Below are 43,421 nucleotides of genomic sequence, written 5' to 3' on the forward strand. Positions count from 1 at the left end.
AATGATTATACGCAGTTGCTTGTGTCTTAATCACAACCTGTTCTTTTAATCGTGGTAAACGCTCAATAGTCAGTAAATGTTGTGTAACAACCCAGCCTAAATCTTGGGCATGAATTTTCTGTGATGTTATCCCCAAGGCATCGCTTTGATCTTGAGAAGCCAGCATCAAAATATTAACCAGCATCCCCGGCGTTACTTGGCGTGTTCGATCTGTTTCATAAAATAAAATTTGATGTTTCTCTGAAAAAATATCTGCAGTCACATGCTCACTCCCTAATCTTTCTTCAAATGATGAAAAGCATTATAAACAACTTGTTTTTTTAGTTGATGTTGTTTAGCAACTTGTTTAATTGCCTCATTAGCACGACAATTGCCACTAGTAATCAATTCTTTAACCTGCGTCTCTAATTCATCAGCACTAGCTGCTTGCTGCTTAACTGCCACAGCCGGTTTACCAGCAATAATTAAGCAAAACTCACCGCGCACTGTCTGTTCTTGACTCCAGGCTAAAGCTTGCGCTAATGTTCCTCTTAAAAATTCTTCAAACTTTTTGGTCAACTCGCGGCCTAACACAATTTGTCGATCTTCACCTAAAAGGTTATTTAACTCCTGCAACGTTTTTTTTAAATGATGTGGTGACTCATAGAGAATAAAAGTAACCTGCTGTTGAGCTAAAAAAGCCGTCTGCTGCTGGCGTAATTTTTTCTGTCGAGTTAAGAAACCGAAAAATAAAAATGGCTGCGGAACTAAACCAGATGCGATTAGGGCCGTTAACCCAGCATTAGGACCAGGCAAAGGAATTACTGGAATTCTTTTAGCAATTGCGGCAACTACCAACTCATGTCCTGGATCACTAATTGAAGGCATACCGGCATCACTGACTTGAGCAATTTTCTTTCCTGCTTGTAATTTTGCCAACAACTGCGGAATTCGTTCCTGAGTATTATGTTCATGAAAACTCAGCTGCGATGTTTTAATATCAAAATAATTTAATAGTTTCTGTGTATTTCGCGTATCTTCTGCTGCAATTAAATCAACTTTTTTCAAGACTTCAACCGCTCGAAAAGTCATATCACCCAAATTACCAATTGGTGTGGGTACTAAATAAAGCGCTCCGGTTTCAGCTGGCTGCTGATAACTGCTGATTGCCGCTAATCCCATTATTTCCGCTCCCCATAAATAATATTCTGGCAAAAAACACAAGGCTCATCATTTAATCGCCGGGTACCATACATATTGTCAACGTTGCACACATGAAAACCTTGTTCATAAAGTTTTTCCAAGTTTTTTCTTGATTTTGATAAGCCACCATTTTCACTGCTTTTATGCTGCTCTAATTCTTGAAGATGATCACGTAAATGCTGATTTTCAATTTCCAATTCAGCATTGCGCTCAATCACCTCCATTAAGGATTTTTGAATTTCACTAAGTTCTGCTACAGATTTGTGGGCATGCAGTTCAAGTTCTGCAAACTTATCATACAGAGTCCGATCATCCAAGTGTTCCACCTCGATTGCTTATTACCTATCATAACATTTAAGCAACTGTAAAGTTAATGCTTCCAATGCATTTTGAAAATTAATATTGGCCTGTCTTAGCCGTGTCTGATTCAATAATAGTTCAATTGCTGCCAGTTGCTGTTTAAACGCCGTTTGAGTTAACTTAGGCGCTAATTGTTCTTCATATTTCGCAAAATAATGCAATTTACCATTAACCATAGAATTTATAATGTCTTTTGCCAGTAATTCTAACAACTCCAACAATAATTGGTGATCTTTTTTTTCGGTCAGTAAAGGCATAATTTGTGCTTGAATATCAACCATGCTTAACCAATCATTATTCAAAATTTTCAAATACCACTCTGCCAATTTATCGCTTAATTGATAAACTAATCCATTTTGATCCAATTGTTGTGCTATTTGCAAATCAACAGTCAATCCGGCTAGTAAATCAGCTTTGCCGCTCGGAATTTGAGCTTGACTAAATACTTGACTGCGCTGCTGCTCACTGGGAATCACCATCTTTAGCAATTGACAGCGCGAAATAATAGTCGGCAATAATTGACTAATATTTTGAGCCAGTAGAAAGAATGTCATTTGACCACTGGGTTCCTCGATAAATTTTAACAAACTATTAGCCGCACTGATCGTTAATTTTTCAGCTGCTTCCAAGATAATAACTTTGCGCCGACCTTCAACTCCGCTTTTAGAAAACTCAGATTTTAAAAATCTAGTTTGCTCCACTTTAACACTGTTTCCGTCGGGCACAACGTCAATTACATCTGGATGATTCCCAGTTAAAATCCGCTGGCATTCTTCGCACTTTCCACAAGGAGCTCCCGAAGCAGCTGGCTGCAAACAAAATAATCCCGCAGCTACCCATAAAGCTAGACTGCGTTTGCCACTGCCAGCTGGTCCTGCCAATAAATAAGCATGTACCAGCTGTTGTTGCTGCAATAAATCAGCAAAATAATTTGTTAGAAAAGGCTGCTGCTTAGTTATTTCAAATATTTTTTCTGCCATGATCTATTTAACTAAAACTGATGAAAAGCGTCAATTGGCAATACAAAAACAGTTGCTCCGCCAACTTGAACTTCGATCGGATAAGCTGCCGAAGAATCCATTGATGCATCAAGATTTACTGGCGGTGTCATAAACTGCTTTCGCGTTCGCGAAGAATCCTTGATTAGTTCCAGAATTTCTTCTACTCGCTGATCCTCTACCCCAATCATAAAAGTCGTATTGCCTGATTTTAAAAAGCCACCGGTAGTCGAAAGTTTAGTCGCTCTGACATCAGCTTGAATAAAAAGATTACTTAAACGATTGCTATCTTTATCCTGAACTATTGCAATGATTAATTTCATTTTTTTCCCTCCAATTAGGCTGCTTAAGCTTTAAACAAAAGCGGCAGCCGGCTTTGTAATAACTCAAGTGTTTGTCTGCTTACTTCGGTTAATTCTGCTGTAGCATCAATTGTTACAAAACGCTTCGGAAAATCAGTAGCCAATCTTAAATAAGATTTGCGTACTCGTTGATAGAAATCCTTTGATTCTTGATCCAAACGATTAATCTGATTTGAGCGGTGAAGATTGATTCGTTTCAACCCAACAGTCGGCGGGACATCAAAATAAACTGTCAAATCCGGCTGCAAACCATCAGTTGCAAACTCGTTCAAGCGTGCAATTTCAGTTTCACCTAATTGTCGACCGGCCCCTTGATAAGCAATGGAGCTGTCAACATAACGATCACATAAAACAAACTTTCCAACTGTCAAAGCTGGCAATACCGTTTCAACCAAATGCTGCCGCCGAGCTGCTGCATATAGTAATGCTTCTGTTCGAGCATCCATTTTCAAAGAACCCGCCCCCAGCAACAACCGCCGGATCTGCTCGGCAATTTGATTTCCACCCGGTTCACGAGTTAATAAATAATTTGCTGATGTTTTTTGCTGCAAATAATTTTCCAGCCTGTTTAAGACACTTGTTTTACCAGAACCATCTAATCCTTCAAATGTGACGAACTTTCCCTTCAAGCCTTCAACCTCTTTTTCAATCTAGATACTTTTATTTTACTTTACTCTGCTTAGCCTGTCTATTTACAAGGCAGCTCATTAAAAATTCAAGAACACCGCTATTATATACTTTACCAACATTAATTGCTCTATCATCTTAGACACTTGGGAAATAATTTTCCCATAATATTAATGCTGTGTATAAAAAATAGCCCTAGCAGGCTATAAGAAAGTCATGAAATTTTTACACTCAATTACTACTAAAACTGATGGTCGCAAAAATCTACTTGATATCACTAAATAATTTAAGCGAACTTGGTAAAACTAGAACTAGTCATGCTCAATCATTGAAGGCCGGAAGTGTGCCTTTACATGTCGGCGACGAGCTTCCAAATACAAAAAAGTATATTTTGCCCCTGCTAAATCCACCTCGGCACTTAGTTCATCGTCTTCTTCGCGCATTGCTTGGCGTGTCTGTTTTGCTTTTTCCCAGTTGTCAGCCGCTTCTTCGATCGCTGCTAACAAATATTCATCATATTCATGTCGTAAATTATGCTTTGCATGTCCAAACATTTATTTCGCCTTCCTGTTTCAGATTTCTTGACGACCTTCAATTGCTTTGAACAGTGTCATCTCATCTGCATATTCAATATCACTGCCAACCGCTAGTCCATGGGCTAAGCGGGTAACCTTGATTCCAGCCGGTTTAAGCAGTCGTGCCAAATACATTGCTGTTGCTTCACCTTCTGGAGTTGCATTAGTCGCCACAATAATTTCTTTAATTTGATCATGACTTTGCAGCCGCTTAACCAATGAAGTAATATTTAAATCATCGGGACCCTTACCTTCCATGGGTGAAAGCACTCCATGCAAAACATGATAAAGTCCATGATACTCTCGCATCTTTTCAAGCGACATCACGTCTTTAGCCTGCTCCACCACAATAATCTTAGTTTGATCACGGCTGCGATCCCTACAAATCTGACAAGGATCGGTTTCTGTAATGTTTCCGCAAATGCTGCAATAATGCAGCTGCCGCTTGGCATCCCGTAAAGCTGCCGCGAATTGATCAACATCTTCTTGCTGCATATCAATTGTAAAGAAAGCTAAACGGGTGGCAGTTTTTTCACCGATTCCCGGTAGCCGCAAATAACTGTCGATCAATTTAGCGATCGGTTCTGGATACTGCATCTGAGTTTTCCTTTCTAAAATTAAAATTTAGGCAGATTATTAGTATACTTTCCCATGGTCTGCTGAGTAGCAGTATCAATTGTTTTCATAGCATCATTAACAGCCATAATAATTAAATCCTGCAACATTTCAATATCATCCGGATCAACTGCTGCCGGTTTAATTTTGATATCCTGAAGTTCTTTTTTCCCGTTAAACTTAACCGTCACCAGTTCTTCACTGGCTTTACCGATAAATTCACGTTCCTCCAGAGCAGTCTGATCTTTTTTCATCTGCTTTTGCATTTTCTGCATTTGTTTCATCATGCCTTGCATGTTTCCCATCCCACGCATCATTTAAATCATCCTTTCAAACTTCAATCATCTTTTATTTCAATTAAATCTTTGGCTGCGGTTCCCCAGATTTTCTGAGCTGTTGCCAGATTATTATCCGATGGTGCCGAAGTTTTAGCCGCTGCTGCCTTGGAGTTATTTTCTGTTTTATGTGCCAGCAGATATTTCTTTCTAATTTGCGGCCATTGTGCTTGCGGTAAAAATACCAGCTTCAAATCTTTCCCCAGTAACTTAGCTAGATCATTCAGCAAAGCTGTTTGCAACTGCTGATCTTGGGCTGCTTTTTCAAATAAAAAATCATATTGAAAACTGACTACAGCCGCTGTTGAGCTAGCAGCAACCGGCTGACTGACATTCATAACTGCCCGTTGTGTTACTGCCAGCATATTCAAAAGATCCTGCCAAACATCTTTAATCTCCTCTAGGTTAGCACGTGATGCCTCGGCTAAAACGCTATAAATCTGATTTAAATCCGGTTTGATCTTAAGTTTTGGTCTCGTGGAAGGCTTACTTCCAGCTGCCGGTGACTTTGTTGCCGCCAGTCCTTTATCAGCAACTTGACCTTGCTGTAGCTGGTTTAATTGCTGTTGCAACTTGGCTACTTGCGCCTGCAGCTCCGTCAACTGTTTATCTGGAACAACTGCTGCAGTTGCTTTGTTTGTCGAAGACTTAATTTGACATAACTTAATTGTTGCCACATCCAAGTATACATCTTGATGAGTAGCAAAGCGCATTGCTTGCTGCTGCTGGCTTAAGATATCCAATGCTTGATAAAGTGTTTCTGCCGATACCTTAGCAGCTAATTCAATTAATTGCTGTGATGCAGTTGATTTTTCAACTTGCGCCAGCAATAACTCACGACAATAATCAATCAGCCCTTCAAATAACTGATTAGGATCCTTCCCAGCAGCTAACAACTGCTGCAATTGTTGAAAAGCCAGAGCTGTTTCTTGTGAAAAAACAGCCGTTAAATAAGCTGCCAATTGTTCTTGCGAAACGCTGCCGGTCACTAAAAGTGCATTTTTAAGGGTTACTTCATTATGCCCAAAGGATAAAACCTGATCTAGCATACTTAAAGCATCTCGCATCCCACCGGCAGCAGCTTTGGCAATCGTCTTCAAAGCTGCTGGATCAAAAGTTAATTTTTCCTGTTTTAAAATATACTCCATTCGCTCGATCAAGTCATGGTCACTGATCCGGCGAAAATCAAATCGCTGTGTGCGGGAAATGATCGTTGCTGGAATTTTATGCGGTTCAGTTGTCGCTAAAATAAAAACAACATTTGCCGGTGGCTCTTCCAATGTTTTCAACAAGGCATTAAATGCTCCCGCCGATAACATGTGCACTTCATCAATAATATAAACTTTAAAATCAGCTTGTGTTGGTGCATATTTGACTTTTTCACGAATATCGCGAACTTCATCAACACTATTATTGGATGCCGCATCAATTTCGATTACGTCATTTAAACGTCCTTGAGTAATCGCTTGGCAGATCTCACATTGATTGCATGGCTCACCGGCTTGTTGATGGCGACAGTTAATCGCTTTGGCAAAAATTTTGGCCGCTGATGTTTTACCCGTGCCTCGTGGTCCGGTAAACAAATAGGCATGACTGGTCTGCTTGGCAGCAATCGCATTTTTTAATGTCTGCGTAATTAATTGCTGTCCAACCAAATCTGCAAATTTTTGCGGTCGCCAAACGCGGTAAAGTGCTCGATACCCCATCTTCAAAAGCACTCCTTTTCACTTAAAAAAAACTCTCGATCGCAATTTAGATCGAGAGGCAACTTTCCAATTAACTTGGAACACATGCTGTAATCCGCTTAGTGCTGCTTCCTTCCGGATCTGACACGCTTCACAGACACCTCATTGTCCCAAGGCCTTAACGGCAGTTTCTATTGTACATGATAATCAGAAAAATTTCCAGCCTGATATTATTTTTTTCTTTGCTGCTGACGAATTTTTCGAAAAAAACTTTTAAGCCGAAAAGCACAATCAGTTTGTAAGATTCCAGCTGTAACTTGTGCTTGGTGATTAAAGCGAGAATCCTCCAGCAAATTCAGCAAAGTACCAGCTGTGCCAGCTTTGGGATCAGGAGCACCATAATAAACCTCAGCAATCCGAGAATTAATAATTGCACCGCTGCACATTGGACAAGGTTCCAATGTAACAAATAATTGAGCACCCTCTAAGCGCCAACTCTTTAAATAGGCGTTAGCTTCTTGAATTGCTAAAATTTCAGCGTGTAAAGTGGCGTCTTGACTATGTTCCCGTAAATTATGCCCACGACCAATAATTTTATTCTGCCAAACGATGACACACCCGATCGGAACTTCACCGATTGCGGCTGCTTGATCGGCTTCAAACAAAGCTTCACGCATGTAATATTCTTGATCCTGTTTAATCATGCAGATTCATCATTCCTTTGTTTGCAGCTTTGTAAAATAAAATAGCCTTTATCACGAGCGATCACTTGGCAGTTGCCAAAAACTTCTTGTAATTTTTTTTGAGCTGAAGGTGCTCCCTGTTTTTTTTGAATCACTGCCAACAGCTGACCTCCGACTTGCAAATGTTCCTTAGCTTGCGCCAAAATGCGATGAACAACTTTTTTACCAGCGCGAATTGGAGGATTGGTAATTATTAACTGATAATCGGTTGCCGTAACTTGAGTATAAGCATCAGAATTCCAAATTTTTACATTGCTTAGTTGATTCAAGTCAGCATTTTTTTGTGCTAATTCTAATGCCAGTTGATTAATATCTACCATATCGACACTGACGGTAGAAAATTTTTTTGCCAAGGTTAAACCAATTGCCCCATACCCACAACCAACATCTAAAATTTTTGCTTGAGTTGAAAAAGAAATTTTTGCAGTAGCTGTCAATAAAGCTCTTGAACCGTAATCAATGCGGTTTTTAGAAAAAACACCATTGTCAGTAATAAAATTTAATTGTTCACCCAATAATTCAACTGTTCTTTGCTTTTCGTGATGAACAACTTCTGGATTTTGCGAAAAATAATAATTTGTCATGGAATACCTCATTTAATTATTTAGCAGGCAGTTTTTGCCTATAGTTTCCCTTAATACTATATATCGTCAAAGCTATTTACATTACACAATATATAGTATTGCGTACTTGATATTTTTGGTGAATGCTGTATACTAAGCATACAATATCTTAACAAGAGGTGCCAATTATGAGTTTAGCAATTTATACCAAAAATAACTGTATCCAATGCAAAATGACCAAGAAGTTCTTAACAGAACATCAAATTTCATTTGAGGAACATAACGTTAATCAAGAACCAAAGTACATTGATTATCTAAAGGAAAAAGGTTTCCGCAGTGTTCCAGTGATTGAAAAAAATAGCAATCCAATTATTAACGGTTTTCGGCCAGACCTGTTAAAAAATTTATTGGCACAATAATAGTTTATTTTAGCACAAGTTTCTTCTCAAGGAGTTTCGTTGATTTTAAATCAGCGAAACTTTTGCTAGTTTTAATCCCGAAAATACAAGAAAGTGGTGCAGAAAATGGGTCTTAAACAAATTGATGTTGATCAAGTCAGCTACTATGATCTGAACAATGAAATCAATATCCCGGTTGCCGGCCAAATTCCTTTAAACAAGGATCGTGAAGCCTTAGCAGCCTTTTTAAGGGAAAACGTAACACCAAACTTATTAACCTTTCCATCGTTGAAAGAAAAATTCAATTATTTGATTGAAAATGATTATTTGGAGTCTGAATTTATTGAAAAATATGATTTTTCATTCATTGAAAAACTCTATGATTTTTTGAAAAAGGCTGATTTTCATTTCAAAACGTTTATGGCAGCTTATAAGTTCTATGCTCAATATGCTTTGAAAACTAATGATGGCAATCATTACTTAGAAACTTTTATCGACCGCGCAGCAGCTAATGCACTTTATTTTGCTGATGGTAATGAACAATTAGCACTTCAATTAGCCGATGAGATTATTCACCAACGATATCAGCCGGCTACCCCCAGCTTTTTGAACGCCGGTCGCAAACGGCGTGGCGAATTAGTTTCGTGCTTTTTAATCCAAATAACCGATGATATGAATTCGATCGGTCGCGGGATTAATTCCGCCCTACAGTTGTCACGAATCGGCGGCGGTGTCGGAATAACACTGAGCAATCTTCGAGCAGCCGGTGCCCCGATTAAAAACATTCAAAATGCTGCTTCCGGTGTAGTCCCGGTAATGAAACTTTTAGAAGACAGTTTTTCTTACTCCAATCAGCTGGGACAGCGTCAAGGAGCTGGAGTTGTTTACCTGAATGTTTTTCATCCTGACATTATCAATTTTTTAGCAGCTAAACGTGAAAACGCCGATGAAAAAGTTCGCATCAAAACGCTTTCGCTTGGTGTAATTGTTCCTGATAAATTTTATGAACTAGCTCGCAAAGATGCAGACATGTATTTATTCGATCCTTGGGGTGTTGAACGTGAATATGGGGTTCCTTTTTCCTATGTTGATATTACCAAAGAATATGATAAGTTAGTGGCTAATCCTAATATTCCCAAGAAAAAAATCAAAGCTCGCGATTTGGAAACCGAAATCAGTAAACTTCAGCAAGAATCTGGTTATCCTTATGTAATCAACATTGATACGGCTAATCGAGCAAATCCGGTTGCGGGTAAAATAATTATGAGCAACCTTTGTTCAGAAATTCTGCAAGTTCAACAGCCTTCTAAAATTAACGATCAACAAAACTATGATGTTTTAGGAACTGATATCAGCTGTAATCTTGGTTCAACTAACATTGTTAATTTGATGGCAGCTCCTGATTTTGGACAATCAGTTGAAACAATGGTCCGAGCTTTGACTTTTGTTACTGATCATTCAAATATCGATGTTGTTCCGTCAATTCAAAAGGGCAACCACCTAGCACATACTATCGGCTTAGGCGCAATGGGGCTGCATGCTTTTCTAGCTAAGAACAAGATTCACTATGGTTCTCCGGCAGCAATTGATTTTACCAGCGTTTATTTTATGTTACTAAACTATTGGACTTTAAAAGCTTCCAATCAAATTGCTCGTGAACGCCAGGAAACTTTTGCTAATTTTGATCAAAGCAGTTACGCTGACGGCAGTTATTTTGATAAATATCTGCAACATGATTTTGGACCGCAAACTAAACGAACCAAAGAGTTGTTTGCCGGAATCTTTATTCCGACTGCAGCCGATTGGGCTGAACTAAAAGCAGCTGTGATGCGAGATGGCTTGTACCATCAAAATCGGCTTGCTGTTGCTCCGAATGGTTCAATTTCATATATCAATGATACAACTGCCAGCCTGCATCCAATTATCAACCGGATCGAAGAACGGCAAGAAAGAAAAATTGGCAAAATTTATTATCCAGCACCGTATCTTTCTAATGATACTTTGCCATACTATCAGTCCGCTTACGATACTGATATGCGCAAGGTAATTGACACTTATGCTGCTGCACAGCAACATGTCGATCAGGGAATGAGTTTGACTTTATTCATGCGCTCTACTATTCCAACTGGGCTTTATGAATGGAAAAAAGGTCGAACAGACAAAATGACGACACGTGATCTAAGTATTTTGCGGAATTATGCGCATGCTAAGGGAATCAAATCTGTTTATTATATACGAACATTTACTGACGACCAAACTGAAGTTGGTGCTAATGAATGCGAAAGCTGTGTCATTTAAGTAAGGAGCAAAAACATGACGGAAGATTTTTATCGCGCAATTAATTGGAATGAACTAGAAGATCAAATAGATAAAGCTACTTGGGAAAAATTGACAGAACAATTCTGGCTGGACACCCGAATTCCTTTATCAAATGATCTAGCCGATTGGCGAAAAATGTCAGCTGAAGACAAACTTGTTATTGAACATGTTTTTGGCGGATTAACATTATTAGATACTTTGCAATCACAAGATGGAATGGCTTCATTAATGCATGATATTCGAACTCAGCATGAACGGGCTGTTTTAAATAATATTCAATTTATGGAATCAGTCCATGCTAAGAGTTACTCATCAATTTTTTCGACTTTAAATACCCCTAAAGAAATCGAAGAAATATTTGCCTGGACACACAGTAATAAATATCTACAGTACAAGGCTAAAAAAATCGACGAGATTTATTTAGATGGTTCGGTCTTGCAAAAAAAAGTAGCTTCAGTTCTATTGGAAACTTTCTTATTTTATTCAGGTTTTTATACTCCACTTTATTGGTTGGGACACAATAAACTAGCCAATGTCGGTGAAATTATTAAATTAATCTTACGGGATGAATCAGTCCATGGCACTTATATCGGTTATAAGTTTCAACTAGGCTTTAACGAGTTGAGTGCAGAAAAACAAGAAGAATTAAAATCATGGATTTACGATACGCTTTATGACCTGTATGGCAATGAAGAACATTATACCCATGAATTATACGATCAGGTTGGTTGGAGTGAAAAGGTATTGGTATTTTTACGTTACAATGCTAATAAGGCTTTGATGAATTTGGGATTAGATCCCCTCTTCCCAGATACAGCTGATGACGTTGATCCAGTTGTTATGAACGGTATCTCAACTTCAACTGCCAACCATGACTTCTTCTCACAAGTCGGTAATGGTTATCTACTAGGTGATGTTGAACCGATGACTGACAACGATTATTTAATCGGCAATCAATCCGAAGCAAAGAAACAATAACCAGTCCGTTTTAAGCAAAAAGGCAATTTTCAGAAACTATCTGAAAGTTGCCTTTTTTAATTGCAATAATTACCAATTTTTCACCATTTAATGCTGCTTATCAGCCGGATTGACATTTAACCAACGACTTAAAGCTGCCGGAAGTGGCACTGTCGGTCGTTTAACAATCTGTTGATGACGATTAATCACACTCGTTAATTGCAGCATAGTAACCAAGATTGAACTGCGTCGACGATATGCTGTATACTTTGATCGCCAATCAGTTACGTACTTATTTTTATACGAGCGTAATCCCTGAAAGCCATAGAAATGCGAACCATACTCATATAACAAATGAGCTGCTTTTTCTTCCAAAAAACTATACTTAGAATAACCAACATTAGCCAATGGGGCCATCCCTAAGTTAAAGTAATGATATCCTTTAGCTTGGCCATATTCAAATAATTTGATAAAAATCATATCCATTGCACCATCTGCAATTTCTTTGCCATAACGCATCAAATCAACAGACAGGATTTCCTGATTAACCGGCATTAAATTAGCAAAGGCTACTATGGTTTCTTTACTATCCTGGACAACTGCAATTGGAGCTCGCTGCAAATAATCTTCATCGAAAAATCCCATTGAAAATCCTTTTTCCAATTGTCCAGCTAACCACTCATCTGAAATATTATGCAATTGTTTTAATTGTGCTGCTGAAAAAGGTGGCTGCAAAATTTCAAAGGTATAACCATTACGCGCCAATTTGTTCATTAAAGCCCGCTGTCCCCGTTGCTTTTTACCGCTCAAAGTGAAATTGGTAATATCAACTAAACCTTCCTCACCCATTTTAATAAAATCAAAACCCAATTCATGTAACAACAATGTTAATTCTGAATTAATCTCATAAAATACTAATTGACAATTTTCCAAATCAGCTAAGCGCAATAATTGACTAACCGCTTCATTTAAATATTTTCGATTTCCGACCGGTTCACCCATAACAATTAACTTGTTTGCCTTGTGACGATACATCAAAAAGAGTTGATCTTCACCTTCAGCTTGATAAAAAAACAGACACTTATCTTTAAGATAAGCTAAATGACTAGTTTCATTACCACCAAATTTTTCAATAACTTTCTTTGCTCGATCCAAGTTGGGGAGTTCATCAATTGAACTCATTCCAAAGTTTGACAAATAATTAAACGTCAACCACAAAATTCCGGCAGCTAACAATAACCCGATAAAGCCAGAAAACCAGGTCCGCTCTGAAGGAAAGATTAAAATTGCCGGGATATGATGATGCAAAATATAATGCGGTGAATTAATTGCTCCGATAATTGCATATAAAATTGCAATTATTGCAAAAAAACTACCATCCAAAAATAATTTTTCACTTGAATAAACAAATCTTTGCCGATAAAGCTCTTTACGCGAAAAAATAACCAGAATCAAAACCAAACTTAGGAATGTCAACACACCCCAAGAAAAGCCATAACGAACTGTATCAATCATCCCTAATATCAAAAAGATAATCGTTGGCCAATAAGCCCGCTTAATCCTTGCTTCGATTCCCCGTGCTAAGCCAAACAGCATAAAGCCACATAAAACACTGGTTAATTGACTAACAAAGAAAAGTGTATAAGGATAAAATCTGATTAAAATATTATTGTTGAAAGCAAAATTAGGTACCATTGCATCCAGTAAAATTAAGATACCAGAACTATAAAGCAACAACGTCAAGATTCCATGAGCTGCTTTGTGCATAATTGAGCTTGGTAATCCGTCTAAATACTCGTTGATTTTGCTTCCCAAAGAATGAATAAAAAAGATTACCCCTAAGGTAAATGGCAAAATATAGTAAAAAATACGATAAAATAACAACCAAACTGCGGTCGTGGCGCTAGGCACTCCCAATGTTTCAAGTCCAATCAGCATAAAAACATCAAATGAACCTAGTCCGCCAGGAACTAAAGAGATGATGCCTAAAATCGAAGAAGCAATGTATAACATAAAGACTTCAGGCAGCTTTTGGTTCACTCCCAATAACCAACCAATTAACACAAAAAACAAACTAACTGACAACCACTCCATAGCTGAACCAGCGATCAACAAAGTTTCTTGTTTGGTATTTAAATCACGAAATACGCCATGATTTTTTTTCAAAGTAAATATCAGTACCAGTGGAAAATACAATCCGCCACCAACCAACCAGATCAGGTATTGCGAAAATCCGGTCTTGATCAAACCGCAACCGATTGCAAATAAAGCCAGCCAACAGCACAAAGATAAACCTGATAACAAGAAAATTGCAATTTTAGAAAGTGCCGCAATAATCTGGCTCTTAGTTGCTTTTTTGCTGTAAAAATTAGCTCGCAAAGTTGCTCCAATTAAGCCACCAAATCCCAACAAATTAGTAAAAGTATTTGTGATCCAACCGCTTTTTAAAAGATACTTCCATGAAAACTTACCTGGAACAAAGCTGACCATCACTACATCATAGATTAACATTGGTGTAACCGCTAAAAAACCGACAACTAACATAATACCAATTGACACTGGATTAGTTGTCATTAAATCATGAGAAATTTCAGTCCATGACATTTGTTTGGCAATTCGACCAAATTCAAAAAAAACAAAAATCAAAACCGATAAGACGAAAATTAATTTAAAAATCAACATTCGTTTTTCTACCCAATTAACTATTTTTTTAATTTCATTCACTGTTTAAAACCGCCTTGTTTATTCCTTGTCTTTTATTATCCACAATCTTAAACAAATCAGCAATCTTTTCACATAAATTTAATAAAAGTCTTGAAAAAAAAAGAACCAACAATAAAATGTCGGTTCCGTAAAGTTACACTTTTAAAAACAAATTGACTATTTAAGAGTTACAACTCCGCCAACTGCTTCAAGTTTAGCTTTAATATCTTCAGCTTCATCCTTAGAAGCACCTTCTTTAACGATTGAAGGTACATTATCAACTAAGCCCTTTGAATCCTTCAAGCCAAGTCCAGTAATCTCACGAATTACTTTAATTGCCTTGATCTTCTGATCGCCTGATTCAGTTAATTCAACATCAAATGAATCTTTTTCAGCTTCAGCAGCGCCAGCACCGGCACCAGCTGCTGCAACAGGAGCTGCTGCAGATACACCGAATTCATCTTCAATAGCTTTTACTAAGTCGTTTAATTCAAGAATGCTGGCTTCTTTCAAATCAGCAATGATTTTATCTTTATCTAATGCCATTTTTGTTTCCTCCATTTTGGTTAATCTATGTTGTTAAAAATAATTAAAATTAAGCAGCGTCTTCGTCGTTTTTACTATCAGCAACAGCTTTAACTGCATAAGCAAAGTTGCGAACTGGTGCCTGCAATACTGAAAGCAACATTGACAACATACCTTCGCGGTTTGGCAGTTTGGAAATAGCTTCGACTTGTTCCAACGAAGCAACTTTGCCTTCGATAATACCACCTTTAATTTCAAGGGCGTCAATATCTTTAGCAAATTTTGCTAAAATTCTAGCTGGTGCAACAACGTCGTCATTTGAAAATGCCACTGCGGTCGGGCCAGAAAAAGTATCATCAAGACCTTCGTAACCAGCCTTATCAGCTGCGCGTTTCAAATAAGTATTCTTAATAACACGCAATTCCACGCCAGCATCACGTAATTCCTTACGTAATTCAGTTACTTCTTCAACTGTAACTCCACGATAATTAACTACGACACAAGAAGTAGCATTATTAAATTTTTCAGTAACTTCATCAACAATCGCTGCTTTCTTAGCAATAATTTCTTTACTCATGAATTTCACCTCCTATTATTAAAAATAATCGGTCTGACTTTCCCATATAAAAATCCCTATGCCTACCTAGACACAGAGACTATTTTCCCAAGTAAATAATTAATTATTACTCCTCGGCAGGTACTGGATTAAGGCTTGCGCCACCTGAGTCTTAGGTAGAGTCATAAAAAAATTGACCTTAACAAGGATATCATATAACCAAGCCAAAGTCAATCATCATTCAAATTAATAATTTTTAAAGTGCATTACTATCAAGTGTAACACTTGGTCCAAAGGTTGAAGCAAGTGAAACATGCTTGATATATTGTCCCTTAACTGAAGCTGGACGTGATTTAGCAATAATGCTTTGAATAGCATTAAAGTTAGCAGTTAAGTCGTCAACACTGAAAGATACCTTACCCAGTGGAACATGTACATTACCAGCTTTATCCGTCCGATAAGTAACCTTACCAGCTTTGGATTCACTAACAGCTTTAGTAACGTCCATTGTAACTGTGCCAGTCTTCGGGTTAGGCATCAAGCCTTTCGGTCCTAATACACGACCCAAACGGCCTACTTTAGCCATCATATCAGGTGTTGCAATTGCAACATCAAAATCAAGCCAGCCATCTTGAATGCGTTGAACTAAATCGTCATCACCAACTACATCAGCACCAGCTTCGGTTGCTTCCTTAGCTTTAGCACCTCTAGCGAAGACAACAACTTTTTGTTCTTTGCCGGTACCGCTTGGCATAACAACCGCGCCACGTAACTGCTGATCTGCTTGTTTTGTATCCAAGTTCAGATTATACGCAACTTCTACAGTAGCATCAAAATTAGCAAAATCAATTTTCTTTACTAATTCCAGAGCTTCTGCAACATTATATAATTTACCTTCCTCGACCTGTTTAACAGCTTCGAGATATTTCTTACCTTTTTTAGCCATTGGTTTATTTCCTCCTTGCAATTGTGGTGTAACGGATATACCTCCCACTTGACGCAGCTGCTTTCACAGCGCGTCCGACTGAGAAGCAGGACCGTAGAAAACTAATCTTCTACAACAAAGCCCATGCTTCGTGCAGTACCTTCAACCATGCGCATTGCAGCTTCAACATCTGCAGCGTTTAGATCTTGCATTTTTGTTTCTGCGATTTCCTTAACCTGATCTTTGGTTACTTTTGCAACCTTCTTGGTATTCGGTTCGCCAGAACCATGTTCAACACCAGCAGCTTTTTTCAATAAAACTGCAGCTGGTGGAGTTTTGGTTACAAAATCAAATGACCGATCTTCATAAACACTAATTACAACTGGAATAATCATCCCTGCTTGATCAGCAGTCCGTGCATTAAATTCCTTAGTGAATCCCATAATATTGATTCCAGCTTGTCCTAAAGCTGGTCCAACTGGGGGAGCTGGTGTCGCTTTACCAGCAGGAATCTGTAACTTAACAACGTTAACAACTTTTTTAGCCACGGTACATACCTCCTTAAAGTCCGTGCGTGGTACGGATGGCTATTTATATTTAGCCTCCCACATGCATGTAAAACATACTTAAATAGTATATCATCTAATTAAAATAAATACAACACTAAGCTAATTTATCAACCTGATCATAATTCAATTCAGTCGCTGTTTCTCGACCAAACATATCAATATTAACTCGTAATTTCATTTTTTCTTGATCGATTTCAATTACTTTGCCAACTAATCCAGCAAAAGCACCTTCAACAATTGTCACTGATTCTCCAACTGAAATATCAAAATCAACATGGCGTGAGCTCATACCCAATCGACGTAAAATCAACTCAACTTCTTCGTCAAGTAATGGTGCCGGCTTACTCCCAGCTCCATGTGAACCAACAAAACCAGTTACTCCTGGAGTATTCCGGGCAACATACCACGATTGATCACTCATTACCATTTCGACTAAAACATAACCAGGAAAAGTTTTTTTACTTTCAACTTTATCTTTCCCAGTCTTAGTTGTTTCATGTTCTTCTTCTTCCGGAACAACTACACGAAAAATATAATCTTTCATACCCATCGATTGAGCTCGAGATTCTAAGTTTGCTTTTACTTTATTTTCATAACCAGAATAAGTATGCAGTACATACCATCTTTTTTCCAATGTTTCTGCCATTTTCAGACCTCCTTAAGAGTAAAATAAAAAAACCTCGCATAAACGAAGTTTCTCTGCTATTGATAGTATAGCATAAACTTAACCAGATTTTTAACTTTAAATCTACTAAATCAAAAAATTAATTGCCCATTGAACTGCAAAATCAACGATTGCAAAAAAAACTGCAAACAAAATCGAAGTCATAATGACAGTTGAAGTATCACTTAATGCTTCTTTTCTAGTTGGCCAAGTCGTTTCCTTCATTGCCTTAATTACACTTCTGCAAAATTTCAACTTTAGTTCCTCCTCGGATTAGTAAACTGCCGTTGTCACAACTTATTAGTAAACATATCTTTTATACTGAAATAACAACTTTTAATCAATAATATAGTTAGCATGATTTCAACTAACGGGTTTCTTGATGAAGTGTATGCCGGTTACAGTGTTTACAGAACTTTTTTACCTGCAAACGTTCAACCCGATTGGGATTAGCAGTAATCGTGTAATTACGCGACCCGCATTCCGAACACGCTAACGCCATTTTCTTTTGTGCCATAATAATTCTCCTTAATATTAACCAGTGCAACTTTAGCATGTCAACAAAACAATTGTCAATTTTTAAAATCTTTTTTTTCTAATTGCTGTCGTAGGGCATCCAATTTTTGCAACTGTTGTTTATTCCATGGTACCCGCCGAACACTGGCCTCATCCTGATACTTTCGTGATTGACTTCTAACTTCTTGATCAGCCCGTTTAATGTCACGTTCAAGCTCCCAAGCCGGAATTCGCATAGCTCCTTGTGAGAAAATCGTCCATTGTTCCGCTTGATCACTAGTCGCAACCGTTACTAATGTCAGTGGCGATTGCAATTGCTTAGTCAATGCTTCAATATAAGAATCTGCCGTTTGTTCTTCAGCCGTCCAAACTACTTCTAAACCCGTCTGCTGATAATTTTGAGCAAGTCCCGGAACATACATTGCATCAAAGACAACGATAATATGATAATTTCGCTGTCGCCGATAGTTCGCCAAAATATGCAACAACTGATCGCGCGCATCCTCCAACCGGTCAGCTTGCTTTAATTTATTCAATTTAGGCCAATTACCGATCATATTATATGCATCGACAATCAAAATGTTACGTTTCATTTTAATTTCCTCTCGAAGTAAATCCCTGATAAATTAATAAGCCGGCAGCTACACTTGCATTGAGACTTTGGACATGACCAATCATTGGAATTGTCAATAGCTGATCACACTGTGCTTTTAACAAAGGCGAAATTCCCTTACCTTCATTACCAATGATCAAAGCTACTGCTCCTTGGGCATTCCACTTGCGATAATCCTGACCAGTCATATCAGTTCCAAATACCCAAAAATTTTCTTTTTTCAGTTGTTTAACAGTCTGAACTAAATTATTAACACGTGCAACCGGAACATGTTCAATTGCACCAGTTGAAGTTTTAGCAACTGTTGCTGTCAATTGAACTGCATGTCGTTGCGGAATAATAATTCCCGTAACTCCTGCCGCATCAGCCGTCCGCATAATCGACCCCAGATTATGTGGATCTTCAATATTATCTAAAATCAGCAAAAAAGGAGCCGTTTCTTGCTGTGCAGATCGTTTTAGTATTTCTGACAAAGTTGCATATTGATAAGCCGCTATAGTCAACAAAACTCCTTGATGATTCTGGTGTTTTGTCAATTCATCCAAACGATTTTTAGGAACGCGTGAAATAATTATTTTCTTTTGTTTGGCCAGCTTTTCGATTTTAGCTGCAAAGCTTGGCTGAATACCTTTTTGTAAAAAGATTTTATTAATCGGCCGTTCTCCTTCAAGAGCTTCTAAAACCGGGTGTCGACCGCTAATAAACTCTGTCTTGTTGTCCTGTTCATCATTTGGTTTTTGTTTCATGTTGTTTCCTTTCGACTTGTTCAATACACCATTCAGCCAGTTCTTGTAGACGCTCATTTTGTCCACTCAAATATAAATACCCAAAGACAGCCTCAAACCCAGTTGAAATACGATAAGTCATCACATCAGTATTTTTGGCTGTAGTATGACTTTTAGCATTCCGACCGCGCTTGAAAAACTGCAACTCTTCTTCAGTTAGCTGGTCAGCTGCCTGCATTTCTTCAATCAACCATGCTTGAGCCTTAGCCGACACAAAATGAGTTGCTCGATGATGAAGTTTATTTGGCTTAGTTAAACCGCTGTTTAATAAATGGGCTCGGACAAAAACTTCATAAGCCGCATCCCCCATATAAGCTAAAGCAATGCCATTTAAATCAGCAATCTTCTCATTCATTTGTAAATTTCCACCTTGTCCCCTGCGGAGTATCCTCTAACAAAACTCCCTGTGCTTTTAACTGATCACGAATTGCATCACTTTTGGCAAAATCATGTGCTTTTCGAGCTTGATTTCTTTGTGTAATCAATTGTTCGATTTGCTCCGTTAAATCAGTTTTAGTCTGTGCAGCTGTCAAATTAATTCCTAAAACTGCACATAGTTCAACTAATGCTTGCTGTAATTGCAATAGATCCTGTTGTCCAACCTCGGCTGCAGTAACATAAATATTAAGCTGCTTGGTCAATTCATAAATCGCCATTACTGCATTTTGCACATTAAAATCATCATCCATTGCTGCAATAAATTTTTCCTTTTGTTGCGTTATTAATTGCCGGCAAGCAGCTGACACTGGTTGATCAGTTGCGGTTTTCAGACGATAAGTCGCATTTCGAAATGCCGTTTTCAATTTCAGCAAATTAGCAGCAGCTTCCTTTAAATTTGCCTGACTATAGCGAATTGGTCGCCGATATTGTGTTGTCGCCATAAAGAAACGCAGAACTTGCGGATCATTTTCTTTCAATAAGTCATGTACTGTAACAAAATTTCCCAGCGACTTGCTCATTTTAGCATCGTCTTCGCCAATTGTCACAAAACCATTATGCAACCAATAATTAGCAAATTTTTTGCCGGTTTTAGCTTCGCTTTGTGCTATTTCATTTTCATGATGAGGAAACTCCAGATCTTGTCCGCCGGCGTGAATATCAATTGTTTCGCCTAAAAATTTGGTTGCCATTACTGAACATTCAATATGCCAACCTGGTCGACCCTTTCCCCAAGGTGCCGTCCAAAAAATCTCATCTGGTTTAGCTGCTTTCCATAAAGCAAAATCCAATGGATCCTCTTTCTTGGCTTCATCAGCAGCATCCAATCGTTCACTTGCACCTAATTCCAATTCATCAACCGATTGCCCTGAAAGCTGCCCATAATTTTTAAAACGGCGGGCCCGATAATAAACATCACCTGCTGCTTGATAAGCATATCCCTTATCAAGTAATACTTGGATGAAATCAATAATGTCGGGCATTGTTTCTGTTACCCGTGGATTTAAAGTAGCTCGTTTTATATTTAAAGCATCAGTGTCTTGATAAAAAGCTGCAATATATTTATCTGCCAATTGTTGCGGTGTCAGATGTTGCTCCTTGCTGGCACGAATAATTTTATCATCTACATCGGTAAAATTTGAAACATAATCAACTTGAAATCCGCGAAACTCAAAATAACGTCGAATTGTGTCAAACGCGACCGCACTTCGAGCATTGCCAATATGAATATAATTATAAACAGTTGGTCCACAGACATACATCTTAATAACTCCTGGAACCTGCGGCTTAAACTTTTCTTTTCGTTTAGTTAATGTATTATACAATTGAAGCAATTAAATCGCCTCCTTTTTAAATTTTACCATATAATTAAAGGGCCGGGACAAATGCTTTGCTCCGAACCCTTTTTAATCGTTACTGAATTTCTGCTACTTGAAATTCTTCATTTCAGCTAAAGTCTGCTCCAAATGAGCTAATGCTTTTTTGCGGCCTAATAATTCAACTGAAGCTGCTAATTCAGGTCCATGCGATTTACGTGTCGTGCCAATTCTAATTGGCATATACAACTTACGTCCTCGAACTCCGATTTCAGCTTGAATGTCATAAATAACATTTTGAATTTCTCCAGCATCAAACAACGGCATCGTTTTAACTTTTTCAATGAATTTTTGCAATACTAACGCAGCATTTTCATCCTGCAATTCAGCTTTAGCAGCTTCATCTAAAACAGGCGGATCAAGGAAAAAGATACTTGATAAATCAACGATTTCTCCCATATAAGACATCTGCTGCTTAAACAAGTCCGTCAAAGCCCGAGCCCACGCAACCGTCTTAGAATCCGGATCAGCCGGCAATCTTTTAGCCTTGATCAATTGTTTAATTGATTCATTGGCAATTCGATCCATCCGCGCATTTTTAACGTATTGGTTATTGACCCACTCTAGTTTCTTACCATCAAATGATGCTGGTGAGCGACTTAAACGTTTAGGATCAAACATTTTAATCAACTGTTTGCGAGTGAAAATTTCTTTTTCACCAACCGGCGACCAGCCCAGCAATGTAATGAAGTTAAACATGGCATCTGGCAAATAGCCCAATTCCCGATATTGCTCAATGAACTGCAAAACGCTCTCATCGCGTTTAGACAATTTTTTGCCTGTCTTCGTGTTAATAATCAACGTCATATGACCAAAAACAGGTGGCTCCCAACCAAAAGCCTCGTACACAACTAACTGCTTTGGTGTATTAGCGATATGATCATCCCCACGTAAAACATGTGTGATCTGCATCATATGATCATCAACCACAACAGCAAAATTATAAGTCGGCATCCCATCACGCTTTTGAATAACAAAGTCACCACCGATTGTATCTGATTCAAAACTGATCGGTCCCTTGACAATATCATCAAATTCATATGTTCGGTTCTCAGGAACTCGAATACGAACAACCGGCTTTAAACCAGCAGCACGGCTCGCTGCTTGTTTTTCTTTAATTTCTTCGGCTGACATGCCTTGATATTCATAAACATAATGCGGAGCGACTCCTTGCGCACGTTGTTCCTCACGCTGCTTAGTCAGTTCTTCCTCAGTCACAAATGATTCATATGCTTTACCACTATCCAATAATTGCTTAATTAATGGCTTGTAAATCGAAAGTCTCTCTGACTGACGATATGGCCCGAATTCACCGGGTTTATCTGGACCTTCATCCCAATCCATTCCTAACCATTTTAAATTGTCCAGCTGACTTTTTTCACCGTCAGCAATATTCCTTTTTAAGTCAGTATCCTCAATTCGGATTACAAACGTACCGCCATTGTGACGGGCAAATAAATAATTGAACAATGCAGTCCGGGCATTGCCAATATGCAAATGACCGGTCGGACTCGGAGCATAACGTACACGAATCTTTTTATCTGCCAATGTTTAGCGCCTCTTCCTTTTTTAATTAACTATTCAATAAAAACAGTCTACACAACGTATATTTTACACTGAAAAGCTGAAAAAAAAAACCTGATATTGAACTGATTTTAATTTTTTTCTTTTATCCCGCGGCTTGAATGGGACGGTTTAGCAAAAATCATCCGTCCAGCATCAGTCTGTAAAGCGCTAGTAACTTCTACCTCGACTGGTTTATTCAAATAATAGCGTCCATCTTCAACAACGATCATGGTGCCATCGTCCAAATAAGCTACTCCCTGCTGTCTTTCAGTCCCGTTTTTAATTACCGTAACTGTCATTTTTTCACCTGGGACTACTCGCGGTCGTAAAGCCTTGGCCAACGCGTTAACATTCAAAACTTCTACATTCTGAAATTCACTGACTTTATTCAAATTGTAATCATTGGTAATAATTACTGCATCCAGCAACTTAGCCAATTTTATTAATTTACTGTCAACTTCAGAAATGTCTTCGAAATCGCCTTCGTACATTTCAACTGGTACCTTTTTTTCTTTGCGTAACTTATTTAAAATATCTAATCCACGCCGGCCACGAACCCGTTTAACACTATCTGCTGAATCAGCTATATATTGCAATTCATACAACACAAAATTTGGTACGATCAGTTTTCCTTCAATAAAACCGGTTTGTATCAAGTCATAGATTCGACCATCAATCAAAATGTTTGTATCCAATAATTTTAATCGATGAAAATTATCATCAACTTTCCGTTCTAAAACGGCATTCTTTTCTTCTCCTTTATTTTTCTGTTCACTTTTTTTCCTGATTATCAGTATTTTTTTCAGATCATCTAAATGATTCTTGCCGACGATAAAACCTAGATAACCCAAAATCAACATCAAAATAACCGGCAAAATCGTATTCAGAAAAAATAATTGCGAATGCGAAAATAAAGTGGATATCAAAACAGCAATCAACAAGCCGATCACCGTAGAAACACTTGTTGAAATAATAATTAATGGACTTTGCCGTGCTAAACTGACCTCAATTTTTTTTATTACATTTTCTAATGGTGTTGTTGCAAAAAACGAAACCAGCAACATTATTGCTAAACCGACCACCATGTTAACAACTGCGTTATTCAAATACGCATTGTGCCACATTCCCGTTACCAGCCAAAAGTAAGGCATAAATGAATATCCTGCACCGATTCCTAATGCAATAAATATAATTTTAATAATTCTTCTGCGCATCCTATTGCTCCTTTCAATTTATTTTCCAAAAACTACTTTTAACGCTTGCGATAAAGTAGCGACCGGTAAAACCTCAATTGCTGCTGCCGGCTGCCAACCAGTTAAATTATTTTTAGGGATAACCGCTCGTTTAAAGCCCAACTTAGCAGCCTCATTAACACGGGTTTCAATTCGATTAACACGCCGAATCTCGCCAGTCAATCCTAATTCTCCAATAAAACAATCGGTCGATTTAGTTCCTAAATCTCGATAGCTGGAAGCAATACTGACAGCCAAGGCTAAATCAATTGCCGGTTCATCCAACTTGACCCCACCGGCAGCTTTCAAATAAGCATCTTGGTTCTGCAAAAGCAAGCCAGCTCGTTTTTCTAATACAGCCATAATCAATGATACGCGATTATGATCCAAACCGGTTGTTGTTCGTTTAGCATTTCCAAAAGCTGTCGGGGTCACTAAGGCTTGGACCTCTGCCAAAATTGGTCGAGTCCCTTCTAAAGACGCAACAACAGCTGAACCGGTTGCCCCTTGCAGCCGTTCTTCCAAAAAAATTTCTGAAGGATTGGCAACTTCTGTCAAACCGCTTTCCCGCATTTCAAAAATGCCGATTTCGTTGGTTGAACCAAAACGATTTTTCACGGCCCGTAAAATTCGATAAGCATGATGAAGGTCGCCTTCAAAATACAAAACTGTATCAACCATATGCTCTAAGATTTTCGGCCCAGCAATCGCTCCACCCTTCGTAACATGACCAACGATAAAAATTGTTATATCGTTAGACTTGGCAATTTTTAATAATTCTGCTGTTACTTCACGAATCTGTGCCACACTTCCAATTGCTGAACTCAGCTCTGGCTCCTGCATGGTCTGCACTGAATCGATTACCATAAAATCCGGCTTCAATTGACTGGCAGCTTGACGAATCACCTGCATATCAGTTTCCGGGTAAAGATAAAAATTGTCACCACCAACACCCAGCCGTTGCGAGCGCAACTTGATTTGCAAGGAACTTTCTTCACCGGAAACATACAAAACCTTTTTTTGAGCAGCAGCCAGTTGACCAGAAACCTGCATCAGCAAAGTTGATTTACCAATTCCAGGATCGCCACCGATCAAAACTAATGATCCCGGAACAATCCCGCCGCCTAAAACCCGATTCAGTTCCGGCATTTTGGTAACATACCGCGGACTTTCATGGACATCAACCTGACTCAATAATTGTGGTTTACTTGCCCGCTGAGATCTCGCCGTCGCCCAGTTATTATTTTTTTTGCTAACCGGTTCTTGAATTTCTTCAACTAAGCTGTTCCAATTGCCGCAATTAGGGCAGCGGCCCAAATATCGCGGTGAGCTGTATCCACAATTTTGACATACATACTGTGTCTTTACTTTAGCCATAAACCCCCCTCATTCCGTATATCGTAACATAATCATTTATAAACAAAATGATTACTTTATAAAATTTAAAGATTCTTATTTTCCAGAAGAACCAAAACCACCTTGTCGTTTTTGTTGCGGATGAACTTCATCATCAGCTAATAAAAATGGTAGGAAGATTCCTTGACCAATTTTTTCCCCTTTTTTAATTAATTGACTTTTTAAGCCAAAATTTAATAATTGGAAAAAAATTTCTCCTTCGTTCTTGGGATTATTATAATAATCTGCATCAACAATGCCAACCCCGTTTGGTAAAATCAAGCGCCGTTTCAACGGATTACTTGAACGATTGGCCAACATTAAGAATTCATCTGCTTGCATATAGGCTTTTACTCCCGTCGGAACCAGCAACGGTTGCAAATCTTTTTCAGCGGCTGCTTTTTCGGTTGCTGAGATATCAGTTTTTGCTTTAGTAAACAGCTGCCACAATACTTTAATAAACTTAGGCTGCCAAATGCTTGGCAAAACAAAATCCTCGGCAGCAAAGAAATCATATCCAGCGGCCTGCTGGGTTGCTCGTACAGGCAATTTTATCTGTTTAGCAGTATAACTGCTGACAACTTTAAAACCTCGTTTCAAATTAATCAACTCTCTCTTTAAAATGTGTTCGCATTGTTCATTTTACCATAAAATACCTTGACAACAGTTGGAATAATTTCCAATCTCATATGCTATAATTCAAATTAGAGGTGATCATATGCAGCAACGTTTAACAACCGATTCTTTTAACTTGCTAACTACCAAAGATGCACTGACACCAATTGCACATTTAGGAATCAAAAAAATTCCCGCTAAAAAAATTTATTTGCTGGAATATACTTGGGTCAGTTTTCCCAAGCGTCATCAAGGTTTAGCTGAACAATTAATAACCGCGTTTATGCAGGAAATGAAATTACAAGGATGCCAAGTTTTGCCTCTTTGTCCGTATGCCAAAAAATATTTTGCACAACATCCTGAATTTAACCACCAATTGATTATCAAATAAATAGCCAAAGGAGCTTGAATATACCATGGATCAAAATCAATTAAAACAGCAGGTTGGTCAAAAAGCTGCTGAATTAGTCAAGAATAAAATGATCGTCGGTTTGGGAACTGGAACCACTGTTCATTATTTAGTGGAAGCTTTAGGAAAACGTGTTGCACAAGAAAACCTTGATATTACAGGCGTGGTTACTTCAAATGCAACTGCTGCATTAGCCAAAAAATGCGGTATTCAATTAAAATCAGTTGATGAGGTCGCTCAGATCGATCTTACAATTGACGGTGCTGACGAAATCAGTGATGATTTTCAAGGAATCAAGGGCGGTGGTGCAGCATTACTCTTTGAAAAAATTGTTGCTACTAATTCAAAAAAGAATGTTTGGATTGTCGATCAAAGTAAAATGAAAAAACAGCTTGGAGCTTTCCCGTTGCCAGTTGAAGTCATTCCTTATGGCAGTCAGAAAATCTTTGCCCGATTCCAGCAGGCCGGTTATCACCCAACTTTTCGTTTAACATCTGCTAAGCAAAAGAAAAAAACTGATTCCGGTAATTTCATTATTGACCTTCATCTACACCAAATTGACCAGCCGCAAACCTTGGCAACTCAGCTGATCCAACAAGTTGGGGTAGTAGAGCATGGGCTGTTTTTAAATATCGTTAATACGATTATTGTTGGAACTCCTGATGGCCCAGAAATCATTTCAGCACGTTAAATTTAAGTTAAATTGACCAATATTTACCTACTCAAGTTTTTAGCATATAATGAACTTATTCTTAATAAGGGGAGTTGACTTGTCTTGACAAAAGCAATTGATTCAAATACGTTAGCTGAATTCAAAAAAGATTTAGCTGACCATCCAAAACACAAAGTTCTTGAAAGAGCTGTTACTAAAAATGGAATTTTGGCAACTGCCGCTGACTACCATTCAGCTGCTGCTATGACCCCAGTTTTTTCAATTGATCTTGATACAGGCGATGTTGCTAATCAAAAGCAATCTGGTCGCTGTTGGATGTTTGCCGCACTAAATACCATGCGGCATGATATTAAAAATAAATTTGGTGTTCCCAAGGATTTTGAACTTTCTCAAAATTATACTTTTTTCTGGGACAAGTTGGAAAAAGCAAATTATTTCTATGAAAATGTTTTAAAAACTGCACAATTACCAACATCAGATCGGAAAGTTGCCTGGCTGATGACCACTCCACAACAAGATGGTGGTCAGTGGGATATGATTGTCGCTATTATTCAAAAATATGGAATCGTTCCACAATCAGCCATGCCGGAAACTTATAATTCTTCCAAATCAGCTGAAGTTAACAGTGCACTTAATTTAAAATTACGCAAAGATGCTGTTAAATTAAGAAAATTAGTTGCTGACAAAGCAACTGAAGCTGAAATTGCAACTGCTAGAAAAACGATGTTGACCGAAGTTTATCGCTTATTAGCATACAGTTTTGGTGAACCACCGACCAAATTTGATTTTGAATATCGGGATGCTGATAAAAAATATCATCTGGATCAGAATCTAACACCACAAAGCTTTTTCAAAAAATATGTCGGCTGGGATCTTGATCAATACGTTTCGATCATTAACGGACCAACGGCTGATAAACCATATAACAAGATGTATACTATTGAAATGCTTGGAAATGTTATTGGCGGTCGGCAAGTTCGCCACCTGAATGTAACAATGGATACTTTCCGCCAAGTTGCTTTAAAACAATTAGAAGCCGGTGAAAGTGTTTGGTTCGGCTGTGATGTCGGCAAATCTTCCGATCGTCAAAAAGGCATTATGGACACTAATCTATACAAACAAAATGAATTATTCGATATTGATTTTGCAATGTCCAAAGCTGAACGACTTGACTACGGTCAAAGCTTAATGACTCACGCAATGGTCTTGACCGGTGTCGATTTGGTTGATGGTCAGCCAACCAAGTGGAAAGTCGAAAACTCATGGGGCAAGAAAGTCGGTACCAACGGTTTCTTTGTTATGAGTAACAATTGGATGAACGAATATTGCTACCAAGTGGTCGTTAATAAGAAGTTTTTACCACAAGAGTTGCAAACAGTTTTAAAAGAAGAACCAAAAGTTTTAGCTCCATGGGATCCAATGGGAGCTTTAGCTTAATTTAAGCAACTACTGCTGATAATGAATCTATGCTATAAATTGCAGTAGCAAGCTTTTACTAATTAGCTAATTAAACAACAAAAACCTAGTCGAGGCTAGGTTTTTTGTTTACGAATAAATTGACATTTAGCTTATGGCAACTGTTGAAACCAGTACTATTTGAATTAAAGATTTTTGCTTACTTTTTAAAATTCTATCACTTTTATTTTAATGATGTCTTTTGCTTAATTCGAAGTTTGTTATCCAATTCATAGACAATCGGAACTGCATTTTCAACTTCAACACCATCAATTGAGCGATCATCAATATTTTCCAAGTATTTGATTAAAGCTCTTAACGTACTGCCATGGGCAACCATCAATTGATTCTTATCATGCAACAAAGCAGGTGCAATTTCATCTAACCAATAAGGAATGATTCTTTCCGAGGCCATTTTCAAACTTTCCGCCCGTGGCAAAATTGTTTCCGGCCAAGTTTGGTAACGACGTTCCTGATCAACTTGAGGTAATAGCGGCGGAACAGTCGCAAAACTACGCCGCCATAACGCTACTTGCCGTTTACCATAAATTTCTCGTGTTTTATCTTTGTTTAATCCCCTTAACGCCCCATAGTGTCTCTCATTTAAGCGCCAAGTTTTTTTGATTGGTACCCAATTTTGATTAATCTGCTCGAGTACAATGTATGAAGTTTCAATCGCTCGTGAAAGCAATGAAGTATGCAATGCTTTAAATTGAATGCCAGTAGTAGCCAATAATTGTCCCGCGTGTCGTGCTTCTTGTCTGCCCTGTTCAGTTAATGGAGAATCTGTCCAACCAGTATATTCATTTTTCTGATTAGCCAAACTTTGACCATGACGTAATAATACTAATTTTACCATCTATAACTCTCCCTCATACCAAGTAAGCTTTCCCCACTATCATAGCAAATAAAATCCTTAATGAGAAGAAAGCCCAAAGTTCTTAAACAGATTCCCTGCAGTCCAATCCTTGTAATGAACACTTTTACTACCTAAAGTACTATCAGTTAGCTTGTATCTAAAAAGCTGCTTGTCCTTGATGAACAAGCAGCCTAACAAATTCACTAATCTATTGTTAATACCATTAGCAATACATCAGAAAATATTAAATTTTATCATAGTCTTGGGTTTAATAGTTTCGTAAAATACTTTTAATTATTTAATGCGTCCAGCAAAGCTTGGTGGAAAACCAGAAATACTACCAATTTTAACGTTTTGTCCTTCAGTTGGTGCATGAACAAACTGACCACCGCCGATATAAATTGCAACGTGATAAGATGCTCCCTTAGAACCCCAGAACAACAAATCTCCCGGCTGTGCCTGTGAAACTGATTCATAATTTACATAGCCTTCTTGTGCCACTGTATTATGTGGTAAGTTGACGCCGAACATTCTATAAACATACATTGTCAAGCCGGAGCAGTCCATCCCTGATAAAGATGCACCACCAAAGACATATGGAATGTTCATTTTAGTTAGCGAAACTGCCGCCGCCACTACTGAACTAGTATTTACGCTACTGGTACTTGGTGCCGCACTACTATTAGCAGTTTTGTTTGCTGAGTTATTATTCGCTGAACTGTTATTTACCGGTTTGTTAAATGCCACATTCGTTGGCTGATTTGAAGTTTGTTTAGTATTATTATCAGTCTTATTCACATTGGTAACCGTTGCCGCTGCCTTATTTGCAGTAGCAACTGCTTTAACTGCCGTTACTTGATTTTTAGTGGTCTTAACGGTTTGTGCTGCCTTCTTAGCAGTAGCTAAAGCCGCTTCCGCTTGTTTTCGAGCAGCATCTTCTTTAGACTTTTGTACTTTTAATTCTACTTTTTGAACTGCTAAATCAGCTAACTGCTGGTTCAAATTATTATTCAACGATTTTTCTTTGGCTGCGGCTGCAACAACTCTTGCTTTATCCGCAACTACCTTTTGCTTATCATTTCTTTGTTCACTCAATGTTTGATTATTAGCATGAATCATCGTCGCAACTGCTGCAGCTCGATCAATTACATCGCTCAAACTTTTAGCATCAGTTAAAAAAGTAATCAATGAACCAGTATCATTTGTTTGAGCTGAACGTGCTTGTTGTGCTAAATGTCCTTTACGGGCATTAATATTCTTACTTAAAGCATGAATCTCAACCTGATCTTTTGTTTGCTGTGATTGTAATTTAGAGATCGTTTTTTGAGCTTGATCAACTGATGCTTGTGTTTGCTCGATCTTAGAATTAACTGTCGAGATTTGTTCATCCGTTTTAGAAGCTGATGCAACACTTACAGAACCAGCACTTATCAGAAAAGCTGCTCCCGCCAATAGCAGCCATAATTTTTTTCGTTTTACCACACTATACGCCCCCGCGACTATTTAACCTACTATGTATTTTTAAGTATTATTAACTTACCCTACCTATCTTAGCATTTGAATTCAAAAATGGGGGTTACATTATATTTACAAAAACCGGCAATATCGCTCGTAGAATGCGTTTTCGTTACAATTAAGTTTCAATTGTTACATTTCTCGGCTTTTTCTCCCCAAAATGCCGGTTTAAAGGTAAATTGTTAGCCATTCGCATATATCGTTGAGACTTTCTCAAATAAATAATTCAATCTACCTGGATAAACAAAAAAGCGCAGTCGATAAACTCGATCTCCGCTTTAACTTATATTTTATTTGATAACTACTTGTTAACTGATGTTTTGGGTAATAACCATTAAAATTGGTACGATAATTAATGATAACAAGGTCGTTTCCGTTACCATAATTGCAGCATAGTCAGCATCTGCATCATATAAACTAGCAACAACCGGCGCATTGGTCATAACCGGCATCGCTGACTGCAAAATGAAAACCTGTTTCATCAGCAATGGCATATTTGATGGGATAACCAACAGAGTCATCAAAAGTGGGGCTAACAAAAATCGTCCCAACAAGATTAAAATATTATCTTTTCCTAATGCTAATTTTCCTAAACCAGCATGTGAAATTGAAAAGCCAATAAAAATCATTGACAGTGGAATTGTTAATCCGCCAATATAGTCCAGATCACTATCGACAAAGTCCGGCAATTGGATGTGCAGTAAAACTAAAATTACGCCAATAATAAACCCTAATAACGGTGGAGAAAACACTTTCCCCAAAGTTTTTTTCAAATCGAATTTAACTGTTTTTGTCCCGTCTCTTTGAATTAAATAAGTTCCGATCGTCCAAAAAATCGTTGTGTTAGCCATATAATAAATCAGCACATAAGGAATACTTGCTTTGCCAAATAAAGCCTCATTAATCGGTAGACCGACAAAAACTGTATTTGAATTAAAAAACATTGAGGAAAATAAACCGGCATGGTTGTCACGAATATGCAGTAACTGGACGATTGCAAATGCAACCAGCATCAAGATTACCATCGACATTACCGGATAACGCAAATCTGGAATCATTACCATCAGTTCATGGGCAGAAAATCGATGCGTGATCGTAGTGACCATATAGCACGGTAATGCTACTTGTGTAACCAATTTGGCAATTAAACGTCCCGAATGTTCGTCAAACCACTTACGTTCTGTCAAGATATAGCCTAAAACAATCATCACAAGAATGACTAATACTCCGCCAATGCTATGTTCAAAAACTTGCATGGACACTCCCTACTTTCTACAAAAATGATCATCTATAACCTGAATTTATAAACATTTTCCAGTATAGCACAACTAATTACAGTAGCTGCTTTATTTGTAAGTATTTTCCCAAAAAAGCGGTTTCTTAAATTATTGACTTGTTGTTAGTTCAGTTGCTAAAAATATTGATTTTTACAATCAATTAAACATTCAAAAATAAGCTAATTGTTATTTTGACATAATTAACTGCCTTAGATATTTACGTACAACGTTTCAATTGCACTGACGATCACATTTTTATGAATTTAATCAGTTTTAAATAAGCGAACATTTTATAAAATAATGACTATTATGCAGGCTTTTGGGTAAAAAAAGTGATAAACTTAATTTTGTTTACGGAAATTTTTGCTTTTGGGATTTTATTACTCAAATTTTAATCAAATACACCTATCTATTTTCATTTACGCGGAACTGCTTTAGATTTTAAATCAACGAAAACTTAATTTAGTCTTAAAAATTTTTTTGGATAAACCTTCATTTCAATTAAGTAGTATAATTTCTTCATAATACCTGTTTAAGGAGCTAACAATGAATAAACGTGATCAAAAAGATTCTGAGTTTTTAGAGACACCTTTACGCCGAAATCAAAATCATCCTTCTCACCAAAAAATAGGCAATCACAGATATTTTCGAAAAACTTGTGGCATTCTTTTGTTACTTTTATTGATTGCTTTTTATGGAGCCGGCTTCTACGCTTACCATGTGCTGGGAGCAGCCAAAACGACAATCAATGAAACGTACCAAAAAACTAATGTAAAGAAATTGCGAAATGTATCTGATGTTCTACAAAAGAAGAAGCCATTTTCAATCTTGCTGCTTGGAACCGATACTGGTGCTTTAGGAAGAACGGATAAAGGACGCACTGATACAATTATAATTGCTACTGTTAATCCGCAAACAAAACGGACAACTTTAACCAGTATTCCACGTGATACTCAAGTAAAAATTCCGGGTTCAAGAAACTCTTATGACAAAATTAATTCAGCTTATACAATCGGTGGTGTTTCAACAACCATCAAAACGGTTCAAAACAGTTTACATGTTCCAATTGATTTTTACCTTTTGATCAATATGGGTGGTTTGCGCAAAATGGTCGACGCGATCGGTGGAATTACAATAAAGCCGCTATTAACTTTCAATTATAGCTACGCACATGTAACAAAAGGAAAAACCGTTGTTCTTAATGGTAAACAAGCTTTAGCTTATTCCCGAATGCGCTATTCAGATCCGGAAGGTGACTACGGTCGACAAAAACGACAAAAACAAGTAATCAAAGCGATTGTCAGTAAAGCAATGTCATCGGCTTCGATTAGTAACTACAAGCAAATTTTAAATACTATCCAAGGCAATATGCAGACCGATCTAAGCTATAATGATATGTTAACCATTGAAACTAATTACAAAGCAGCGGCTGGTTCAATCAACTCGGCTGTATTGCAAGGAGAAGATACTATGATCAATGGTTTATCTTATCAAGTAGCAACTGCAAAAGAAAAGCAAAAAATTTCTGATGATATTCGCAGTGAATTAGGCTTGAGCCCTTCAACTGCAACATTCGTCGGTCGAGTTGATCAATTGTTTTCTGATTAAACACCTAAATTGTGGTTTTAATTATTTACTTTCAATTAGTAAAATATGTGTCATTCCTTATATAAAAAAAGTGGAACTAGACAAGAAAATTAACTTGTCTAGCTCCACTTTTTTAATTACTGACTTATATAATTTTCATTCTCATAACCAACTCATTTTACCTGTGAAAGATTCAATAGCATCCCGCCAAATGTCAGACCAGCCCCAAACCCAGTTAGCAACGCATATTCAGGGTGCTTGCCAGCTTTAAGCGCCTGATCAAGTCCGATTGCAACTCCTGCTGATGATGTATTGCCATATTCAGCGACATTAATTGCAAATCGACTTAATGGGATATCCAATTGTTGAGATAATTGTTCAATCAACCGCAAGTTCGCTTGGTGGGGTACCACTAAACCGATTTGTTGATTTTTTACGTGTTGTTCCAGCAAAAATTTTTTTAAATAGCGCGGAACATTCGTTGTAACAAAATTATAAACCGCACGTCCATCTTGATAAAACGCATCTAAGGTGGGATATTGGTCGGCGGCAATTTTTTGAATTACTGGAATACGGCCGCTGTGAATCATTTCCGGTGCCGGTTTTGTTAATAATTTTTCTCCCCGAAAAAGTTCTAGTGTTGGATCAGCCGTAGTTGATAATAAAACGCCACCAGCACCATCGCCAAAAAAGACAGCAGAAGTCCGATCTTGAAAATCAAGCATTTTTGAATTAACTTCACTGGCAATTACAATTGCATGCTGGTACTGTCCACTACGCAAAAATTTTTCTGCCGTACTAAGTGCAAAAATAAAACCCGAACAGGCCGCACTAACATCAAAGGCCAGCGCATTAACTGCACCAATTTTTTGTTGTACTAAAACAGCTGTAGCCGGAGTCAATGCATCAGGCGTAATCGTTGCAACAACGATTAAATCAACCTCAGCTGCTGTTAATCCACTAGCATGCAATAACTGCTGTGCTACTTTTGCTCCCAAATCTGAAGTATTCTGTTTAGTAGCATAATGTCTGGTTTGAATCCCCGTATGTTGTTGAATCCATTGATCATTTGTATCCATAATTTGGCTTAATTTCTGATTTTTCACTATTTTTGCTGGAACATAGTGTGCGCTTGCTGTTAATTTAATTGTTTTATTCACGAAATCCCGACCCTTTCATTAATTCAAAAAGGAAACTAATTTAAAAAACTAAGGACCGACGCAAAACAAAATGTTTTACACCGGTCCCTATTAATATGCGGGTAAATGGATTCGAACCATCACGAGTTTTAACACTCACCAGATCCTTAGTCTGACGCGTCTGCCAATTCCGCCATACCCGCAACAACAGATATAATTATACCAGAACCAATCACCAAAAACAAGCTCAAGGTTCGAGATGCGCTTGCAATCGTAACTTACCACGACAACGACCGCAAACTAATTTTTCAGTATTAATTTTCCGTTGCCGGAAATATCGCTGACCACAGTGTCGACATACATATATATAACGTTTTTTAGTCGAAACCAGCTGTGGAACATAGCGAACTCCCTGTGTTGCTAGCAGTAACCGTTTAAACTCAAGTGAGCGATGAGTGTGGTCCAATCCCATCAAATGCAGATGATAGTGGCAAAGCTCATGCTTAATTACACCAACCAACAATTGCTGGCTTTTACTTACAACCAATGGATTAATTTCAATATTATGCGTTACCAGCAGATAACGACCGCCAGTAGTCCGCAATCTTGAATTAAAAGTAATTTTATGTTTAAACGGTCGCTGAAAAAATTGAAGTGATATTTCTTCCGTTAATTGCTGTAATTCTTGATTATCGCAACTTAATAATCTATTTCCAGAAATCATCATATACGTTAATTGGTAAATGCCGTTTATGTTGCGTTTTTAAATACCAATTTTCAATTTTTTCAGCTGCTGTTGTTGGTACATCCCGTCCCTCAAGATAATCATCAATATTTTGATAAGTTACTCCCAGTGCTGCTTCATCAGCTAAAGCTGGCCGTTTTTCTTCTAAATCGGCTGTCGGTGTCTTCAAATAAAGATGTTCCGGTGCTTTTAAGATCTTCAATAGCTGTTTCCCTTGTCGTTTATCTAAGCGCCAAATTGGAGTGATATCAGCCCCACCATCACCATATTTAGTATAAAAACCAGTAATTGCTTCAGCGGCATGATCAGTTCCCACAACTGCCCCTTGACTTGCCCCGGCGACACCGTATTGTGCAATCATTCGTTGGCGGGCTTTAATATTGCCCTTATTAAAATCACTGATCGTCAAATCATTTTCAATCAAACTAGCAACCATCTCATCAGTGGCTGGCTTAATATTAACCCGAACAGTTTTATCAGCCTGAATATATTCAATCGCATCCAAAGCATCTTGTTCATCAGCTTGGTTTCCATAAGGTAACCGAACAGCTATAAATTGATATGAATTATCCCCGGTTTCTTGACGTAATTCTGAAATTGCCATTTGTGCCAACTTGCCAGTTAAAGTTGAGTCCTGACCACCAGAAATACCTAAAACTAAGCTTTTTAAAAAAGTATGCTTTTTTAAATAAGCTTTCATAAAATCAACACTGCGTCGTATCTCAGTTTGCGGGTCAATTTCCGGTTTAACACACAATTCTTTGATTATTTGCTGCTGTAATTCTCTCATATATTTCCCTCCAGTAATTTAACTGTTAGTATGTTATATCTTCTCTCATCATTTTACCCTTTTTATCAGTTAAATTCATTAATTATTATGGATAAATCCAAATTCAATAAAATTTATTTTCCAACAATTTACATAGTTTCTGTTATACTATAAAACAGTTCAAGAAGAAAGCAGGCTGATTATTTTGAAGCAATACCATAAAATTAACATCTTGGGAATTCAATTTTCTCAGTTGACCAATCAACAATTAATTAAACAATTAACGCTTGATTTGGAACAACAACAATGCCGCTTTATTGTTACTGCTAATCCTGAGATCGTTCTATATGCGCGCAAACACTTTGAATACGCAACTATTTTAAAACAAGCTGATTTGATCACCGCTGATGGAATTGGAATTGTTATTGGCGCAAAACTATTAGGTCAACCACTCCCCGAACGAGTTACCGGTTTTGATACACTGCAGCAATTATTAAAAGTTGCTGAAAAGAAGCAAAAATCAGTTTATTTTCTTGGGGCAAGGGCAACTGTGTTAAACACTGCTTTAAAAAATATTCAGCGGCAGTATCCCAAGCTGATAATCGCCGGTTACCACGATGGTTATTATCAATCAGCGGCTGAGATTGGTCAAACAATCAAACAATTACAACCGGACATTGTTTTGGTGGCTCTCGGCTTTCCAAAACAAGAAACTTTCATCAGTCAATATGCAGCTGGTACTCATGCTATTTGGATGGGAGTAGGCGGCAGCTTTGATGTTATTGCTGGGAAAGTAAAGCGGGCACCGCTTTTTTGGCAAAAACACCATATAGAATGGTGTTATCGATTGCTTCAAGAACCAAGCCGGTTACCGCGAATGTTGGCTCTTCCCAAGTATCTTTTACTGGTGCTGGGGCAAAAGTTTCACTTAGTCCATTAATTTTCGGGCATGCTATTAAAAATAATACTAGTATTTATACTATATTGAGCTGAATAAAAATTTCCAGTACTAATTTTATTAATTAGCACTGGAAATAAGCGGTCATATTTAACTATTTCTCCAAATAGAACTCGAAACGATTGCCAACATATTGCGTTCTAACATATTCAAACGGCTGACCGTTAGTAAGCTGAGTTACTTGATGTAATCTTAAAATTGCAGCTCCACGTTTAATTTGCAAATATTCTGCAATTCTTTCTGAAGCCTGCATTGCAGAAACTTTTTGCTGTGCATGACCAATCGCTAAGCCATTTTCCTCGAGCACTCGATACAAAGAACTGGTAACTTCTTCTTTGCTGAACTTTTTGACCAGCTCGTATGGAACTGTCGCTACTTCAAAACAAATTGGCGTTTGATCTGCAAAGCGGATTCGTTCCATGCGTAAAACCAATTGATTTTCAGTTAAATTCAATTTTTCCATTTCACTTAAAGACGGTGCGGCAACATGATAGGAAACCGTTTTACTTGAGGGAACTTTTCCTTGAGCTTTGGTTAACTCTGAGAAACTGGTAATACCTGACATTTTTTCTTGAACTTTCTGACTGGCGACAAAAGTTCCCGATCCAATCCGCCGCTCAAGAATTCCTTCATCAACAAGAGTTTGAACTGCCTGCCGAAGTGTCATTCGACTGACTCCATAATCAGTTGCCAGTTTCCTTTCGGCTGGTATCCGCTGACCAATTTTCCATTTTCCAGATTCAATTTCGCGTTTAATATGATTATGAATTTGGATATAAATTGGTGATGATGTCATGTCGGTAACCTCCTAAATTAGTCAAGATAACGTCGTCCTAAACTATAAGTCTCTTTTAAGTTTAAACCTTGATCAAAAATATTCAAGTCGGCATCTTTGCCAACCTCTAATGTTCCCTTGTTTACTAAGCCGAATTCTTTGGCTTGATTCACCGCTGACATTTGAACTGCATCATGTAAAGAACAGCCAGTAAAGCGGATAATATTTCGAAAAGCATCTTGAAATTGCAAAACTGAACCAGCTAAATTACCGGATTCCAAACGAGCTTGCTTATCCTTAACAATTACTTTCTGTCCACCTAATTCAGAAATTCCTTCAGGCATCCCCTTAGCCCGCATTGAATCAGTGACCAATTCCATTTTATGTGGTCCTTTTAATTCGAAAGCTAACCGAATCATATCGGGACAAACATGAAATCCATCAGCAATCATTTCACAGTAAATATTATCCTCCAGCAGTGCATGTCCTGTTACTCCCGGCTGACGATGTTTAAACTCGCGCTGTGCATTATAAAGGTGAGTTACATGAGAAGCTTTTGAATGCAGCAGATCCTCGCGTTTAGCATTACTGTGCCCAATTGAAGGTACAATTCCATGCTGCAAGCAATAATTTTCAAATTCAGCCGTATTCTCGTTTTCTGGAGCAAATGTTACTAATTTGACTAAATGCCCAGCTAACTCATTCCAATGATTAAAGAGTTCAATATCGGGTGCCTGAATGTACTTTTCCGGCTGTGCTCCCTTAAAAACTGTTGAAATAAATGGTCCTTCAAGATGAATCCCTTGAATTACCGGATTTTTTGCGGCGGCTTGTTTAATTCCAACCATTGCCTTAGCAATATTTTCGTGAGATTGCGTCATCGTTGTTGCAAAATAGCTGGTAATTCCTTCATGGATCATCTGTTCAACCATTTGATCAATTTGATTTGGATCACCATCCATCGCATCAAAACCGTAACCGCCATGGCTATGTACGTCAATAAAACCTGGCACAACTGTTGCTCCTGCTAAATCAAAATCTTGTTGATCCTCTGAAACTGGATGATATTCCTTCATTGGTCCAACTGCTAAAATCTTATCTGAAAAACGTAGATAACCGTCTTTAATTTCTTCATTACCAGTAAAAATATCAGCATGTTTTAAAACTGTTTGCATTAAAATCACTTATTCCTTCCCTTGATCCTTGGCAATTGTTGCATCAATTCCCTTAATTACCGACGTCATAAATCCGGCTTCTTCCATTGCCAGCAAACCGGCAATCGTTGTTCCACCCGGTGATGAAACATCATCAATCAAATCCCAAGGGCTTTTTGAACTTGATAATACCTTTTGGGCACTGCCTAAAACAGCTTGAGCCGCTATTTTTGTCGCTTGAGCTTTCGAAAAGCCATATTTAACTCCAGCGCGTGACATGGCATCAATAAACAGATAAATAAAAGCTGGCGAACTGCCGGCCAGAGCAACAAATAAACTAAAATCATGTTCTGGCAATTCAATTGTTTTCCCAAGTGAAGCCAACAAATTTTGACAAACCGCAAAATGTGCAGCCGTTAACTGTTTATTAGGAGCTAAAGCTGTCATGCCAGCCGCAATTTCTACATTAACATTGGGCATAATCCGCAAAACTTCTAAATCCTCTACCTGTAAACTCTGCAGTATCTGATCAATCGAAAATCCCGTTACCATTGAAACAACAATTGGATGCTTCGATTGAACACTTTCTTTGATCTCACTTAAAACGCTACTTATCACTTGCGGTTTAACCGCTAAAAACAGAATTTCAGTTTCTTGCACAACCGCTTGATTACTATCTGCTGCTTTTAAATGATACTTGGCAGCATAATTTTGATAACTCTGCGGATGCTTACTATGGATAACAATTTCTGCTGGATCGACCGTCTGTGTTTTCAACCAGCCCTGAATAATTGCTTGAGCCATGTTGCCGGCACCAATAAAACCAATTTTCATTTTATGATCGTTCCTTTCACCTATTTCAAATTACAATAAACTAACAATATTCAAATTAAAAAATCTATATACTACAAAGTTTAGTGATTTTTTTAATACTGTTACTAATTCTTTTCTTAAGCTTCACCTCTAATTAAAATTGATATATACCAATAAATTGAATTTACTACTTTATTAGTCTAAATGTCAATAAAAAAACCGCCCCACTTGGACGGTTATACTTTAATATTTATGGAAGGGAGTGGATTCGAACCACCGAACCCGAAGGAGCGGATTTACAGTCCGCCGCGTTTAGCCAGACTTCGCTACCCTTCCGCTAAGGTATCTCTAAATACCTGACTTAACTATGATACACTGGATTAATTTAAAACGCAAGCAAAAATTAATTGACACCTTCCATTAACTTTTCAATTCTCGGTGAAATCAACAATAAAATCACACCAAAAATAATAGTAATAAGACCAATTATCCCATAGTAATGAATCTCAGTTCCTTTAGCATAGAATCTTACTAACTGAGAATTAAATGCCTGAGCGGCTGCATCACTTAAAAACCACATACTCATCATTTGTGATTGAAAGGCCTTAGGAGCCAACTTGGTTGTTGCTGATAGTCCAATTGGTGAAATCAGCATTTCACCAACAATTACCAGTACCCAGCTCATAATCAACCAAAATGGTGATACTTTGGCACTAGTCCCATACAACATTCCTGGCAACATCATCCATAAGAAGGAAATACCAGCAAAAAACAGCCCATATGAAAATTTCTTAGAAGAAGACGGTTGCCTTGAGCCAAGTTTAGTCCATAAGCGTGCAAAAATCGGTACGTAAATCATAATAAATAATGGATTCATACTTTGAAATATACTGGATGGAAAATGAATAGCCCCACCAAAAAGCGACAATCTGGTCTGGTCATTAGCAAAGAGGGCTAAAACAACCGAACCCTGTTCTTCAATCGACCAGAATAAAATTGCTGCAATAAATAAAGGGATATAAGCAAAGACGCGCGAACGTTCAATTTTAGTAATTTTCGAACTAGTCAACATCATAATAAAGTAAAAGATTGGAATAACTACAGCTACAATGGTGATCACTAAAATTAAATTGGTTAAATTCAGCAAATTAAACAATTGCATAATCGTTAAAACTAAAATCAAAGCAACTACACCTAAAACTGTCCGACGAATAACACGTTTAAAATCAGCCGGTTCTAATGGATCAGTTGGATAAAGACTTTCCTTTGAAAGATATTTTTTCCCGCCAAAATAATATTGCAGTAAGCCAAAAAACATCCCAATAGCAGCTAATGAAAAACCTAAGTGAAAGTTGACATATTGTCCTAAATAGCCAACAGCGATTGGTGCAATAAAAGCTCCTACGTTGATTCCAAAAACAAAAATCGTAAAACCTGAGTCACGCCGCGGATCATTTTCAGTGTATAATGACCCAACCATTTCAGACACATTTGGCTTCAACAAACCAGTACCGATTACGATTAAAGCGATTGAAATAAAAAGAGCTATTCTTCCAAATGGTGTTGCCAAGGCAATATGCCCAAACATAATTAAGACTCCACCAATAAAGACTGTTTTTCGACTACCCAGAATTCGATCACTAATGAAGCCACCGATCACACTCGATAAATAAACTAGAGCTCCATAAATTGACATAATTGAAGCTGCCAGCGGTTTATCAAATCCCAAACCACCTTGTGAAACTGCATAGTACATATAGTAAAGTAAGATTGCGCGCATCCCATAGTAACTGAAGCGCTCCCACATCTCGGTAAAGAACAGCGTTGAAAGTCCACGTGGATGGCCTAAAAATTCACGACCACTATCTTGATTATTCAATTAAAATCCTCCAGACATATTAGATTACTCATCCAAAAATAAAAAAACCGATCGACTTAAATTATCGAAATCGAGTGGTAAACTAGTTAAAGCTTGAGCTAATTAATGCCTGCTACCAGCATGACCATAAACCTCAATAATATAACGTACTATCGATTGCAAAGTAAGTGTATCAAAAACCACAACTATTAAATTATAGCACATATACAAAAATAGTATAGTATACTGCATTAAGGCACTAAATATGTAATTATATCTCATCCCCTTAACCACTAGCACTGTTGTATTAATATGCAGAATTAATGATTTTAAAACAAATCCAAAGCCATTTTTGATACAATACATAATTGTATATATAAAAAATATTTTTCATGTTGTAGTACAATATATTGGCTTAAGCAACTGCATTGTGCTATTTTAAACTTAGGTAATGTAATAGCCATCATTTTTTGTTACCTTTTTAATGGATTAAGCTAATCCATATCACCCACGGACTCCTAGATTTTTCTTAGGAGTCCTTTTGCTACTTATACACAAATCAGTATCCATTTATTAAAAATGTGCTGTATATAAAATAAAAAAGAAGCAGCTTTCATACTGCCTCTCTTTTTGTGTGCCCACATCAACATAAAAGGGTGGTTAAGAAACGATATATAACCACATAATTGTAGTTATATATAAGGCCTTTACGAATTATATTGTATCATAAAATACTCTTTTTTCAACAAAATGATTTAATTTTATTAAAAAACAGTTTTTACCTGTGTGAATTTGGTTCATTTTAGATTTCATTTTCAAATCAGCATGCTACATATAATATAAGCTTCCTAAACATAAAAAAAGCCCTTAAATCAACGATTTAAAAGCTAAGTATAAACTAAGTTATAATAGGAAATGCCAGCTGCAGGATTTGAACCTGTGACCCTCGGTTTACGATACCGATGCTCTACCAACTGAGCTAAGCTGGCTTAATGACCCGTACGGGATTTGAACCCATGTTACCGCCGTGAAAGGGCGGTGTCTTAACCACTTGACCAACGGGTCAAAAGCAGGCAAAGAATTTGCCGCTTATTATATTTCTAACAAAAAACCCGGAAGATTATCGACAATAATCAGTATTTAACCAGTTATTCTCTTTGTCTCCGAGCAATATTAATCTTCGAGCACGGCAGCTTCCTACCCTCACAGGGGGCGATCCCCCAACTACTATCGGCGTT

At 37.7% G+C, this 43,421-nt stretch carries 46 protein-coding genes, 4 tRNA genes, 1 other RNA gene and 1 other annotated feature (1 of these 52 cut by a window edge); of the genes, 8 read left to right on the top strand and 43 right to left on the bottom strand.

Annotated features, from left to right (window positions below):
- The 13 genes from FC89_RS05275 to FC89_RS05330 all read right to left on the bottom strand — a co-directional run.
- Positions 1 to 262, bottom strand: the 5' end (the start) of a protein-coding gene (locus FC89_RS05275; RefSeq protein WP_057871497.1) for an acyl-[acyl-carrier-protein] thioesterase. The gene continues 500 nt to the left of window position 1, outside the view; the window shows 262 of its 762 coding nt (coding positions 1-262); the start codon lies at positions 260 to 262; the stop codon falls past the left edge of the window.
- Between the two features lie 11 nt (positions 263 to 273).
- Positions 274 to 1,161: a 16S rRNA (cytidine(1402)-2'-O)-methyltransferase gene (gene rsmI / locus FC89_RS05280; RefSeq protein WP_057871498.1), complete on the bottom strand. Its 888-nt coding sequence runs from the start codon at positions 1,159 to 1,161 to the stop codon at positions 274 to 276.
- Positions 1,161 to 1,499 (bottom strand): DNA replication initiation control protein YabA, encoded by a 339-nt coding sequence (locus tag FC89_RS05285; RefSeq protein WP_057871499.1) that lies wholly within the window; start codon positions 1,497 to 1,499, stop codon positions 1,161 to 1,163. The genes rsmI and FC89_RS05285 overlap by 1 nt, the downstream gene beginning before the upstream one ends.
- A 21-nt stretch (positions 1,500 to 1,520) precedes the next feature.
- Positions 1,521 to 2,522 carry a DNA polymerase III subunit delta' gene (holB, locus tag FC89_RS05290; RefSeq protein ID WP_057871500.1) on the bottom strand — a complete coding sequence of 334 codons (1,002 nt, stop codon included), beginning with the start codon at positions 2,520 to 2,522 and terminating at the stop codon, positions 1,521 to 1,523.
- 11 nt (positions 2,523 to 2,533) lie between these two features.
- Entirely contained in the window at positions 2,534 to 2,863 is a 330-nt protein-coding gene (locus tag FC89_RS05295) for a cyclic-di-AMP receptor (protein WP_057871501.1), read from the bottom strand.
- A 23-nt stretch (positions 2,864 to 2,886) separates the two neighbouring features.
- Positions 2,887 to 3,531: a dTMP kinase gene (tmk, locus tag FC89_RS05300; protein ID WP_057871502.1), complete on the bottom strand. Its 645-nt coding sequence runs from the start codon at positions 3,529 to 3,531 to the stop codon at positions 2,887 to 2,889.
- A gap of 309 nt (positions 3,532 to 3,840) precedes the next feature.
- Positions 3,841 to 4,083, bottom strand: a complete 243-nt coding sequence (locus FC89_RS05305) for a YaaL family protein (RefSeq protein WP_057871503.1) — start codon at positions 4,081 to 4,083, stop codon at positions 3,841 to 3,843.
- Positions 4,084 to 4,101: 18 nt separating this feature from the next.
- Positions 4,102 to 4,701 carry a recombination mediator RecR gene (gene recR / locus FC89_RS05310; protein WP_057871504.1) on the bottom strand — a complete coding sequence of 200 codons (600 nt, stop codon included), beginning with the start codon at positions 4,699 to 4,701 and terminating at the stop codon, positions 4,102 to 4,104.
- A 20-nt stretch (positions 4,702 to 4,721) separates the two neighbouring features.
- Positions 4,722 to 5,033: a YbaB/EbfC family nucleoid-associated protein gene (locus tag FC89_RS05315; protein ID WP_057871554.1), complete on the bottom strand. Its 312-nt coding sequence runs from the start codon at positions 5,031 to 5,033 to the stop codon at positions 4,722 to 4,724.
- A gap of 23 nt (positions 5,034 to 5,056) precedes the next feature.
- On the bottom strand, positions 5,057 to 6,760 hold the full coding sequence (gene dnaX, locus FC89_RS05320; RefSeq protein ID WP_057871505.1) for a DNA polymerase III subunit gamma/tau: 1,704 nt from the start codon (positions 6,758 to 6,760) through the stop codon (positions 5,057 to 5,059).
- 69 nt (positions 6,761 to 6,829) lie between these two features.
- An RNA gene (ffs, locus tag FC89_RS12375) (signal recognition particle sRNA small type) lies at positions 6,830 to 6,916 on the bottom strand.
- Positions 6,917 to 6,969: 53 nt separating this feature from the next.
- On the bottom strand, positions 6,970 to 7,443 hold the full coding sequence (tadA, locus tag FC89_RS05325; protein WP_057871506.1) for a tRNA adenosine(34) deaminase TadA: 474 nt from the start codon (positions 7,441 to 7,443) through the stop codon (positions 6,970 to 6,972).
- On the bottom strand, positions 7,440 to 8,066 hold the full coding sequence (locus FC89_RS05330) for a class I SAM-dependent methyltransferase (RefSeq protein ID WP_057871507.1): 627 nt from the start codon (positions 8,064 to 8,066) through the stop codon (positions 7,440 to 7,442). Before FC89_RS05330 ends, tadA begins: the two co-directional genes overlap by 4 nt.
- Positions 8,067 to 8,233: 167 nt before the next feature.
- Here FC89_RS05330 and nrdH point away from each other — a divergent pair, with 167 nt between their 5' ends.
- The 3 genes from nrdH to nrdF all read left to right on the top strand — a co-directional run bounded on the left by nrdH (position 8,234) and on the right by nrdF (position 11,740).
- Entirely contained in the window at positions 8,234 to 8,464 is a 231-nt protein-coding gene (gene nrdH, locus FC89_RS05335) for a glutaredoxin-like protein NrdH (RefSeq protein ID WP_057871508.1), read from the top strand.
- 105 nt (positions 8,465 to 8,569) lie between these two features.
- Positions 8,570 to 10,741 carry a class 1b ribonucleoside-diphosphate reductase subunit alpha gene (gene nrdE / locus FC89_RS05340; protein ID WP_057871509.1) on the top strand — a complete coding sequence of 724 codons (2,172 nt, stop codon included), beginning with the start codon at positions 8,570 to 8,572 and terminating at the stop codon, positions 10,739 to 10,741.
- 15 nt (positions 10,742 to 10,756) lie between these two features.
- Complete coding sequence (nrdF, locus tag FC89_RS05345) at positions 10,757 to 11,740, top strand: class 1b ribonucleoside-diphosphate reductase subunit beta (RefSeq protein WP_057871510.1); 984 nt, start codon at positions 10,757 to 10,759, stop codon at positions 11,738 to 11,740.
- A gap of 87 nt (positions 11,741 to 11,827) precedes the next feature.
- On the opposite strand, the gene mprF is transcribed toward nrdF, so the two are convergent.
- The 16 genes from mprF to FC89_RS05420 form a co-directional block, all read right to left on the bottom strand.
- Positions 11,828 to 14,443, bottom strand: coding sequence for a bifunctional lysylphosphatidylglycerol flippase/synthetase MprF (gene mprF / locus FC89_RS05350; protein WP_235804383.1), 2,616 nt, complete (start codon positions 14,441 to 14,443; stop codon positions 11,828 to 11,830).
- A 156-nt stretch (positions 14,444 to 14,599) separates the two neighbouring features.
- Positions 14,600 to 14,968: a 50S ribosomal protein L7/L12 gene (gene rplL / locus FC89_RS05355; RefSeq protein ID WP_057871511.1), complete on the bottom strand. Its 369-nt coding sequence runs from the start codon at positions 14,966 to 14,968 to the stop codon at positions 14,600 to 14,602.
- Between the two features lie 49 nt (positions 14,969 to 15,017).
- Positions 15,018 to 15,524, bottom strand: coding sequence for a 50S ribosomal protein L10 (gene rplJ, locus FC89_RS05360; RefSeq protein ID WP_057871512.1), 507 nt, complete (start codon positions 15,522 to 15,524; stop codon positions 15,018 to 15,020).
- Positions 15,525 to 15,562: 38 nt separating this feature from the next.
- Positions 15,563 to 15,698, bottom strand: a sequence feature (ribosomal protein L10 leader region).
- Between the two features lie 61 nt (positions 15,699 to 15,759).
- A complete protein-coding gene (gene rplA / locus FC89_RS05365) occupies positions 15,760 to 16,449 on the bottom strand; it encodes a 50S ribosomal protein L1 (protein ID WP_057871513.1) in 690 nt (229 codons plus the stop codon).
- 101 nt (positions 16,450 to 16,550) lie between these two features.
- Complete coding sequence (gene rplK / locus FC89_RS05370; RefSeq protein WP_057871514.1) at positions 16,551 to 16,976, bottom strand: 50S ribosomal protein L11; 426 nt, start codon at positions 16,974 to 16,976, stop codon at positions 16,551 to 16,553.
- A gap of 115 nt (positions 16,977 to 17,091) precedes the next feature.
- Complete coding sequence (gene nusG, locus FC89_RS05375) at positions 17,092 to 17,643, bottom strand: transcription termination/antitermination protein NusG (protein ID WP_057871515.1); 552 nt, start codon at positions 17,641 to 17,643, stop codon at positions 17,092 to 17,094.
- 105 nt (positions 17,644 to 17,748) lie between these two features.
- The gene (gene secE / locus FC89_RS05380; protein WP_057871516.1) at positions 17,749 to 17,916 is read right to left on the bottom strand and encodes a preprotein translocase subunit SecE; all 168 of its coding nucleotides are present in this window, start codon (positions 17,914 to 17,916) and stop codon (positions 17,749 to 17,751) included.
- 112 nt (positions 17,917 to 18,028) lie between these two features.
- Positions 18,029 to 18,178, bottom strand: coding sequence for a 50S ribosomal protein L33 (gene rpmG, locus FC89_RS12380; protein ID WP_057885098.1), 150 nt, complete (start codon positions 18,176 to 18,178; stop codon positions 18,029 to 18,031).
- Positions 18,179 to 18,233: 55 nt separating this feature from the next.
- Complete coding sequence (locus tag FC89_RS05385) at positions 18,234 to 18,770, bottom strand: NYN domain-containing protein (protein WP_057871517.1); 537 nt, start codon at positions 18,768 to 18,770, stop codon at positions 18,234 to 18,236.
- 1 nt (position 18,771) lies between these two features.
- A complete protein-coding gene (gene rlmB, locus FC89_RS05390; RefSeq protein WP_057871518.1) occupies positions 18,772 to 19,536 on the bottom strand; it encodes a 23S rRNA (guanosine(2251)-2'-O)-methyltransferase RlmB in 765 nt (254 codons plus the stop codon).
- A complete protein-coding gene (locus FC89_RS05395) occupies positions 19,517 to 19,930 on the bottom strand; it encodes a Mini-ribonuclease 3 (RefSeq protein WP_057871519.1) in 414 nt (137 codons plus the stop codon). The genes rlmB and FC89_RS05395 overlap by 20 nt, the downstream gene beginning before the upstream one ends.
- Positions 19,923 to 21,347, bottom strand: coding sequence for a cysteine--tRNA ligase (gene cysS, locus FC89_RS05400; RefSeq protein ID WP_057871520.1), 1,425 nt, complete (start codon positions 21,345 to 21,347; stop codon positions 19,923 to 19,925). The genes FC89_RS05395 and cysS overlap by 8 nt, the downstream gene beginning before the upstream one ends.
- Positions 21,348 to 21,440: 93 nt before the next feature.
- A complete protein-coding gene (gltX, locus tag FC89_RS05405) occupies positions 21,441 to 22,937 on the bottom strand; it encodes a glutamate--tRNA ligase (RefSeq protein WP_057871521.1) in 1,497 nt (498 codons plus the stop codon).
- 107 nt (positions 22,938 to 23,044) lie between these two features.
- Positions 23,045 to 24,169 (bottom strand): PIN/TRAM domain-containing protein, encoded by a 1,125-nt coding sequence (locus FC89_RS05410; protein ID WP_057871522.1) that lies wholly within the window; start codon positions 24,167 to 24,169, stop codon positions 23,045 to 23,047.
- A gap of 18 nt (positions 24,170 to 24,187) precedes the next feature.
- Entirely contained in the window at positions 24,188 to 25,564 is a 1,377-nt protein-coding gene (radA, locus tag FC89_RS05415) for a DNA repair protein RadA (RefSeq protein WP_057871523.1), read from the bottom strand.
- A gap of 75 nt (positions 25,565 to 25,639) precedes the next feature.
- Positions 25,640 to 26,182 carry a dCTP deaminase/dUTPase family protein gene (locus FC89_RS05420; protein WP_057871524.1) on the bottom strand — a complete coding sequence of 181 codons (543 nt, stop codon included), beginning with the start codon at positions 26,180 to 26,182 and terminating at the stop codon, positions 25,640 to 25,642.
- A 118-nt stretch (positions 26,183 to 26,300) separates the two neighbouring features.
- On the opposite strand from FC89_RS05420, the gene FC89_RS05425 reads away from it, so the two are divergent.
- The 3 genes from FC89_RS05425 to FC89_RS05435 all read left to right on the top strand — a co-directional run bounded on the left by FC89_RS05425 (position 26,301) and on the right by FC89_RS05435 (position 28,716).
- Positions 26,301 to 26,588: an N-acetyltransferase gene (locus tag FC89_RS05425; RefSeq protein WP_057871525.1), complete on the top strand. Its 288-nt coding sequence runs from the start codon at positions 26,301 to 26,303 to the stop codon at positions 26,586 to 26,588.
- A 25-nt stretch (positions 26,589 to 26,613) separates the two neighbouring features.
- Positions 26,614 to 27,297 carry a ribose-5-phosphate isomerase RpiA gene (gene rpiA / locus FC89_RS05430; RefSeq protein ID WP_057871526.1) on the top strand — a complete coding sequence of 228 codons (684 nt, stop codon included), beginning with the start codon at positions 26,614 to 26,616 and terminating at the stop codon, positions 27,295 to 27,297.
- Positions 27,298 to 27,381: 84 nt separating this feature from the next.
- Complete coding sequence (locus FC89_RS05435) at positions 27,382 to 28,716, top strand: C1 family peptidase (RefSeq protein WP_057871527.1); 1,335 nt, start codon at positions 27,382 to 27,384, stop codon at positions 28,714 to 28,716.
- Between the two features lie 202 nt (positions 28,717 to 28,918).
- Here the strand turns inward: FC89_RS05435 and FC89_RS05440 are convergent, their stop codons facing one another.
- The 3 genes from FC89_RS05440 to FC89_RS05450 form a co-directional block, all read right to left on the bottom strand.
- A complete protein-coding gene (locus tag FC89_RS05440) occupies positions 28,919 to 29,593 on the bottom strand; it encodes a 2,3-bisphosphoglycerate-dependent phosphoglycerate mutase (RefSeq protein WP_057871528.1) in 675 nt (224 codons plus the stop codon).
- Positions 29,594 to 29,887: 294 nt separating this feature from the next.
- Positions 29,888 to 31,075 carry a C40 family peptidase gene (locus tag FC89_RS05445; protein WP_057871529.1) on the bottom strand — a complete coding sequence of 396 codons (1,188 nt, stop codon included), beginning with the start codon at positions 31,073 to 31,075 and terminating at the stop codon, positions 29,888 to 29,890.
- Between the two features lie 341 nt (positions 31,076 to 31,416).
- The gene (locus FC89_RS05450) at positions 31,417 to 32,364 is read right to left on the bottom strand and encodes an AEC family transporter (protein ID WP_057871530.1); all 948 of its coding nucleotides are present in this window, start codon (positions 32,362 to 32,364) and stop codon (positions 31,417 to 31,419) included.
- Positions 32,365 to 32,931: 567 nt separating this feature from the next.
- On the opposite strand from FC89_RS05450, the gene FC89_RS05455 reads away from it, so the two are divergent.
- A complete protein-coding gene (locus FC89_RS05455) occupies positions 32,932 to 33,993 on the top strand; it encodes an LCP family protein (RefSeq protein ID WP_083485420.1) in 1,062 nt (353 codons plus the stop codon).
- Between the two features lie 152 nt (positions 33,994 to 34,145).
- Here FC89_RS05455 and FC89_RS05460 read toward each other — a convergent pair whose 3' ends face one another.
- The 4 genes from FC89_RS05460 to nadE form a co-directional block, all read right to left on the bottom strand.
- Complete coding sequence (locus FC89_RS05460) at positions 34,146 to 35,132, bottom strand: beta-ketoacyl-ACP synthase III (protein WP_057871532.1); 987 nt, start codon at positions 35,130 to 35,132, stop codon at positions 34,146 to 34,148.
- A 96-nt stretch (positions 35,133 to 35,228) separates the two neighbouring features.
- A tRNA-Leu gene (locus FC89_RS05465) sits at positions 35,229 to 35,314 on the bottom strand.
- A gap of 44 nt (positions 35,315 to 35,358) precedes the next feature.
- The gene (locus tag FC89_RS05470) at positions 35,359 to 35,838 is read right to left on the bottom strand and encodes a SprT family protein (protein ID WP_235804384.1); all 480 of its coding nucleotides are present in this window, start codon (positions 35,836 to 35,838) and stop codon (positions 35,359 to 35,361) included.
- Positions 35,819 to 36,646, bottom strand: a complete 828-nt coding sequence (gene nadE / locus FC89_RS05475) for an ammonia-dependent NAD(+) synthetase (RefSeq protein ID WP_057871533.1) — start codon at positions 36,644 to 36,646, stop codon at positions 35,819 to 35,821. Before nadE ends, FC89_RS05470 begins: the two co-directional genes overlap by 20 nt.
- Before the next feature lie 181 nt (positions 36,647 to 36,827).
- Here nadE and FC89_RS05480 point away from each other — a divergent pair, with 181 nt between their 5' ends.
- Positions 36,828 to 37,565, top strand: a complete 738-nt coding sequence (locus FC89_RS05480; protein ID WP_057871534.1) for a WecB/TagA/CpsF family glycosyltransferase — start codon at positions 36,828 to 36,830, stop codon at positions 37,563 to 37,565.
- Between the two features lie 112 nt (positions 37,566 to 37,677).
- Here FC89_RS05480 and FC89_RS05485 read toward each other — a convergent pair whose 3' ends face one another.
- From FC89_RS05485 to FC89_RS05515, 7 genes are all read right to left on the bottom strand, one after another.
- A complete protein-coding gene (locus tag FC89_RS05485) occupies positions 37,678 to 38,379 on the bottom strand; it encodes a GntR family transcriptional regulator (RefSeq protein ID WP_057871535.1) in 702 nt (233 codons plus the stop codon).
- Positions 38,380 to 38,396: 17 nt separating this feature from the next.
- Entirely contained in the window at positions 38,397 to 39,533 is a 1,137-nt protein-coding gene (nagA, locus tag FC89_RS05490; RefSeq protein ID WP_057871557.1) for an N-acetylglucosamine-6-phosphate deacetylase, read from the bottom strand.
- A gap of 9 nt (positions 39,534 to 39,542) precedes the next feature.
- Complete coding sequence (proC, locus tag FC89_RS05495; protein WP_057871536.1) at positions 39,543 to 40,346, bottom strand: pyrroline-5-carboxylate reductase; 804 nt, start codon at positions 40,344 to 40,346, stop codon at positions 39,543 to 39,545.
- Positions 40,347 to 40,578: 232 nt separating this feature from the next.
- A tRNA-Tyr gene (locus tag FC89_RS05500) sits at positions 40,579 to 40,661 on the bottom strand.
- Positions 40,662 to 40,728: 67 nt separating this feature from the next.
- A complete protein-coding gene (locus FC89_RS05505) occupies positions 40,729 to 42,204 on the bottom strand; it encodes a peptide MFS transporter (RefSeq protein WP_057871537.1) in 1,476 nt (491 codons plus the stop codon).
- Between the two features lie 895 nt (positions 42,205 to 43,099).
- A tRNA-Thr gene (locus FC89_RS05510) sits at positions 43,100 to 43,172 on the bottom strand.
- A 4-nt stretch (positions 43,173 to 43,176) separates the two neighbouring features.
- A tRNA-Glu gene (locus FC89_RS05515) sits at positions 43,177 to 43,248 on the bottom strand.
- Positions 43,249 to 43,421 lie beyond the last annotated feature (173 nt).

Origin of the sequence: Liquorilactobacillus ghanensis DSM 18630, assembly GCF_001435235.1 — a bacterium.
GTDB classification, from domain to species: Bacteria; Bacillota; Bacilli; order Lactobacillales; family Lactobacillaceae; genus Liquorilactobacillus; species Liquorilactobacillus ghanensis.

Bases quoted from the DNA above. Each gene is read 5' to 3' on its own strand.
- dnaX (WP_057871505.1), bottom strand. From the start codon at position 6,760: ATGGGGTATCGAGCACTTTACCGCGTTTGGCGACCGCAAAAATTTGCA.
- rplL (WP_057871511.1), bottom strand. From the start codon at position 14,968: ATGGCATTAGATAAAGATAAAATCATTGCTGATTTGAAAGAAGCCAGC.
- nrdH (WP_057871508.1), top strand. From the start codon at position 8,234: ATGAGTTTAGCAATTTATACCAAAAATAACTGTATCCAATGCAAAATG.
- nusG (WP_057871515.1), bottom strand. From the start codon at position 17,643: ATGGCAGAAACATTGGAAAAAAGATGGTATGTACTGCATACTTATTCT.
- nadE (WP_057871533.1), bottom strand. From the start codon at position 36,646: ATGAGAGAATTACAGCAGCAAATAATCAAAGAATTGTGTGTTAAACCG.
- FC89_RS05440 (WP_057871528.1), bottom strand. From the start codon at position 29,593: ATGGTAAAATTAGTATTATTACGTCATGGTCAAAGTTTGGCTAATCAG.
- FC89_RS05485 (WP_057871535.1), bottom strand. From the start codon at position 38,379: ATGACATCATCACCAATTTATATCCAAATTCATAATCATATTAAACGC.
- FC89_RS05470 (WP_235804384.1), bottom strand. From the start codon at position 35,838: ATGATGATTTCTGGAAATAGATTATTAAGTTGCGATAATCAAGAATTA.
- rplA (WP_057871513.1), bottom strand. From the start codon at position 16,449: ATGGCTAAAAAAGGTAAGAAATATCTCGAAGCTGTTAAACAGGTCGAG.
- tadA (WP_057871506.1), bottom strand. From the start codon at position 7,443: ATGATTAAACAGGATCAAGAATATTACATGCGTGAAGCTTTGTTTGAA.
- FC89_RS05385 (WP_057871517.1), bottom strand. From the start codon at position 18,770: ATGAAACGTAACATTTTGATTGTCGATGCATATAATATGATCGGTAAT.
- FC89_RS05315 (WP_057871554.1), bottom strand. From the start codon at position 5,033: ATGCGTGGGATGGGAAACATGCAAGGCATGATGAAACAAATGCAGAAA.
- rsmI (WP_057871498.1), bottom strand. From the start codon at position 1,161: ATGGGATTAGCGGCAATCAGCAGTTATCAGCAGCCAGCTGAAACCGGA.
- proC (WP_057871536.1), bottom strand. From the start codon at position 40,346: ATGAAAATTGGTTTTATTGGTGCCGGCAACATGGCTCAAGCAATTATT.
- rpiA (WP_057871526.1), top strand. From the start codon at position 26,614: ATGGATCAAAATCAATTAAAACAGCAGGTTGGTCAAAAAGCTGCTGAA.
- nrdF (WP_057871510.1), top strand. From the start codon at position 10,757: ATGACGGAAGATTTTTATCGCGCAATTAATTGGAATGAACTAGAAGAT.
- FC89_RS05330 (WP_057871507.1), bottom strand. From the start codon at position 8,066: ATGACAAATTATTATTTTTCGCAAAATCCAGAAGTTGTTCATCACGAA.
- FC89_RS05425 (WP_057871525.1), top strand. From the start codon at position 26,301: ATGCAGCAACGTTTAACAACCGATTCTTTTAACTTGCTAACTACCAAA.
- nrdE (WP_057871509.1), top strand. From the start codon at position 8,570: ATGGGTCTTAAACAAATTGATGTTGATCAAGTCAGCTACTATGATCTG.
- FC89_RS05395 (WP_057871519.1), bottom strand. From the start codon at position 19,930: ATGAATGAGAAGATTGCTGATTTAAATGGCATTGCTTTAGCTTATATG.
- recR (WP_057871504.1), bottom strand. From the start codon at position 4,701: ATGCAGTATCCAGAACCGATCGCTAAATTGATCGACAGTTATTTGCGG.
- FC89_RS05410 (WP_057871522.1), bottom strand. From the start codon at position 24,169: ATGCGCAGAAGAATTATTAAAATTATATTTATTGCATTAGGAATCGGT.
- FC89_RS05305 (WP_057871503.1), bottom strand. From the start codon at position 4,083: ATGTTTGGACATGCAAAGCATAATTTACGACATGAATATGATGAATAT.
- rpmG (WP_057885098.1), bottom strand. From the start codon at position 18,178: ATGGCACAAAAGAAAATGGCGTTAGCGTGTTCGGAATGCGGGTCGCGT.
- FC89_RS05455 (WP_083485420.1), top strand. From the start codon at position 32,932: ATGAATAAACGTGATCAAAAAGATTCTGAGTTTTTAGAGACACCTTTA.
- rplJ (WP_057871512.1), bottom strand. From the start codon at position 15,524: ATGAGTAAAGAAATTATTGCTAAGAAAGCAGCGATTGTTGATGAAGTT.
- radA (WP_057871523.1), bottom strand. From the start codon at position 25,564: ATGGCTAAAGTAAAGACACAGTATGTATGTCAAAATTGTGGATACAGC.
- rlmB (WP_057871518.1), bottom strand. From the start codon at position 19,536: ATGAAACAAAAACCAAATGATGAACAGGACAACAAGACAGAGTTTATT.
- FC89_RS05450 (WP_057871530.1), bottom strand. From the start codon at position 32,364: ATGCAAGTTTTTGAACATAGCATTGGCGGAGTATTAGTCATTCTTGTG.
- FC89_RS05295 (WP_057871501.1), bottom strand. From the start codon at position 2,863: ATGAAATTAATCATTGCAATAGTTCAGGATAAAGATAGCAATCGTTTA.
- holB (WP_057871500.1), bottom strand. From the start codon at position 2,522: ATGGCAGAAAAAATATTTGAAATAACTAAGCAGCAGCCTTTTCTAACA.
- nagA (WP_057871557.1), bottom strand. From the start codon at position 39,533: ATGCAAACAGTTTTAAAACATGCTGATATTTTTACTGGTAATGAAGAA.